Source organism: Streptomyces scopuliridis RB72, assembly GCF_000718095.1.
GTDB lineage: Bacteria > Actinomycetota > Actinomycetes > Streptomycetales > Streptomycetaceae > Streptomyces > Streptomyces scopuliridis.
On record NZ_JOEI01000028.1, the window covers coordinates 1 to 57,671 of the forward strand.

Here is a 57,671-nt window from a genome sequence, read left to right on the forward strand (position 1 = left end):
GGCGTCGTCTCGCTGGTCGTGGCGGCGATCGTCGGTCTGAGCGTGCCCGCCGACGAGGCGACCGGGCTGAAGAGCGCGGTGTGCCGAATACTTCACCCGCTCAGCGGGGCCGAGGCGTGCTCCTCCGGGGACTACGCGGGCGACGGTGACGGCGGCGGAGGGGACGGAGGGGACGGCGGCGGGGGCCCCGGCGACCCCTTCGTCCCCAACGGCGACCCGTTCGAGCCCGCGAGGTGTCTGCTGTCCCAGGACCAGACGAAGACCACCGTCGTCATCCAGATCCTCTTCATCAAGATCAGCAGCTCGGAGACGGTCAAGCTCCAGCAGTGGTCCGACGGCACCGTCACCCTGGAGCGCGTGAAGGAGACCGGAGGCGGGGTCACCGCGAGCATCTCGGCGGGCATCCCGGGGCTCAAGGACTGGGGCGGCAGCGCCAAGCTGAGCGGCACCTACCTGGCGGGCAGCGGCAGTGGCGGGCAGTGGCTCTTCAACGGGAACAAGAGCGGCGACCCTCAGGCGGACCTGGCGGCCAACCTCGCGGACGCCCAGCAGTTCACCGAGTACCTGAAGGCACAGGACAACTGCAACAGCAGGCCCGCCGGCCCCCGCTCCTCCGAACTGGGCATGATCTGCGGCTACCACGCCGGCAAGAAGAAGCCCGACCTCGAACCGGAGCGGGCACCCGACGTCGACATCACCAAGACCTCCACCGAGGCGTCCGGCAACGCGAGCTTCGGCGGAAAGTTCAAGAGCAACGGCAAGGGCGGCAAGGACGCCGGGAAGAGCGACGGCCCCAAGGACCTCGGCAAAATCTCCGGCGAGGTGCTCTCCGGGACGATGACCGAGGACGTCGTGGTCATGCGCACCAACACCGGCGTCAACGCCGGGAAGATCACCTTCGTCTACACCTTCACCGTCAAGGGCACGGCCGGCTTGGGCGGGGTCGCCACGGGCGAGAGGATGCAGCAGGTGGCGGTCACGTACGACGCCGCCGCCTACGACCAGGAGGAGAAGGACGGCGCCGCGCACCACCCGGAGAAGCTGGTCATCACCACCAGCCAGGAAGCCGGGGACGGCGGCGGCGTCAAGGTCGAGGCAGGCGCCAACGCCGGTCCCGTGACGATCGATGTCGGTGGTGGCGGCGGAAGCACCGAGTCGAAGATACACACCGAGTCGGCCGAACTCATCCTCGACAACGACGGGGACAGCACCGCCGTCGAGGACTGGCTCCGCGGAAACGGCGACCCCGCCAGCAATCCACTCCCCTCCCCCTCGGACGCGGCCGAGGTCCCCGGCCCCGACGCCAGCCCCCTCGAACGGCTGCTGCACGACAAGGGAAAACTCAGCAAACTCGACTACAACGCCAACACCGACTGGTGGAACGCCTCACTCGGCATCGGCTTCGGCATCTCCGCCGGGCAGTTCACCCTCGGCTTCAAACTCTTCGGCATCGACATCACCCACGAGCAGAAGACACAGACGATCACCGGCAACCCCACCTACGCCACCGGCCCCAAGAGCGGCGGCGCCCGCCCCTGGGTCGAATGGAAGAACTGCACCCAGACCAAGCCCATCCCGACCTGACCGACGGGGCGCGGGGTCGCGCGCGACCCCGCCGCTCAGCGATGCCGCCCCGCTCCCTCCCCCGCCACGCCCCTGATCGCCGTCTCCACCGCCGCCACCCGGTCCGTCAGCAGGCCAAGTGCCGCCACCGCGCGGGTCATCGGGTCGGTTTCCGGGCCGCCCAGGGATTGGGTGCGGGTGTAGGCCGTCTTGATGGCCGTCCAGCGGGCCGCGCGGGGTGGGGTGAGGGTGGCGCGGAGTTCGGCGAGTTTCAGGAGGTTGGACTCGGCGCCGGTGGTGAGGGTCTGGGCCTCGCCCGTGTAGTGGTCCTCGATCACCGCCGCCAGTTCGGCGTCGTTCATGACCGCGTCGATACGGGCCGCGATCTTGTTCATGTTGCGGTAGGAGCCCTGGAGCAGGAAGGGCGGTTCGGTGCGGGAGGTGTCGGACTGGGCCGCCGAGGCGATGTAGGCCGCGTTGACCGCCAGGACCGTCGCGCGGGCCATCAGCAGGTGGCGCAGGACCGCGAGTACGCGCTGGAGTTCGGCCGGGGTGTAGGGGTGGGTCAGGCGGTCGGCGCGGGCCGTGGGGTCGGCGGCGGCCAGGCGTACGAGGAGATCGAGGTCGGCGCGGTCGCGGGCGGCGAGGGGGGCCAGGACCGGATGGGAGGTGAGGGCGTTCTCGACGAAGCTCTGCGCGAAGACGTCCTCCTTGCCGGTCAGTACGTCGCCGAGGTTCCATACGTCGGCGCGGTTCGCGAGCATGTCGGGGATACGGAAGCGGTGGCCCGACTCGGTGTACGGGTTGCCGGCCATGCAGACCGCGAAGCGCTTGCCGCGCAGGTCGTACGTACGCGTCTCACCGTTCCGTACGCCCTCGATCCGGCGCTGCGCGTCGCACAGCGGGATGAACTGCTGGAGCAGTTCCGGCGAGGTGTGCTGGATGTCGTCCAGATAGAGCAGGGTGTTGTTGCCGCTCTCCAGGGCGAAGTTGATCTTCTCGACCTCCTGGCGGGCCGTGGCGTTCGGTGCCCGGTCCGGGTCGAGTGAGGTGACCTCGTGGCCCAGGGCCGGGCCGTTGATCTTGACCAGGACCAGGCCGAGCCGGTCGGCGACGTACTCCATCAGCGTCGTCTTGCCGTACCCAGGCGGGGAGACGAGCAGCAGCAGACCGTTGCTGTCGGTGCGCTTCGTCTCGTCCGCCGTGCCGAGCTGCTTGGCGAGGTTGTCGCCGATCAGCGGCAGATAGACCTCGTCGATCAGCCGGTTGCGCACGAAGGACGACATGACGCGCGGCCGGTAGTCGTCCAGCCGCAGCCGCGTCCGCTCGGCCGTGACCAGGGCGGCGCGAGCGCGCTGGTACGCGCGGAAGCCGGGGGCCACCCGGTCGCGGAAGTCCCTTGTACGGGCCAGGAGTTCGTCGATACGGACGGTGAGCCGGCGCCGCTCGATCCTCGGGTGGCCGCCGAGCAGGCCGTCCACGGTCTCGGCCAGCGGCGCCGCCGAGTCGTAGCGGACGAGGTCCGGGCAGAGCTCGACGGCGGTCGCCTCCGCGAGCTCACCCGGGTCGGTGCCGTCCCGGCCGCCGGCCGTCGCGTACGCGGTCAGCCAGTTCTCGACCAGCTGGCGCCGCGCCGCCAGGTCGTCGCCGAGCCCGGCCAGATCGTCGTCGTACGCCGACGTGCCCACGGCGCGGCGGAACTTGTCGAGGAGGGTACGGGCGCCCGCGCCGGTGACAAAGCCCTCGGGGCCGCCGGTCAGCTCCTCGAAGAGGTATTCCGCGCTCAGAGTCGTGTCGTCGTTCAGGGATGTCCCGCCGCTCCGGGATGTCCCGCCGTCCGCCTCCGTGAACTCCCTCATCGCTTCAGCCAGTTCACGCTGAAGCGCCGCGATCGCCGGCGCCAGTCCGAACGTCTCCCGCGCCCGCGCCATCGACACCGCGCGCCGGGTCCAGGCGTCCCGCGCCTCCTCCGTCGTGCCGTGCGCCCAGAACAGCTGCGCGGCGGCGCGGGCGGCCGGCGGATAGCGCAGCAGCCCGGCCCCGGCCCGCAGCCTCAGCAGCGCGCCGAGGATCAGCGTGGCGTCGTGGTCGTGGACCCCGCGCTCGTACCCCTCGTCGTACGCCGACTCCGCCGACCGCCGTACGAGCGCGGCGAGTTCGCCCTCGGAGTCGTCGGAGTCGCCGGATTCAGCGGAGTCGGGGGCCGGCGCTTCGGGACCCAGCTCGGCCAGCAGCCGCGCCGCCAGATACTCCGCCCGGTAGACCTCGGGCGACTCCGACGGCAGCGTCTGCCCCCAGTACGGGCGCGTCGCCGCGAACTCCGGGTCCGTCACCGGCGCGCGGTAGTCGGTCCCGGTGAGCGCGAAACTCAGCCCCCCGCCCGAGCTGTCCGGTACGAGCGTGAGGTCGAGCGGCTGCGTGTTCACCGCGAAGCTGTGCCGCCCCAGCCGGATCAGCGCGCCACCGTCCGCGTACAGGTCGACGCGGTCGCGCAGCGCGCGCGACGCCTCCTGCCGCGCGGCCTTGAGCCGCCCCTCCAGCTCGCCCGCCCGTACCCGGTCGCCCAGTTCCCACAGCTCCGTCACCGTACGGCGGACCTTCGCGACCATCGGGTCGGAGGCGAAGTACGTACTGACCTCGTCGGCCGAGCCCAGGGCCGCCGCCCGCCGCCCGACCGTCTCCAGCACCCGCGCCGCCGACTCCCCCAGCCGCTCGGCGCGCCGGGCGCGGGCGTCCTGGAGGCCCTGCTTGCGGGCCGAGAACGTCTCGTAGATCTCGCCGCGTCTGGTGGCCAGTACGGCGAGGAAGTCGTCCGACTCCGCGAACCGGGATTCGAGGTTCTCCAGCCGCAGCAGCAGCGTCGCGAGCTGGTCGTCGCATGCCTCGGGGGTGTCCGCGGCGGCCAGCGCGCCCGTGACCGCCTGCCCCAACAGGGCTGATTCGGCGGCGAATTCGGCCCGCCCCTCGTGGTCGCGCAGCTCCCCGCGGCGCGCGTCCAGCGTGGCGCGGGCGCCGTTGACGCCGCCCAGGACCTCGGCGATCCGCTCCAGGATGGACGTACGGACGGTCGCGTCCTCGATGTCGAGCCCCGTGACGACCTCGGTGACGGTACGCAGCCCCGCGGCCAGTTCGTCCAGCCGCGCGGTGAGCGGCGCGGCCCCGGCCGCGGTGGCGAGCGCGCCGGCCTCCTCCGTCAGCCCCGCGATCTCCTCGTGGTGGCCGGTGAAGGCGTCGTCGCGGCGCAGGAAGCGGACCGCGCGCTGTGCGAACGCCGTGAGATCCCCCTCCGTCTCCGCCGCCAGCGCGTCGATGCGCGCGATATCCGCGTACCGCCGCTCCTTGAGGGTGAGCAGATGGCCGTGCGCGCGGCGCAGTTCGGTCAGCCGCTCGACCCACGCGGCGGCCGCGGGCGGCACCTCGCCGCGGGCCCGGCGCACCAGCGCCGCGATCCCGGCGGCGGACGCGTCGAGCGCCTCGGCGGTCTGCCGGGTCAGGGTCTGTACGGTCGCGAACTCGGCCAGCACCTGTTCCGCCGTGGCCCGTACGGCGGCCACCGGCTCGCGCAGATCGCCTGTGCCGGGATCGCCCAGCCAGTGGTAGGCGTCGGTGACGCGGACGCAGGCGGCGAGCAGCGTCTCGTACACGGCGGTGGTCGGGGCGGCCGTCTCGGTGACGGCGCGGGCCAGCGACAGACAGTCGGAAATGCCGCGTACGAGGTCGGCGTTGCCGATTCTCCCCAGCGCCCCGCCGTCACCGTCTCCCGCCGCGGCGGCATGGGTGTCGGAGACATACGCGGAACGCCAGATCTGGAGCGGATGGACCCGGGCCGGCTCGGCGCGCTCGTCGGCGCGCAGCACGATCAGCGTGCCGTCCTCGAAGAGCGCGTACCCGTGGCAGGAGAGCGGGGCCGCGACCTCCTCGCGGATCAGGTTGTACGGGAGGAGCAGGCCCCGGCCCTCGGCGCGGGCGTGGAAGACGTACAGCACGTCCTCGCCGTTCGGGGAGCGCAGCTCCCGCTCGAACTCCAGGCCCCCCGTGTCGAGATCGAAGGTCTTGTACGCGCCCGAGGCCAGGCAGTAGCCCCCGGGGAAGACGATCCCTTGGTCCTCGGGCAGCCTCCGGCAGGCCCGCCCGATCCCGTCCAGCCGGACGACGGTCCGGGTGACGGTGTTGAAGACCAGATAGCGCGCGGCCTCCTCCTTGTACGGGCGGACGCGCAGCAGGATCAGCACGCCGGCCCGCGCGTGGGCGACCTCGGCGTCCGCGAGCGACTGGAGCGGCTCGTCGACCGGCTCGGTGTGGATGCCGTCGCCCGACTCGGTGTCGTTCTCGGTCTTGACGGTGAGCGCGCCGCCGACCGTCGAGACGAAGACCTGGCCGCCGTCGACGGAGATGTGCGGATGCCGGCCGAGGACCTGGTCCTCGCGGGTGGTGGCCGTCCACTCGACGTCGTGGGAGGCGGGGACGACATGGTCGCGGTCGCCGCGCGCGTCCAGGAACGCGACGGTGCTGTCCGCCACGTTCGCCGGGTCGGTCGGGTCGGTCGGGTCCGTCGCGCCCGCCGCGCCCGTCGTCAGGGTCCAGCGCAGGACGCGGATGTCGTCGGTGCTCTCGCCGGTCTGGAAGACGGCGAGCAGCCTGTCCCCGGTCCGCCGGAGCCGGAGCAGCCGGGCATCGCGGAAGTAGCGGTAGAGATCCGTGAACTCCCTGACGAAGCGCGGGTCGTCGAGGAGACCGGGCACGGCGTCGGCGGGGAGCGGGTTCAGCTCGCGGTCGTGCAGGGCGAAGACGTCGCCGACGGCGATGTCCGACGACGTACCGGCCGGACTGTTGTAGCCGAAGAGCAGCGCGCCCCCGACGGAGACGATGTCCCGGGGGACGGCGGGCCGCTCGGTCCGTACGCGCCCGGTCCCGGTCAGGCCCAGCTCCATCGAGCCGAACGCCTCGATCCGGCGGGAGTTCAGCTCCTCGGCGCGCCGCGCCAGCTCGCGGGCCTGCGCACCGAGCCGGTCGCGCAGCACCTCGTACGTACCGGCGTCCACTTCGGTCTCCATGGGACTCTCTCTCGCTTTCCGTACGAGTCGTTTCCGTACGAGTCGTTTCCGTACGAGCCGTTCTGTACAAGCCGTTCTGTACAAGCCGTTCTGTACAAGCCGTTCTTTCCAACTGTGACCGCGCAGCGCGCGGGATCCGGAGCCATCGACCCCCGTACGGCGGCTCCGGACCCCCCGCGCCCTGAGAGGGTGTCCCCCTCAGCCCTTGACCGCGCCGTTCACGGCGTCGCTCAAGTGGTCCAGTTGGCCGGCCCCGGGCACACCGAGCGCACCGGACTTCATCAGCTTCATCAGCAGCGCCGACACCGTCAGGTTCTGCACATCGGCCGTCGAGACCGACCCGAGGATCTGCTTCAGGTCCTCCGGCAGGCTGGCCGTACCGTCCAGATACGGCTTCGCGAGCGCCTGCGCCGTCTCGGAGTGCTGGACGAAGCCGTCCACGCTCTTGCCGAGCGAGACCGACGACACGAGCCGGTCGAAGAAGACGGAGTCGCCGCCGACGATATTGATGTCGGAGTTCTCCAGACCCGTGGCGAGCACGGTGGCCTGCGCCTCCGCGACCTGCCGCTGGACGTCGAGACCCGCGAGCCGGATCTCCTTCTCCGCCGCCAGCCGCAGCCGGTACTCCTCGTGCGTACGGGACGCCTCGTCCAGCGCGGCCATCGCCGCCGCCTTCTCGGTCAGCCCCTCGGCCTCGGCCTTCAGCTTCTCGCCGATCATGGCCGCCTCAGCGGTGGCCTGGGCCCGGGTGCCCTCGGCGGCCGCCAGCGACTTCAGCCGCGTCCCCTCGGCCTCCGCCCGCAGCCGCGCCTCCGTGGCCTCGGCCTCCGCGCGGCCCTCCTTCTCCAGGACGTCCGCCTCCTTGTCGCGTACCTGCACCCCCGCGAGGCCGGCCGCCGCCGTCTCGGCCTGGATGCCCTCCGCGAGCCGCAGCTTGGCGCGCGAGTCGAGATCGGCGGACTTCAGCCGGGCCTCGGCGAGCGTCAGCTGCTCGGCCGCGTGGTGCTTGGCCGCGACCTCCGCCGCCTCGGCCGCCTTGATGTCCTTGACCAGCTTCTCCTGGGCCTCCGCCTCGGCCGCGATGATCACGGACGCGCGGGTGCGCTCGGCCTCCTCCACCATGCGGAGCTTCTTGATGGACTCCTCCTGCTCGGCGACCGTACGGTCCACCGCGATCCGCTCCCGGATCACATCCGCGACCTCCCGGCGCTCCGCCTCGACCTCCTTGTCCTTGGAGATCCGGCTCAGTTCGGTCTCGCGCTCGCGCCCGATGACCTCAAGGACGCGGTCCTTCTCGATGCGCTCGTTCTCGATGGCGATGACCCGCTCGCGGTTCTTCTGCGCCACGGCGATCTCGCGCGCCTGGTTCTCCCGCTGCACGCCGAGCTGTTCCTCGGTACGGAGGAACGCGGTCTGCGCGCCGAGCCGCTCCTCCTCCTGCACCTTGGAGGTCGCCGCCTCCTCGCGGGCCCGCAGCGTCTCCACCTCCCGGCGCTGCTTGATCTCGGCCTCGGCCTGCCGCCGTTCCAGCTCCAGGATGGTTTCCCGGGCGTCGACGTTCTGCCGGGTGATCTCCTTCTGCTCGGTGCGCTGGAACTCGTTGGTGCGTACGTGCTCGACCGCCGTCAGTTCGGTGATCTTGCGGATGCCCTGGGCGTCGAGGATGTTGGCGCCGTCGAGCTGCGTCATCGGCGTCTGCTCAAGGAAGTCGATGGCCGCGTCGTCGAGGTGGTAGCCGTTGAGGTCGGTCCCGATGACCCGGATGATCCGGTCCCTGAACTCCTCGCGCTTGGTGTAGAGATCGACGAAGTCCAGCTGCTTGCCGACGGTCTTCAGCGCCTCGGAGAACTTGGCGGCGAAGAACTCCTGGATGGCGGCCGGGTCGCTGGCGCGTTCCGTGCCGATCGCCTGGGCGACCTTGATGACGTCCTCGACGGTCTTGTTGACCCGTACGAAGAACGAGATGTGGATGTCGGCGCGAATGTTGTCCTGGCAGATCAGACCTTCTCTGCCGGTGCGGCGGATCTCGATGATCTTCACCGAGATGTCCATGAACTCGGCCTTGTGCAGCATCGGCAGCACCACGGCGCCGGTGAAGGTGACGTCGACCTTCTTGGTCTTGGAGATGATCAGCGCGCGGCCCTGTTCGACCTTCCGGAACAACCGGCTGACCAGCAGGGACAGGGCGAGGGCGATGAGCAGGACAACGGCGATGAGCACGCCGATGCCCAAGGAGATGGCATCCATTGATGTGTCCTTGAGAGAAAGCGAAGGGGAAGAGTGCGAACAGAGCGCGCGACGGAACTGGTTACCGGCGCGACGCGGGCTCAGCGCAACGCGGGCTCGGCGGAACTCGGCTCGGCGGACGTAGCTCGGCGGACGGAACTCGGTGGACGGAACTCGGTGGACGGAACTCGGCTCAGTGAGCGGAGCGCGGGTCGAGCGCCGGGTCGAAGGGCGCGACCCAGAAGAACTCGCCGTCGACGTCGTACGCGTACAGCAGGCCCGTGCTTCCGGCGACGAGGACATCTGCCTCGCTCCGGCCGGTCTGCCTGACCTGGACCACCGCGGTCGAGCCGTCGGCCGCCGCGACCTCGGCCTGACCGAAGTCGGCGGAGACGGAACCGGTACGGATCGTGCAGGTCAGCCCGATGAAGTCCAGCCGGGACGGCGGCGCCTGTTCAGGTACGAGGTCACGCAGCCGGCGTACGAGCAGCCGCGTGACGCCCCAGGCGATCAGCAACGCGGCGGCGGGCACGGCCACGGACAGCAGGGTCCCGGCGGCGCCGGACACCCCGGAACGGCGCACCAGCACCGAGCCGGCGAGGCTGACGAACCACGCCACGGCGATCACCAGGGACACCGTGACGGTCACCGGCACCCCGCCGAGCCCCGCCGCGTCGGTCGCCGGCCGCGGCTGGAAGGAGTCGTGCTCGGCGGCGCCGGCCAGTACGAGCAGCCAGAAGGCGATGACCACGAGCAGCGCGGCACCGAAGAGGACGGCGGGAAAACCCAGCGCGGCGCCAAGGAACTCACTCATTGCCCACCCCCCGATTCCCCATGCGTACCTGCGACCTCGGGCCCCGGCGCCGTTGGCGTTTCCACATCCCGGCACCGGGGCCGCTCCCCCGTTTGCGCAGTACCCATTCTGCGTGCAGTGGACATGTACACGCATTGCCGGATCCCGGCAGTCTTAACGCGTTCTTAATGCCGGGCAGCGCCACGCCGGACAGACGTCACGCCGGAGCACTTCCCGACGGACACACGCCCCTCACGCGCCCCCATGACCACCAACACGGAGGTGATTCCGAGTAATCAAGTGGAAACAGATAGTGAGGAAGTCAGTCGACACCAACCGTCTGGAGTCCCATGCGCAACCGTCGCAACCGTCGCACTCTTCGTTCCACCGTCACCGCCACAGCGGTGGCCGGCGTGCTGGCCCTGGGCGCCGGCACGGCCGTCGCGAGCGGCTTCCTGAGCTGGGAGGGTCCTCAGAACACCGGCCGCGCCAAGGAACTCACGCGCTGCGGCTGCAGCAACATCGATCCCAACTTCCGTGCGGCATACCGGTTCACCTACACCGGCCAGACCGCGGCGATGTACAACCAGCCCGACTGCGCGGGGACGAGCCACTACACCTTCAGGGGCAACTCGGAGAGTGTTCAGCCCTTTGGCTGGCGGAGCATCTTCATCCACTGTTAGCGCCTGCCCGTTCCGCAGCGCGTCCGAATCCGGCATGGGCCGCGTTCGTGACTGACCTGCGGGCCATCCTGGTACGGGAGTTGGCGGCCATGGACGAGCGCATCGACGGCCTCCAACGCTGCCGCGCCGCTTCGCCAACTACCTGGCGCGGCCCTGAGAGGTGGAGCGGTCGATGTGGAGACGGTCGTGTCCGTCCGAATGCCGGGCGGACGTCACGCCGGAGCACTTCCCATCGACCGCGCGGCCAGTTCGAACGCGCCCGTGTAGCCGTGGCGGCGCATCGCCTCGGTCCAGCGGGGCGGCGCCGTAGACGAGGTCCATGGCCGCGCGCACCTCGCGCCGCTCCTCCTCGGTCAGGTCGCCCTCGGCGGTCTCCGGCAGCGGCGGGAGCGCCGACGCCTCCTCCTCGGCCGCCGCGATCAGGGCGTCGAGCCCGGCGAACTGGGCTTCGGCGACCTCCACCTCGGCCATCTGCCGGGTCGCGGCGTTGACGAGATAGGCGGAGACGTCCATGCCCGCGCGTTCCGCGTGAGCGCGGATTCGCTCAGCGTGCTCGCTCTCCAGGCTGATGCTGATCCTCGTCTTGGACACACCAGGAGCGTAAGACGCGTATTACGGCTCGCCAAGCGCGCTCCTCCGCCCCCTGTCAGCCGTCCTCGCCCTCCAACTCCCCCTCGGTCTCCAGGAACACCGCGCGCAGCGCGTCCAGCACCGCCGGGTCCGGCTTGGCCCACATGCCGCGGGACTCCGCCTCCAGCAGGCGTTCCGCGATGCCGTGGAGGGCCCAGGGGTTGGCCTCCTGGAGGAACTCGCGGTTCTCCGGGTCCAGGACGTACGTCTCCGTGAGCTTGTCGTACATCCAGTCCGCGACCACGCCCGTCGTCGCGTCGTACCCGAAGAGGTAGTCGACCGTCGCGGCCAGTTCGAAGGCGCCCTTGTAGCCGTGGCGGCGCATCGCCTCGATCCAGCGGGGGTTGACCACGCGGGCGCGGAAGACGCGGGACGTCTCCTCGACCAGCGTGCGCGTGCGGACCGTCTCGGGGCGGGTCGAGTCGCCGATGTACGCCTCCGGGGCCGTGCCCTTGAGCGCGCGGACCGTGGCGACCATGCCGCCGTGGTACTGGAAGTAGTCGTCCGAGTCCGCGATGTCGTGCTCGCGGGTGTCGGTGTTCTTGGCGGCCACCGCGATGCGCTTGTACGCGGTCTCCATCTCGTCGCGCGCCGGGCGGCCGTCGAGTTCGCGGCCGTACGCGTAGCCGCCCCACACCGTGTAGACCTCGGCGAGGTCCGCGTCGGTGCGCCAGTCGCGGCTGTCGATGAGCTGGAGGATGCCCGCGCCGTACGTGCCGGGGCGGGAGCCGAAGATACGGGTCGTGGCGCGGCGTTCGTCGCCGTGCTCGGCCAGGTCCGCCTGGGCGTGGGCGCGGACGAAGTTGGCGTCGGCGGGCTCGTCCAGCGAGGCCGCGAGCCGTACCGCGTCGTCCAGCAGCCCGATCGCGTGCGGGAACGCGTCACGGAAGAAGCCGCTGATGCGCAGGGTGACATCGATACGCGGGCGGCCGAGTTCGGCGAGAGGGGTCGCCTCCAGGCCCGTCACCCGGCGCGACGCGTCGTCCCACACCGGGCGGACGCCCAGCAGCGCCAGCGCCTCCGCGATGTCGTCGCCCGAGGTGCGCATCGCGCTTGTACCCCACAGGGACAGCCCGACGGAGGTCGGCCAGTCGCCGTTGTCGGTGCGGTAGCGGGTGAGGAGGGAGTCGGCGAGGGCCTGGCCGGTCTCCCAGGCGAGCCTGCTCGGTACGGCCTTGGGGTCGACGGAGTAGAAGTTGCGGCCGGTCGGCAGGACGTTGACCAGGCCGCGCAGCGGGGACCCGGAAGGACCCGCCGGTACGAACCCGCCGCTCAGCGCGTGCACCACATGCTCGATCTCGTCGACCGTGCCCGCGAGCCGCGGTACGACCTCGCGCGCCGCGAAGTCGAGGACCGCCGCGACCCCGTCCGGGAGGCCGGCGGCCACACCCGGCACCGCCGCCGGGTCCCAGCCCGCGTCCTCCATCGCCTGGACGAGCGCGCGGGCCCGCTCCTCCGCCTCGTCGGCGTCGGTACGGGTCGCCGCCGACTCGTCGAGCCCCAGGGCCTCGCGCAGACCGGGCAGGGAGGCCGTACCGCCCCAGATCTGCCGGGCGCGCAGGATCGCCAGGACCAGATTGACGCGCGCCTCGCCGGCCGGCGCGCCGCCGAGCACATGCAGACCGTCGCGGATCTGCGCGTCCTTGACCTCGCAGAGCCAGCCGTCGACATGGAGCAGGAAGTCGTCGAACCCGTCGTCGTCGGGCCGGTCTTCGAGCCCCAGGTCGTGGTCGAGCTTCGCCGCCTGGATCAGCGTCCAGATCTGGGCGCGGATCGCGGGCAGCTTCGCCGGGTCCATGGACGAGATCGCCGCGTACTCGTCGAGCAGCTGCTCAAGGCGCGCGATGTCGCCGTACGACTCGGCGCGCGCCATCGGCGGTACGAGATGGTCCACCAGCGTGGCGTGGACGCGCCGCTTCGCCTGCGTGCCCTCGCCCGGGTCATTGACCAGGAACGGATAGATCAGCGGCAGATCACCGAGCGCGGCGTCGGGCGCGCAGGCCGCCGACATCCCCGCGTTCTTGCCGGGCAGCCACTCCAGATTGCCGTGCTTGCCGAGATGGATCATCGCGTCGGCGCCGAAGCCGCCGTCCTCGCGGGCGGCCTGGATCCAGCGGTAGGCCGCCAAGTAGTGGTGCGAGGGCGGCAGATCGGGGTCGTGGTAGATCGCGATCGGGTTCTCGCCGAAGCCGCGCGGCGGCTGGATGAGGATCAGCAGATTGCCGCGCCGCAGGGCGGCGAGCACGATGTCGCCGTCCGGGTCCCCGCCGGAGGCGGCCCGGCTGCGGTCCAGGAACATCTCGCCGGGCGGCGGCCCCCAGTGCCGCTCCACCGACTCGCGCAGCTCGGCGGGGAGTTGGCCGTACCACCGCCGGTAGTCGGCGGCGGGGATACGGACCGGGTTACGGGCGAGCTGCTCCTCGGTCAGCCACTCCTGGTCATGGCCACCGGCCTCGATGAGGGCGTAGATCAGCTCGTCGCCGTCGCCCGAGGCCAGGCCGGGGACCGGCTCGGAACCGAAGTCGTAGCCCTCCTGGCCCAGTCGGCGCAGCAGGGACACCGCGCTCGCGGGGGTGTCGAGACCGACCGCGTTGCCGATACGGGAGTGCTTGGTCGGGTACGCGGAGAGCACCAGCGCGACGCGCTTGTCGGCGTTCGTCACGTAGCGCAGCCTGGCGTGGCGTACGGCGATCCCGGCCACGCGGGCGGCCCGCTCGGGGTCGGCGACGTAGACCGGCAGACCGTCCGGGTCCAGCTCCTTGAAGGAGAACGGGACGGTGATGAGGCGGCCGTCGAACTCCGGCACCGCGACCTGCGAGGCGGCGTCCAGCGGGGACAGCCCCTCGTCGCTCCCGGCCCAGGCGGCACGGCTGCCGGTGAGGCAGAGGGCCTGGAGGATCGGTACGTCGAGCGCGGCCAGCGCCCCCGCGTCCCAGGCCTCGTCGTCCCCGCCCGCCGACGCCTCGGCCGGCTTGGTGCCGCCCGCCGCGAGCACGGTCGTGACGATGGCGTCGGCCTCGCGCAGCGCCACCAGCAGCTCGGGCTCGGGCGCGCGCAGGGAGGAGACGTAGAGCGGGAGGGCGCGGGCGTCGGCCGCCTCGATGGCCTCGCACAGCGTGTCCACGAACGCGGTGTTCCCGCTCAAGTGGTGCGCGCGGTAGTAGAGCACGGCGACCGTCGGCCGGTCCGCGCCCGGCGCGGTGGCCCGTACCGGCCGGGGCACCCGGCCCCAGGTGGGCGCGGCGGCGGGCGGCTCGAAGCCGTGGCCGGTCAGCAGGACCGTGTCGGAGAGGAAGCGCGCGAGCTGGTCCAGGTTGGCGGGACCGCCGTGCGCGAGATAGGCGTGCGCCTCGGCGGCGATACCGATGGGGACGGTCGACGCCTCCATCAGCTGGGCGTCGGGGGCCTGTTCACCGGTGAGGACCACGACGGGGCGGTCGCCCGCGAGCAGCAGATCGATCCCGTCCTGCCAGGCGCGCAGGCCGCCGAGGAGCCGTACGACCACGAGGTCGGCGCCGTCGAGCAGCGCGGGCAGTTCATCGAGCGCGAGCCGGGCGGGGTTGGCGAAGCGGTACGGGACGGGCCCGCCTGCCGCGTTCGCCGCGCGGGCGCTGAGCAGATCGGTGTCGGACGTCGACAGGAGCAGAAGCATGCGGCGTCTGGCCTTCCTCGGGGTCCGCGCCCCGGGCGAGGTGTGGAGGACGGCGGGAGTTCCTGGCTCGCCCGGCTGCTGCCGGACTCACAGTGGCGGGACCGCGCCGGGTTCGCACCGGGCTTCCTCCCCATGACGCCGTCGCTGGCGTTGACGGGCCTGGGCAGGCCCGTCGTCTGCATAGTAAGTGCTGAGGTCACGGGCGGGGGAGGGCGCCTGCAACCCGGTTCGGTACGGAGCGGGAGCGGGGGCCGGTACGGAGCGGGAGCGGCCTGGCGGTGGCCGGACGGCGGGACGGGAGCGGGCGTGGGTACGTGGGTATGCTCGCCGCCATGCCGCCCACCTCGCCAACACCCGTGAACCGGGACGAAGCTCCCCTGCGGGCTGCCGTACGGAAGTCCGTACGGGAGCGGGGCGACGCCTGCCCCGGCGCGCTGCGGCTGCACGCCGCCGACGACGGCCGGCTGGCCCGACTCCGGCTGCCCGCCGGGTTGCTGACGCCTCGTCAGGCGGAGGTGGTGGCGGACGCGGCGGAGCGGCTGGGCGACGGACATCTGGACCTCACTTCCCGGGGCAATGTGCAGCTGCGCGGCCTGGGCGGGAGCTGCGGCGCGGAACTGGCCGAGCGGCTGTACGAGGCCGGTCTGCTGCCCTCGGAGACCCACGAGCGGGTACGGAACATCGTCGCGTCACCGCTGGCCGGACTCGACGAACTGCCCTCCGCCGATGTCCAGTTGTGGGCGCGCGAGCTGGACGGACTGCTGTGCGCGAGCGCGCGGGCGGCGGCCCTCTCCGGACGGTTCCTCTTCGCGCTGGACGACGGACGCGGCGATGTGGCGGCCCTCGGCGCCGATGTGACGTTGCTCGCACGGCGGGACGGTTCGGCCGTCGTACGTACCGGGGCAAACCGGTCGGGCCTGCGCGTAACCCCCGAGGACGCCCCGCGCGCGGCCCTGTTGGCGGCGGAGACGTTCCTCACGCTCGCGGAGGCGAGTGGCTCGGGCGCCTGGCGGGTACGGGAACTGCCCGCCGAGCCCGGCCGGAGGCTGGAGGCGGCGGTACGCGCGGGGCTGACGGACGCCGGGATCGCGACGGAGTCGGTGGCGGAGGCGACATCACGGGACCCGGTAGGGGAATCTCCGCTTCCGGGTCCCGTGATGTCGCCCGACGGGACCGTGGCGCTCTCCGTCCACGCCCGCCTCGGCCGGCTGAGCGTGACCCAGTGGCGGCTGCTCGCGACGGCTGCGAACGGACCGCTGCGCGTGACCCCCTGGCGCGGAGTGATCGTGCCGGGCGTGGCCCCGGTCGCGGCCGACGGCGTCCTGGACCGGCTCCGTACGGCCGGACTGATCACCGGCCCCGGCTCCCGCTGGCACGGCGTCGGCGCCTGCACCGGCCGGCCCGGCTGCGCGAAGGCGCTGGCGGACGTACGGTCCGACGCGGCGGCGGCCGTGTCCCGCGGTTCGGGCGGACTGCCCGTCTACTGGTCGGGATGCGCGCGCCGCTGCGGCCATCCGCAGGGCCGGTGGGTGGATGTGGTCGCGACGGGCGAAGGCCGCTACGACATCTCCGTACGGGGAGACGCCCGTCCGATCACCACCACAGGACCGGAACCGGAACTGGAACTGGAACCGGAACCGGAACCGGAACTGGAACTCGCCGACGCGGTTGCGGCGGCACGCACGACCCCATTGACGAGATGAGCGAGAAGACCACGGTGTCCAGAGTGCCCACAGGGTTCACAGGGTTCGAGTACGAGAAGGACGGCGCGGCGATCTACCGCCAGTCCTTCGCCACGATCCGCGCCGAGGCGGACCTCACCGGGCTGCCGGCCGAGGTCTCCCAGGTCGCGGTGCGGATGATCCACGCCTGCGGCATGGTCGACCTGGTGCGCGACCTCGCCTTCAGCCCCGGTGTGGTGATTCGCGCCCGCGAGGCGCTGCGCGCGGGCGCGCCCGTGCTGTGCGATGTGGCGATGGTCGCCAGCGGGGTCACCCGCAAGCGGCTGCCCGCGGACAACGAGGTCGTCTGCACCCTCTCCGATCCGTCGGTGCCCGCCCTGGCCGCCGAGTTGGGGACGACGCGCAGCGCGGCGGCGCTGGAGCTGTGGCGGGACCGGATGGAGGGCGCGGTGGTGGCCGTCGGCAACGCGCCGACCGCCCTCTTCCGGCTGCTGGAGATGATCGAGGACGGCGCCCCGCGCCCGGCGGCGGTCATCGGGGTACCGGTCGGTTTCATCGGCGCGGCCGAGTCCAAGGACGCGCTCGCCGGACACCACTCCGGCCTGGAGCACCTGGTCGTACGGGGACGGCGCGGCGGCAGCGCCCTCGCCGCCGCGGCCGTCAACGCGATCGCGAGCGAGGAAGAATGAGCGCCCGGAGCACCACCGGTGAGCAGGACGCGGGAGTCGGCTCGGGAGTCGGCTCGGGCGTGGGCTCGGGCGTGGGCTCGGGCACGGGCTCGGGCGTGGGCTCGGGCGCGGGCTCGGGCGCGGGCTCGGGCGTGGGCCGGCTGTACGGAGTCGGTCTGGGGCCGGGGGACCCGTCCCTGATGACCGTACGGGCCGTGCAGGTCATCGCCGAGGCCGATGTGATCGCGTATCACAGCGCCCGCCACGGCCGGTCCATAGCCCGGTCCATAGCCGCCGGGCAGCTGCGTCCGGATCACATCGAGGAGCCGCTGGTCTACCCGGTCACCACCGGGACCACCGACCACCCCGGCGGCTACCAGGGCGCGATGGACGAGTTCTACGCCGAGTCGGCCGCCCGGCTCGCCGCCCATCTGGACGCCGGGCGGACGGTCGCGGTGCTCGCCGAGGGCGATCCGCTCTTCTACGGCTCGTACATGCATATGCACAAGCGGCTGGCCGACCGCTATCCGACCGAGGTCATCCCCGGTGTGACGTCCGTGAGCGCGGCGGCCGCGCGGCTCGGCACCCCGCTCGTCGAGGGCGAGGAGGTGCTGACGATCCTGCCGGGCACGCTGCCCGAGGAGGAGCTGACGGCCCGGCTGGCCTCGGCGGACTCGGCGGTGGTGATGAAGCTCGGCCGTACGTTCCCGACCGTACGGCGGGCGGTCGAGCGGGCGGGCCGGCTGGCGGACGCGCGGTATGTCGAGCGCGCCACGATGAGCGGCGAACGCACGGGAGCGCTGGCCGACACGGACCCGGAATCGGTCCCGTACTTCTCGGTGGCGGTGCTGCCGAGCCGCGTGGCCGCGCGTTCCGTACCCGGGTCGGCCGAAGAACCGGCCGACGACACGACCGGCGAGGTGCTGGTCGTGGGGACGGGCCCGGCGGGGCCGCTGTGGCTCACGCCCGAGACGCGCGGCGCGCTCGCCGCTGCCCAGGATCTCGTCGGTTACACCACCTATCTGGACCGTGTTCCGGTCCGCCCCGGCCAGCGGCGCCACGGCTCCGACAACAAGGTGGAGTCGGAGCGCGCGGAGTTCGCCCTCGATCTCGCGCGGCGGGGCCGGCGCGTGGCCGTGGTCTCGGGCGGCGATCCGGGGGTCTTCGCGATGGCCACGGCCGTCCTGGAGGCCGCGTCCGCCGACCCGTACCGGGATGTGCCCGTACGCGTACTCCCGGGCGTGACCGCCGCCAACGCCGCCGCGGCCCGCGTCGGCGCCCCGCTCGGCCACGACTACGCCGTGCTCTCGCTCTCCGACCGGCTCAAGCCGTGGGAGGTCATCGCCGAACGGCTGCACGCGGCGGCGGGCGCGGACCTGGTGCTCGCGCTCTACAACCCCGGTTCCGCCGGCCGGACCTGGCAGGTCGGCAAGGCGCGCGAACTCCTCCTGGAACACCGCGCTCCGGACACCCCCGTCGTCCTCGGCCGCGATGTGGGCGGGCCGGAGGAGAGCGTACGGATCGTACGGCTGGCGGATCTCGATCCGGCGCAGGTCGATATGCGGACGATCCTGCTGGTCGGCTCCTCGCGGACGGTGATCGCGCGGCGGGGCGCCGGTGAGGGCGTGGGCGAGGGCGAGACGGTGGTCTGGACGCCGCGCCGCTACCCGGAGCCGGGAAGCTCCGGGAGCCCGGGAAGCTGAGCCAGCCACTCCACCGCGTCCTCGACCGTGGCCACCGAGGACACCCCCTCCGGGACGGCCGGCCGGCGGACGACCACGACCGGTATCCCCGCCTCGCGGGCGGCCGTGAGCTTGGGCGCGGTGGCGGCGCCGCCGCTGTCCTTCGTCACCACGACGTCGACACGATGGCGGCGCAGGATCTCCCGCTCGCCGTCGAGGGTGAACGGCCCCCGGTCCAGCAGCACTTCCGTACGGGCCGGGCACGGAGGTTCCGGGGCGTCCACGGACCGTACGAGGAACCACATCTCGTCGAGGTGCGCGAAGGCGGCGAGCCCCATCCGGCCGGTGGTGAGGAAGACCCGTGCGCACCGCAGCGCGGTCAGCTTCCCGGCGGCCTCCGCCAGGGAGCCGACCGCGTGCCAGTCGTCACCGTCGACCGGCACCCAGGAGGGGCGGCGCAGGGACAGGAGGGGAACATGGGTGAGCGCGGCGGCATGGGCCGCGTTGTGGCTGATGGTGCCGGCGAAGGGATGGGTGGCGTCGATGAGCGCGTCCACGCGATGCTCGCGCAGCCAGCGCGCCAGCCCGTCCGCTCCCCCGAACCCGCCGATCCGTACGTCCCCGGGCGGCGGCACGGGCCGGGCGACGCGGCCGGCGAGGGAGCTGGTGACACGGAGGCGGCCATCGCCGTGCAGGCGCTCGGCGAGCCGGCGCGACTCCGTCGTACCGCCGAGGATCAGCACATGGGCCGGGGCCGGTTCACTCATCGTGGGCGGTTCCTTCCATGACTGAGGGCGTGACGGGTACGGAGGGCGCGACGGGCGGGCGCGCCGCCCAACTCAAGCACACCGGCCTCCGGCCCGGCTGGACGACCGGCGCGTGCGCGACGGCGGCGACGACGGCCGCGTACACGGCGCTGCTGACCGGCGAGTTCCCCGACCCGGTGACGATCACGCTGCCCAAGGGCCAGACCCCGTCCTTCGCCCTGGCCACGGAGGACCTGACCGCCGGGGACCGGGCCATGGCGGGCGTCGTCAAGGACGCGGGCGACGACCCCGACGTCACCCACGCCGCCCTGATCCGCGCCACCGTACGGCTGCTGCCGCCGGGCGCGGGGGTCGTCTTCCGCGCGGGCCCGGGCGTGGGGACGGTCACCCGCCCCGGACTCCCTCTGGACGTGGGCGAACCGGCGATCAACCCGGTCCCGCGTCAGCTGATGCGCTCCCATGTGGCGGAGGTGGCGGCCCGCCACGGCGGCACGGGCGACGTGGAGATCACCGTCTCCGTGGACAACGGCGCGGAGATCGCCCGCTCCACCTGGAACCCGCGCCTGGGCATCCTGGGCGGCCTCTCCATACTCGGCACGACGGGCATCGTCGTCCCGTACTCCTGCTCCGCCTGGATCGACTCGATCCGCCGCGGCGTGGACGTGGCCCGCGCGGCGGGCCGTACGCATGTGGCGGGCTGTACGGGATCGACGTCCGAGCGGACGGTCCTCTCGGCCTACGACCTCCCCGAGGACGCCCTCCTGGACATGGGCGACTTCGCGGGCGCGGTACTCAAATACATCCGCCGCCACCCCGTCGACCGCCTCACCCTCTGCGGCGGCTTCGCCAAACTCTCCAAACTGGCGGCGGGCCACCTGGACCTCCACTCGGCCCGCTCCCAGGTGGACAAGACCTTCCTCTCCCAACTGGCCCTGACAGCAGGCGCGGACGCACCCCTGGCCGAGCAGGTCGCCACGGCCAACACGGGCCTGGAGGCGCTCCGCCTGTGCCAGTCCCGAGGCGTGCCCCTGGGCGACGAGGTCGCCCGGCGGGCCCGGGACGAGGCGCTGGCGGTGCTGCGGGGAGCACCGGTGGAGGTGGACGTGATCTGCATCGACAGGGCGGGCACGGTGGTGGGCCGCAGCGATCCCGCGTGACCCCGCGCGCGGTTGTACGTCACTCACCGGCCGCCCCCTTCGGCTCGCCTTGGACCTGATTCCACAAAGGGCGAGCACGAGGAAGGCCCAAACCTGGACAATGTTCGGAGACGGATCCGAGCCGACGTGGAACCGCAGGGGTGACCGAGAGCGACAGAACAGGTACGGGGCCGGGACGTCCGATGCGATGACGCACATGACTCATACGCCCGACGGGGGGAGTTCGAGGATGGCATGGGATGAATGGGAGCACCTGAAGACCGAGGTCACCGCGCGGAAGTCGGCGGAGATGCGGCTGAATCAGCTGCCGCCGGGCGGCGGAGGTGGCGGGGGCGGCGGCGATCAGGATCTTGTGGTGCGCCAGGACGATCTGGGCGCTGTGGGCCATGAGGCGTTCATGCTCTATGACCAGTTGGGCGGACAGGCCGACATCGCCGGAGCGGGTGCTGACGACAGCGGCTCCGGATCCACCATGCGTGCCGGAGCGGAGCTGAAACTCCATCACTTCGCCATGGGCTCGGAGCTGGAGAACACGGTGAGCGTGTGGACGGCCCAGGTGAAGACGGTGCTCCAGGCTTGTGCGCACATCTCCAATCACTTGGACTACTCGGCGAAGGAATACGCCAAGGAGGACGAGGCCATCGGTGCCGTATTGCGAGACCGGAGCGGCGCGGCTGTCCCTGTCTCGCGCCTCAACGAGTACTTCACGTAGTCGGCAGGGGGCGGAGACGATATGGACTACGACGACCTGCTAAAAGTCGATCTCGGCAAACTGAGCACCGCGGCGTCCGATTGGAAGACCGTGTTCCAGGACCTGGAGAGGCTTGCGGACAACGCCCGTGACGGCATGAAGGCGAAGTCGGACAAGGCGCGCTGGCAAGGTGCCAACGCCACGGTGACCCGGGCCTTCGTGGGCAAGACCGCCAAGGAGTTCGACGACCTGCGCCGGGAGGCCAAGAGCATTTGGAGCGTCATGAACGACGCCCACGGCGAGTTGGAAGCACTGCAGCGCCGGGCCAAGGACCTCACCGCAGAAGCGGGCAGAGCCGGGTTACTGGTCACCAGTGGCCAGGACGGGAGGGTCAAGGTGATGGAGGTGCAGTGCACCCCGGAGAGCTCGGGCCAGAAGAAACTGGACGAGATGCAGTGGTACGCCGACACCCTCACCGACATCGTCAGCCACGCCGGCGAGATCGACGAGGCGACGGCCCGCGCGCTGCGCGGAAGCCACGGCGGCAACCCGGACAACGCCGGACACGGTACATACACCTCGCTCGACGAGGACATGTTCCCCCGCGCCGTCGATCTGGCCCGGCTCGGGAACGACGCCAGCTCCACGCAGCGGCAGGAGTTGCGGCGGCTCTGGGAGTCCCTGAGCCCCGAGGCGCGGGCACGGTTGTGGTCCCAACAAAGGGACGGCCTTCTGGATGCCGACATTTTCGCGCCTCAGGTACGACGCGGAGCCGTCGACGACGGGGCCGGCCCGTACGACGTGGAGGATCCGGGCTGGGGCGATCGCTGGATCCACGCGCAGGCCGGCATGATCACGGATGCGGGCGACTTCATCGGGAACACCGACGCTTCCCGGCACATGAATCACTACCTCGAAGGCTCCGGGGACACGCTGAACCTGGATGTCGACAGAATGCTCACGGACGACGAGACGCTGCGGCTGACGGCGGAAACGTCGGTCGCACAGCAACAGGACAGATGGCGGCAGCAGGCCCTTGAAGCCTTTGAGCAGTCGGGGGGCAAGCCGGTGAGCATCCCGGTGGAAACCCCCGCCGTCGGCTACACACACAGCGATCGCAATTGGTACCTGGCGGTCGGCAGCGCCATGTCCAACACCACGGGCGCCGTCACGGTGGTACCCGGCGCGGACGGCAGGCCGCAGGTGACTCTCGATTACCAGGTGAACGTGTGGGACAGGTACAACTGGGATCCTGGGAAATCCACCCCGATCGGCCCGACCACGGTGACCGACGCCGATATGGCCCGACTGCATACGACGGGCCTGGCAAGGGAGTTCGACATGCGAGGCAGCGGTTCGACGCAGCATGTCGAACTGGGTTCCGGCTCTGCCCAATTGCCCGATCCCCCGGACCCGGGACGCGATGGAGAGCGTACGGACCCGGGTCGCGAAGGAGTCCGGTGAAGAACAGTCCGGCCGGCGTCGCCCTCGCCCTGGTCGTCGTGCTCGGTCCAGCCCTGGCTTCCTGCTCGTCCGCCACGACCGGCGACACCGCCGGTGCGCGCGGCCAGGTGCCGAACTGGGCCGAGGACGCGACCCCGGCGAGCGTCAGCGAGCAGCTCGGCGTCGAGATCCCCGCGACGGCCACGGATCGCCGGGCCGCGTACCAGAACGGTTTTCAGGACGACGGACTGCTGCTGGCCTTCTCCCTGTCCACCTCGGAGGTCGACGCGTTCGTCACCGGACTGGCGCCTCAGAGCGAACTCACGCGGCGGGACAAACCGCTCCGGAAGTCCGTCAAACCCACCACACCCTTCTCCCACCTCGGCCTCGCGGAGCCCGAGACCCTTCCCGACGTCCGGGAGGGGCAGATCTGCGCACCGTGCGAGGGGCAGCTGAACTCCCTTCAGATCGCGGTGCATCCGCTCGACGACCGGGCCAGCCGCATCTATCTCCGGGGGGTCGACTGACCGCGCCCGCGACGCGCACCGGCGACCGGGTCAGCTGTGCCACACGCCGGTCGCGGCGGTGGTCCTGACGTAGTCGGCGAAGTCGCGCGGTTCGCGGCCGAGTACGCGCTGTACGCCGTCGGCGAGCTGGGCGAAGCGGCTCTCGGCGATCCGGCCGTAGAGCATGTTCAGCAAGGCAGTGTAATTCTCCGGCAGGCCACCCTCGCCGAGGAGGCCGGCGTATCGCGAGCGACCCTCGCCCGCCGCTTCACCGGCCTGGTCGGCCGGCCGCCCATGGCCTGTCTGACGGACTTGCGCCTCGCCCTGGCCACCGACCTGCTCGTACGCACCGAGGCGACCGTGGAGTCGATCGCCCGACAGGTCGGCTACCGCAGCGCGTTCGCGCTGAGCGTCGCCTTCCACCGCGTCTACGGAACCTGCCCCACCCACCACCGCGCAGCCGCCACCCGCCCGGCCGGCTAAGGACCGTCCGGTCGATCCTCGCGGGTCCGCGAAGATCCGCCCCTGACCTCAGTCCCCGCACACCGCCCCCGGCGGCACCTCCGCCGGTACCGCGTCGCGCTCCGCGCTCGTGAGGGTGCGTTGACCGATGACCGCGCAGAGGCGGGCGGCCCACTCCTCGGGGTCCAGGCGTACGGGGATCGTCTGGCCCTCGTCGTCGTACAGGACCGTCGAACCGTCCGCCGAGACGGCCGGGAACGTCCCCGGGGTGGCGTTCAGCGCCGTGCCGAAGTCGAAGGATTCCTCGGCGGAGCGGCGTCCGACCTCGTAGATCCGTATCTTTCCCGCGTCCGCGACCAGGAAGCGCCCCTCGCCGTCGATGAACTCGCCGGTGAATTCACCGCCGGCCCCGGTCCCGCCGGCGCCGCTGATCGGTCCGAGTTCCCTGCGGGCCGGGTCGAGTCGCCACAGCTCCCAGTCGCCGCCCCGGCGGAAGACCGCCATGTACCGGCCGGTGGGATCGATGCGAAGGCCGGTGGCGTCGGACCCGATCTCGACCCGGAGTTCCTTCACCTCGCGCCCCGTTCGGAGGTCCACGACATGAAGGGAGGTGTCGCCGAGCACCGCCACATGCGCTTCCTTGGGATACGGCCAGGTGACAGGGGTATCGCTGCTGCTCCCGGCCAGGTCCAGGTCCAGGTCCCTCAGGTCGACCCGGTCGACGCGCTGCCCGCTCCTGGCGTCCCAGCGCTCGACGGTGGTGTGGGTGGTGATGAGCAGATGCCTGTCGTCGGTGAACTCGTACAGCGAGGGTGTCCCGGTCTCCGCGGGGCTGAGGACGCTGACCACGCGCAAGGACGGCACCTCCCGGATGACGATGTCCGAGTCCACGGGGTCGGCGGCCAATGAGCCGTCACCGCTGACCTTGAGGCTGTCCCGCGCTCCGGGGCCCGGCCGGTCCACCGAGGCGGCCGTCGTGAATCCCCCGGCCCCGGCCCCGGCATCGGCATCGGCCCCCGCCACTGTGTGCGTCCGTATCAGCTCCGCGTCGCGCCACTTGCTGATCGCCGTGGCGCCGTCCGGTGTCAGGGCGGTACCCATCGCGTCCCGGTCCACGGAGAGGAACTCCTGCGCCCCGGCGGGCATTCCGGTCACGGTCACACCGGTCGGGTCATGGCCCAGGAGAGAGAGCCGGCCGTCTTCCCGCACCAGTCGGCCGTACGGGCGGCGGCTCCCCAACGCGGTGTCCGTCGCCCCGACCCCCGCTCGCGCCCCGATCTCGGAGATCAGTTTCCGCTGCTTCGTGTCGGCCAGCCGCATGACGTCACCCACGAGATCGCTGACCGCGATGTGCCGGCCCGTGCGGTCGATCGCCATTCTCTCCACGCAGGGGCCCTCGCTCGCGAACCGGCCGCTTTCCCTGCCGTCCGCCACCTGAACCACCTGGTACAGCGCCTTCGCCGAGACATCGGTGCCCCGGCAGAAGACCACCGCGCGTCCGTCGCCGGACACTTCCACCCCGTTCACCCCGGACACGACGGTGCGGGGCGGGCGGGAGCCCTGGTACGCGCGGAGCGTGTAGTCCCTGCCCGCCATGGAGTCGCCCGTGTACGCCAGCACGGTGTCCCGGTCCGCCCCGAACCAGACCGCCAGGAAATCCTGGCCCTCCGGAGGAGCGATCCCGCGGACGACGGAACCTCCCGCGAGATCCCAGACCACCAGGTCGTCGCTGACGACCGCCACCACCCGGCTCCCGTCCGGCGAGACCGCGGCCTGCCGGAAGGCCGAGCCCCGGGTGGACGCGATCGGCGCCGCGGATATCGTCCGGCCGTTCGCCACCAACCTGTCCGTTTCCGCGCGGACCTGGTACCAGATCAGATTCCCGTTGGACGCGACGTACCCGGCGCCCTTCCCGTCCCGCGCGACCACCGGATGGGCGGCCTCCGCTTCCGGCGGCAGGTGGACCCGGCGTATCCGCCCGTCGTCGTCCCGTACGAAAAGCGTGGCCCGTCCGAGCGCGGTGGTCGCCAGGACGACCCGCCCGTCCTCACTGGCGGCGACCTCCTGCACCCTGCCCGGCGTCCCCGACATCAGCCAGCGCGCCCGCCCGTAGGTGAGATAGCTCTGCAGCAGGGCGTCGCGCGCCGATTCCGTGGGCGACCTGCGGTACGCGGAGATCGCCAGGAGCGCCGACAGCGCCGGGTCCGTGGCGCGCAGGTCCGTCGAGGTCGCCGCCATGGAGCGGGAGTCCGCCTCGGCGGCGCGTTCCTCGGTGACGCCGGTCTGGTAGACGAAGAGCGAGCCCAGCACCGCCGCCAGCGCCAGTACGGTGCCGAGGCCGGTGAACAGCCCGCGTCTGCGCAGGGTTCTCGTACGCTCCCGGTCACGGCCCCGGCGCAGGAAGTCGGCGTCCGACTCGCTCAGGTCCTCGCCGCGCTCGCGCTCCCAGCGGCGCGCCGCGTCCAGCGCCGACGCGGTGGGCAGCAGATCCGGCGCGCGGCCGGCGGCCTCCCAGCGTTCCCGGTCGTGCCGGATCCCCTCCCGCCAGGCGAGGAAGTCCCGGTCGCGCTCCACCCACGCGCCGAGCCGTTCCCACGCCCGGATCAGCGCCTCGTGGGCCAGTTCGACGGTCTCGCGCTTCTCGTCGTCGAGGCCGATGACCACCAGCCGTTCCCGGGCCAGCGCCTGGGCCACCGTCCACTCCGGCTCGCCCAGCTCCGCGCGGGGTACGACGCGGCGCGTGGCCGCGGGGCCGCCGAGCGGCAGCCGGACCAGACGCGTGAACAACCGCCGCGCCGTTGCCTCGTCGGCCCCCTCCGCCTGCCCCGGCCCGTCCGGCCCGTCGGCTTCCCGTACCGCGCGCCGCCATACGGTCTCGGCCCGCTCGGCCAACGCGCCGCTGACACCGCCGAGTTCCTCGTACGCCCGATGGGTGAGCAGCCCGCCCCGCTGCCGCTCCCACAGCTGGTCGAGGGTGAACTCCAGCAGCGGCAGCACGCCGTGCGCGTCACCGCAGTCGGCGAGGATGCGCTGCTCCAGCCCGTCCGCGTACGAGACGGACGCGATCGCCTCCACCGGCAGGACCACCGCCTGCCGCACCTGCTCGGCGGACATCGCGGGCAGCAGAAGGGACTTGCCCCGCAGCGCACGTTCCAGGCCGGGGCGCGCGCTGACGGCTTCCAGGAAGTCGGCGCGGAGGGTCGACAGCACGCGCAGCCCCGGTGGCGGGTGTTCGGGGAACAGCGCGGCGACCGCCTCGGCGGCGGACCGGGCGGCGGGGGCATGGTCGAGGAGTTCCTCAAGCTGGTCCACGACCACGACAAGGCCGCGTACGCCGCGAGCGCGCCGCGAAGCCGTACCGCTGCCCGTACCCGTACCCCCGCCCGTACCTGTACCTGTACCGCCGCCGTCCCCGCCGCCGCCCGTACCCGTCAGCTGCGCCAGGATCTCCCCCCAGCCGTGCACGGAGAGCTCCGCCTCCACCACCCGGCTCTCCTCGCGCTGCGCGCTGCCGGTCAGCTCCGGCTGGGTGAGCCGCGTCAGCTCCATGGCGAGGCCGCCGAGCAGACCGGACGGACCGCCGGGACGTACGACGACGACGGCGTGTCCCGCCTTCCTCAGCCGGGGCACCACACCCGCCCGTACCAGCGACGACTTCCCGCAGCCGGACGGCCCGAAGACGGTGACCACTGGATGCTCGGCGACCAGCGCGGCGACCTCGTCGCTCTCCTCGTCCCTGCCGTGGAAGACCTCGCTGTCGGACTCCTGGAACGCCGACAGGCCCCGGAACGGCGAGGGCGGCAGCACCGCCTGCCGCAACGACGGTACGGCGAGCAGCAGTTCGCCGGTCGGGATGAGAAAGGCGGACGGCTGCTGGGGGTCGGCGGCCACCACCATGCCGACCACGGCGCCCAGCCGCTCGTCCCACACCGGTGCGCCGCTGAAGCCCCGGCTGATCGCGTGGTTGCTGCCCGCCGCCCGCTCGACCTGGAGCCAGCCGGCCCCCTGCCGCGCCCGCAGCACCCCCGCGTGCCACACCCCGTCCGCATGGCGGGCCGGAAACCCGAAGGTCCGCACGGGGTGTCCCCATACGTCGTCCGCCTCGGCCATGCGCAGGGGTACGGAGCCGGGGACGGGGGACAGCAGGCGCAGTACGGCGATGTCCCGGGCCCCGGACGGGCCGTCCTCGGGCCAGTACTCCACCGCCGCGGAAACGACCACCGGACCGGCGACCCGACCGGCCGCCGTGCCCTCCGCCGGGCCGGCCGCCGTGCCCTCCGCCGGACCGGCCGCCGTGCCCTCCACCCGCCCGGTCACCGGGCCGAGCGGCAGGTCCACCTCGACGGTCGCCCCGGCGGCCGGGCGCTCGTCCTCGTCGAGTCCGAGGGCGGAGGCCACGACATGGGCGCAGGTGACGGCCAGTTCCCCGGTCACGAGAAAGCCGACGCCCACGGCCGTACCGTCGGGATACCGGACCCTGAGCACCGCGGCGGCGAGCGGCTCGGGCGTACTCGGCTTCTCGTCCACGTACACCCAACCCCTTTGTACGACTTGGCTGTTTGTTGACGATTTATTGAATGTTTGATTGCCCTGCTCAGTATGGCGTGCGGAGGGATCTCACGTGGGGCCATCCAGCGAACAGGTCAAGCTGAGCGGATCGCTCACCACCGCCCTCAACAGGCGTGCGGGCGCTCCCTGTCCGCCGAGTACAGGTGGCTGTCGCGGAACTGCTCCGCGGCCAGCGTCCGGCCGACCATGATGACCGCCGTCCGCACCACACCCGCCGCCTTCACCTGGCCGGCGATGTCCTCCAGCGTGCCGCGCAGCACCAGTTCGTCCGGGCGGCTGGCCATCGCCACCACCGCGGCCGGGCAGTCCGCCCCGTAATGCGGCAGCAGTTCCGCCACGACCCGGTCCACATACCGCGCGGCCAGGTGCAGGACGAGCAGCGCCCCGCTCCGGCCGAGGGTCGCCAGGTCCTCGCCCTCCGGCATCGGGGTGGCGCGCTGGGCGATGCGCGTGAGGATCACCGTCTGGCCCACCGTCGGGACCGTCAGCTCCCGCTTCAGCGCGGCGGCCGCCGCCGCGAACGCCGGTACGCCCGGCACCACTTCGTACGGCACGCCCGCCGCGTCCAGCCGGCGCATCTGCTCCGCGACGGCGCTGAAGACCGACGGGTCGCCGGAGTGCAGCCGGGCGACGTCATGGCCCTCCTCGTGCGCCCGGACCAGCTCGGCCGTGATCCCGTCCAGGTCCATCCGCGCGGTGTCGATCAGGCGCGCGTCCGGCGGGCACTCGGCCAGCAGCTCGCGCGGCACGAGACTGCCCGCGTACAGGCACACCCGGCAGGCGGCCAGCCTGCGGGCGCCGCGCACCGTGATCAGATCGGCGGCGCCGGGGCCGGCGCCGATGAAGTACACCGTCATCGTTCTTCTCCTGCTGAGGGGACTCCTGCTGAGGGGACCCGCGGAGGGTGGTCCTTCGTGACCGCCCACTGAGTGACCGGCATGGCCTGCCGCCAGCCGGTGAACCCGCCCACCGGAACGGCGTGCGCGACCGCCAGCCGTACGAGTTCCCCGCCGAGCCGGCGGTACCACTCGGCCAGCAGCGCCTCGGACTCCAGCGTCACCGTGTTCGCGACCAGCCTGCCGCCCGCGGGCAGCGCGTCCCAGCAGCTCTCCAGCAGCCCCGGTACGGTCAGCCCGCCGCCGATGAACACCGCGTCCGGCACCGGCAGTCCGGCCAGCGCGCCGGGCGCCCCGCCGGTGACGACGCGCAGCCCGGGGACGCCGAGCGCCCGCGCGTTGCGGCCGATACGCTCCGCCCGCGCCGGATCGCGCTCGACCGAGACGGCGCGGCACGACCGGTGCGTACGCATCCACTCGACGGCGATCGAACCCGACCCGCCGCCGATGTCCCAGAGCAGTTCGCCGGGCGCGGGCGCGAGCGCGGCCAGTGTCGCGGCGCGCACATGGCGCTTGGTGAGCTGGCCGTCGTGTTCGTACGCGGTGTCCGGCAGACCGGGTACGGCGCCGAGGCGCGGCGCGTCCGGCGCGCGGCGGCACTCGACCGCCACGACATTGAGCGGATCACCGGCAGGCTCGGCCCACTCCTGCGCGAACCCCTCGACATGACGCTCCCGCCCCGGCCCGTACTCCCCGTCCGCGCCGAGCTGTTCGAGGCCGAGCTGTTCGAGTACGTGCATCCGGCTCGGGCCGTATCCGCGCTCGGTCAGCAGCGCCGCCACCTCGGCGGGCGTCGCCGCGCCCGCGCTGAGCACCAGGACCCGGCGGCCGTCGTGCAGTGCGGCGGCCAGCAGTTCGGTGGGACGGCCGACGAGCGTGACCACCTCCGTGTCCTCCACCGGCCAGCCCAGCCGTGCGCACGCGTACGAGACGGACGACGGATGCGGCAGCACGCGCAGCGCCCCGGCCCGCGACGCGTCGGCGCCGAGGACCTCGGACAGGGTCCGCCCGATCCCGTAGAACATCGGGTCCCCGCTGGCCAGCACGGCGACCCGGCGCCCGGCGTGGGCGGCGAGCAGTCCGGGAACGGCCGGCCGCAGCGGCGAAGGCCACGTCACCCGCTCGGCCGTGCACTCCCTGGGGAGCAGGGCCAGTTGCCGGGGCCCGCCGATGAGGACGTCCGCCTCGCGCAGCGCGGCCCGCGAGCCGCCGGGCAGCCCCGCCCAGCCGTCCGCGCCGATCCCGACGACGGTCACCGGCAGCGGCATCGGGGGCCCGGTGAGCCCGGTGGGCGCGGATGGCGGGGCGGGGCTCACTGCCGTACACCTCTGAACTGGGGGAAGACCGAGTCCGCACTCTACTGGCCGCCCTCCGGAAGAGATGCGGGTGACCCATACCTGTGGAACCTTGAGGTGACGGCAATGGCCGCCGGCCAACAACGGCCCGCGGCCCGTCTCCTCACCGAGGGAGCGCCCCATGACGGCCAAGAGGGCACTTGCTACCGGATGGACGGCCTTCGCCGCGGTTCTCATGATCTTCGGCGGCGCGATGACGGTCCTGGCGGGTATTTCCGCCATCGCCAGGGACGACATCTTCCTGGCGACGCGGAACTACGTGTTCTCGTTCAGTCTCATCGGCTGGGGATGGGTCCATCTCATCCTCGGCGCCATCATCTTCCTCGCGGGCTGCGCGCTGTTGAGAGGCGCGGTATGGGCGCGCGTGGTCGGTGTGATCCTGGCGGGCCTCGGCGCGATCTCGAACTTCCTCTGGATCCCGCGCTATCCGCTCTGGGCCCTCACGCTCCTCGCCGTCGATATCTTCATCATCTGGGCGCTGTGCGCGGGCGACCGGCGCCGCTCCGAGAGATGAGCCCGGAGCCGGATCACGGGCCGAAGCCGGATCACAGACCGGAGCCAGGTCACAGACCGGAGCCAGGTCACAGGCCCGGCGGGAGCGTTCCGCCCGGCGGGGCGATGCCCGCCAGCAGCGCCCGTACGGTCTCCCGCGCGAACTCCGCCTCGCCCTCCGGACGCAGAATGCCCTCCGGGGGTTCCGGCGCGTAGAACAGGCCCAGAAAGGCCCGGTGGAAGCAGGCGCCGACGAGAAGCAGCGCCGCCGCGTCCGGGTCGATGTCCGGGGAGACGCGGCCCAGTTCCTGTTCGGCGGCGAGATACGCGGCCACGGACCGGCTCACCTCGTGCGGCCCCGAGCCGTCGAGTCCGAGCCGCTTGCGGTGGGCCAGGAGCAGGTCGGGGCTGGCGAAGAGGGACGCCGCCATCGGGAACGTACCCCGGTAGAAGAGCACCCCCACCCGGGCCACCTCCTCCAGATGACCGGCCACCTCCCCCTCGCCCACGCGTCCGGGCAGCCGCGCCAGCGCGTCCGTGAAGCGGGGCGCGCGCTCGTGCAGGACGCTGACGAAGATCTCCTCCTTGTCGCGGAAGTGCTTGTAGAGCGCGGCTTCCGAGCAGCCCGCCTCTCTCGCGATCTCCTTGGTCGTCGTGCGCGTCAGCCCGACGGTGCCCATCAGCCGCGCGGCGGCGTCGAGAATGCGCGAGCGCGTCAGGGCGCCGCCGGTCAGGGGCGGCGCGGCGGCTTCCCGGTTCGTACCCGTCATGCCCGCCAGCCTACTTTGACAAGTGGGTGAGCGCTCACCCACCATGGCTGGTAAGCGTTCACTCACCCCTGGAGGGGTCATGAAAATCGCTGTGCTGGGAGCCACGGGCGGCGTCGGACGGCAGATCGTCCGCCACGCCCTCGCGGACGGACACGAGGTCTTGGCCGCGGTACGGGACCCGGCCAAGCTGACGACGGAGCACAAGAACCTGACGGTCGTACGTGCCGACGCCCTCGACGCGGCCTCCCTGACCGGGGTCGTCGACGGGGCCGACGCGGTGCTGTCGGGGATGGGCCAGGCCGGCCGGCACGACCCGCTCAAGCCCGCCTCCACCTCGGCGCGGGCGGCGACCGGGGCGATGGCCGCGACCGGCGTACGGCGGATCGTCGTGGTGAGCGCGGCGCCGCTGAACCGCTCGGGGGCCGGTCAGCCGTGGCTCGCCCGCCGGGTGCTGCTGCCCGGGATGTGGCTGGCGCTCAAGGAGTTGTACACCGATCTCGAACTGATGGAAGCGATCCTGCGCGAGAGCGGGCTCGACTGGACGTCGGTACGGCCGCCCCGGCTGACGGACGCCGAAGGCAAGGGCACCTACCGGCACGCCGTGGAGGCGGGCCCGGCCGCCAACGCGATCGCCCGCGCGGATGTGGCCCGCGCCATGCTGGACTTCGTCACGGACCGGGAGACGTTCGGGCACGCGGTCGGCGTCAGCGACTGACGTACAGGACCAGCGACTGACGTACATGACTTACGTACCGAGGCCGGGACCGGTCCGCGCGTCGCCACGCGGGCCGGTCCCGGCCGGTACGGTCAGTGCGCCTCAGCCCGCGGTACGCACCGGCGCGGCAGCCTCGCCCGCCGCCACCGCGGCGGCCTTCCCCGGCCGGAGCGCCCGCTCCGCCAGCGCCCCGAAGATCAGCCCGAAGGCCGTCCAGAGCAGCGCCTGTACGCCGATCGACGCCAGCCGGAATTCCCAGAGCAGGGCAGCCGGGAAAGTGGCCGGAATGGCATCGGTGTTGCCGGGCAGGACGAGGCAGGCCACCGCCACGGCGACGGCGTAACCGCCACCGGCCGCGACCGCCGCGTTCCAGTTGCCCAGACGCGGCGCGAGCCGTCTCCCCGCGATGACCGCGACGACCGCCAGCAACACGCTCACCACGATCATCAGGAAGAACAGCGTGGTGCGCTTGCCGATGGTGTCCGGGTTGCCGACCGCGGGCGGGTTCGCCGGATACTTCAGGAACGGCACCAGATAGACGGTGACGAAGGCGGCCCCGGCGAGCAGGGCCGCGGTCGCCCTCGGACCGAACCGGCCGATCCTGCCGAGACAGCCGGCGAAGACCAGCGAGGCGATCCCGCCCAGGGCCACCCCGTACACCAGGACGCCGGTGGCCAGCCCGAAGGTCGACTGCACCGGCCGGCTGACCAACTCCTCCTCTTCTTCTCCTCCTTGCTGATGCGCTTCTCCGCCGTGCTGATGCGCGGGCGCGGAGTGGGCTCCCTCCTGATGGATCTCCTCCTGCGCGATGGAGTCCCGTACCGGGGGCTCACCCACCACATAGGCCGCCACGAACGCGCAGAGTCCGGCAAGCACGCCCGCGATCATGCCGCGGACCAGGAGGTTTCTGACGGTGGAGGCATGCATACGCGTGATCTCCGTCGGTCGTCAGTGGCAGGGGAACCCGAGAAGATGACGGCCGTCGTGAACCCACTCGTGCACTTCCGCACCGGAGAACACCGACGTCGCGCCCTGCTCCGCGCCGACGAAGTACAGCAGCACCAGCATCAGCGTGCCCACGAACACGGCCCACGGCAGCACCGCGCGGAGCGGAAGCGGAGTGACAGCGGTGCCGGTGGAACCGGTGGTACCGGTGGATGAAACGGCCGGGGGCGCTACGGACTGCGCCATGGCACAACCTCCTTGGGGAACTCGCGTCCCATTCAGTGGAGCTCGAACGACGGCATCCGGGTCTGACTCACCGGGCCCCCCGCTGCGCTGTACGCAGCCGGCGCCCGGCTTACAGTGGCGCGACCGTGCCGGATTCCCACCGGACTTCCGTTCCGCCGTCGTGATTTCGACGTGAAGGTACCGCGATCCGGCGGACCGGCCAAGAGGACCTTTTTCCAGCACCCGGCCGGAACCAAGCCGGACCCAAGCAGGAAGGACCGTATGACCACCCGGCTCATGCTCATCTCACCGGCCATGAACCAGGCCCTGCGCGAGGCCCGCTTCCCTCATACCGAGGAGCCGGACGGCGACGGACCGGTCGGCGACGAGCTCGACGCCCTCGGGCTACGCGAGGCCGAAGCCGTACGGGAGACCTTCCCCGCCACCGATACCGCCACCACGTACGTCTCCCCCTCCCTCCGCTGCCGTCGCACCGCCGAGGCCCTCGGCCTGGACGCGAAGCCGCTGCCCGCCCTCGCGCCGTGCGCGATGGGCCGCTGGCAGGGCAGGACCCTCGACGAGGTGGCCGCCGCGGAACCGGACGCGCTGGCCTCCTGGCTGGCGGACCCGGCCGCCGCCCCGCACGGCGGCGAACCCCTGCTGGCGCTGCTCGCCCGCGCCGCCCACTGGCTCGACACCCTGGGCGAGGCCACGGCGAGCGACGGTGGCACAGCGGGCGACGGCGCTCCCGGCGGCGGCGCTCCCGGCGACGGCGCTTCCGGCAGCGGCACCGCGGGCGGCCGTGTCATAGCCGTCGCCGAACCGGACATCATCCGCGCCTGCGCGGTCCACTCCCTGGGCGCAACTCCTGCGGCCTTCTGGCGGATTGACGTACGCCCCCTCACCGCCACCGAACTCAGCGGCCGCGTCGGCCGCTGGAACCTGCTCAGCGGCCGCCCGCTCCACAGCGTCGGCCCACGCCCATTCGCCTTGTGAAGACAGGCGGTGTAGATGTAGGTACATGGCCCGACATATGGGTCGATCCTGGGCTCGGGCCTTGTCTGCCCGCTCCGGCCGGCGCCCACGGAGTCGGCGGCGTGATCACCCGCGCACGGCAGGCGAGCGGCGACGATGGTTCCAGCGCCGGGCCCCGCGGTTGCCGCAGGGGTGGCGTCGTCCGTCGTGGCTGAACGTCCGCACGCTCGCCGGGCAGGTCTTCATCCTGCAACTGGTGATCGTGCTGCTGCTCATCGGGTCCTCGCTGGTCTCGCTCCTCCTGGTGTCCCGGCATGACACCGAACAAGAGGCGCGCAACCGCTGCCTCTCCGTCGCCACGGCGTTCGCGAACTCGCCGGGGATCGCGCCCGCCCTGCGGGCACCCGACCCCACCGCGATCCTCCAGCCGCGCGCCGAGGCGGTCCGCAAAGCCTCCGACGTCGACTTCGTCGTCGTACTGAACACGAAGGGCATCCGGCTCACCCACCCCAACCCCCAACGCATCGGCGAGCACTTCATCGGACACATCGGCCCGTCGCTGAAGGGCCACACCATCACCGAGATCGTGCCGGGGACGCTCGGCCCCTCCGTACGGGCGGTGACCCCCGTCAAGGACGCGCACGGGAAAGTGGTCGGCCTCGTATCGGCCGGGATCACCATCGCCAAGGTGCAGAGCCTCGCCAACCGCGAGGTCCCGATCGTCCTGGGCGCCGCCGCCGCCTCGCTGGCCCTCGCCACCGGCGGCACCGCGCTGGTGAGCGGCCGGCTGCGCCGTCAGACCCATGGCCTGGAGCCCGTCGAGATGGCGCGGATGTACGAGCACCACGACGCGGTCCTGCATGTCGTACGCGAAGGGGTGCTCATCGTCGACGGCGACGGCCGGCTGGTGCTCGCCAACGACGAGGCGGTCCGGCTCCTCGATCTGCCCCCGCGGCCGGAGGGCCTCAACGTCACCGATCTCGGCCTGGACCCGCAGATGACCGATCTGCTGTCCTCGGGGCGCGTCGCCACCGACGAGGTACTGGCGACCGGAGAGCGGCTGCTCGCGGTCAACAACCGCTCCACGGACCGTGACGGAGGCCCGCCGGGCACCGTCGCCACCCTCCGCGACTCCACCGAGCTGCGCGCGCTCACAGGCCGGGCGGAAGCGGCGCGGAAGCGCCTCAAGCTGCTGTACGACGCGGGTGTGGAGATCGGCACCACCCTCGATGTGACCCGGACCGCCGAGGAGCTGGCGCGGGTGTCGGTCCCGCGGTTCGCCGACTTCGTGGCCGTGGACCTGGCGGAGGCCATCCTGCGCGGTGAGGACCCGGCGGGGGTCACCGCCGCCTCCGAACTGCGCCGTACGGCCGTGGTCGGCATCCATGACGACCACCCCTTCTACCCGCTGGGCGCGCGGTTCACGTTCCGCCCCTCGACACCGCAGGCACGGAGCCTGCGCAGCGGGCGCGGGACCGTCGAGCCGGCTCTCGGCCAGGCCGAGGGCTGGCGGTCCCAGGACCCCGAGCGAACCGCCCGGGTCGTCGCGTACGGCGTCCACTCCCTCATCACGACCCCGCTGCGCGCGCGGGGCGTGCTCCTGGGGCTCGTCAGTTTCTGGCGTGCGGAGCGGCCGGAGCCCTTCGAGGAGGAGGACGTGTCCCTCGCCGAGGAGCTGGCCAACCACGCGGCGGTATGCATCGACAACGCCCGTCGCTACACCCGCGAGCACACCATGGCGGAGACGCTCCAGCGCAGCCTGCTCCCCCGGCGGCTGCCGGAGCAGACCGCCCTTGATGTCGCCTACCGGTATCTGCCCGCGGAGTCGGGGGTGGGCGGCGACTGGTTCGATGTCATCCCGCTGCCCGGCGCCCGCGTGGCCCTGGTCGTGGGCGATGTCGTCGGACACGGCCTGCTCGCGGCGGCGACGATGGGCCGGCTGCGTACGGCGGTCCACAACTTCTCGTCGCTCGATCTGCCGCCCGACGAGATCCTCTCCCATCTGGACGATCTGGTCACCCGTATCGACCACGACGAGGGCATCGCGGGCGGCGGCGCCGTGGTCACGGGCGCGACCTGTCTCTACGCGATCTACGACCCGGTGACCCGGGTCTGTTCCATGGCCCGGGCCGGCCATCCGCCACCCGCGCTGGTCGGCACGGACGGCAACGTGGAGTTCCTCGATCTGCCGGCCGGGACCCCGCTGGGCCTGGGCGGGCTGCCGTTCGAGACGGTGGAGCTGCGGCTGCCCGAGGCCAGCCATCTGGTGCTGTACACCGACGGACTCATCGAGGACCGCGACCGGGAGATCGACGACGGGCTCCATATGCTGCGCGCCGCGCTGGCCCACCCGCACCGGGACCCGGAGGAGACCTGCACGGCGGTGCTCGAAGCGCTGCTGCCCGACCGCCCGAGCGATGACATCGCGCTCATCGTCGCCCGTACGCGCGTGCTCCAGCCCGACCGGATCGCGGAGTGGGAGGTGCCCTCGCATCCCTCGGAGGTGTCGCGGGTGCGGGCCGCCGTGGCCCGGCAGCTGGCGGACTGGGGGCTGGACGAGCTGGCGTACCCCACCGAGCTGATCCTCAGCGAACTGATCACCAACGCCATCCGCTACGCCCTCGGCCCGATCAAGGTGCGGCTGCTCCGCGACCGCTCCCTGATCTGCGAGGTCTCCGACTTCAGCAGCACCTCGCCGCATCTCAGATACGCGGCGGCCACCGACGAGGGGGGCCGGGGCCTGTTCCTCGTCGCGCAGTTCACCGAACGCTGGGGCACCCGGTATACGGCGGAGGGCAAGGTCATCTGGACCGAGCAGTCGCTGCCGTCGGGCGCCGGACCCGTCACGGAGAGCTGACGGCGCCACGAACGGCCGACCGACGCGCCACGGACGACCGACCGACGCGCTACGGACGCGCCATGAACGATCTACGGACGGCTCCAGCCCGGGTCGCGCCCCGTCATGGCCAGCAGCGCCTCGAACGGACCCGCGTCCTCGCCCACCGGCACGGGCTCCCCGAACACCCCCATCTTCCGCGCCGTCGGAGCCAGCGCCCCGAACTCCGCCCCGAGCATCCCGACGAGCGCCGCGTCCGGCTCGTACGGCTGCCCCGTGGCCCGCGCCAGGTCCCATCCGTGGACAGCGAGATCGCCGACCACCATCGCGCCCACCGTCCTGGCCGGCATCCCCATCGCCCCCGAGGTGCCCTCCTCGGCGCCCGGCGCGTCCCAGGCCGCGATGAGCCGTACGGTCTCGTCGGCGAACCGGTCGCGCCACGCCCCCGTCAGATGCTCGGGGGCGGCGCCGAAGTCGGAGTCCTTCTTGGCGGCCAGCGCCTGGAAGTTCACGATGACCTGGAAGAGATGGTCGACGAGGGCGTGTACGTCGTACTCCGCGCACGGGGTCGGCGCGGTGAGCTGGTCGTCGGTGATGTTCCGGACCACGGTGACGGTACGGTCCGCCGCCGCCTCCAGCAGCTTGCTGATGGTGTCGTTCATGGCCGTGACCGTAGGAAACGGCGCTCCCCGGCGTCTTGAAGAAACGCGACATAGGATCCGGGCATGGCAGGACCACGGCGTGACACCCGGGGCATCGTCGACGCCCCCGGGCTCTTCGCGCGGGTACGGTTCCGGCGCCGCGAGCCCGCTCCGGCCCTGCGGCCGTATCTGGAGCACTACTGGCTGATCGACTGGGATCTCGACCAGCCCTACGCCTCCCATGTCGTGCCGCATCCCTCGGTCAATGTGGTGTTCCAGCGGTTCGGCCCCGGGGCGGACAGCCCGGCCTTCGCCGAGGTCGCGGGCGTCGGCCTGGAGCTGTTCACCCAGAAGCTGGCGGGGCGGGGCCGGGTGTGCGGGGTGCAGTTCAGGCCGGGCGGCTTCCGGCCGTTCGCGCCGGGGTGGCCCGTATCGGAGTGGACGGGGCGGCGCGTGCCGATCGCCGAGGTCATGCCGGCGACGGACGCGGACATCGCGGCGGTGCTCGGCCCGCCCGACGCCCCGGAGGACGCGCGGGTGGCCGCGCTCGACTCGTATCTGCTGGGCATCGGCCCGCGCCCGGACCCGCGGGCGGCACACGCCATGGCGGTGGCGGACCGGATCCGTACCGACCGCACGATCCGGCGCGTGGCCCGGCTCTCCGAGGCGGAGGGGGTGTCGGTGCGCTCGCTGCAACGGCTCTTCGCCGCGTATGTGGGGGTGGGACCGAAGTGGGTGATCCTGCGGTACCGCATTCACGAGGCGCTGGAGCGCGCGGAGTCGGAAACGGGTACGGAGGTGGAGTGGGCGGAGCTGGCCGCCGAGCTCGGCTACAGCGATCAGGCCCATCTCGTACGGGACTTCACGGCGACGGTCGGTGTGCCCCCGACGGCGTACGCCAGACCACCGGCAGCCGGACGCCCCGATGTCAGACCCCCGCCCTACAGTGCGTGACATGGAGAGTGAAGCACCGCGGGTACGGCTGGATCCCTGGGCCGAGGGCGATCTCGGTCTGCTCCGCGCCATGAACGCGCCGGAGCTGATGAGCCATCTGGGCGGCCCCGAGACCGAGGACCAGCTGCTCACGCGGCACAGACGGTACGTCGACCTGAGCGCGGACCGGACGGGCCGGGGCCGGATGTTCCGGATCGTGCTGCTGCCCGCCGGCGAGGCCGTCGGCACGATCGGGTTCTGGGAGCAGACCTGGCAGGGCCGACAGATATACGAGACGGGCTGGGGGGTGCTCGCCGCCCATCAGGGGCGCGGCATCGCGGCGGCGGCAGCGGCGGCCGTCGTGGAGAAGGCGCGCGCCGAGAGCAAGTACCGCTATCTGCATGCCTTCCCGTCCGTCGGCAACCGGTCGTCGAACGCGCTGTGCGGCCGGGTGGGGTTCTCGCTCCGGGGCCCGTGCGAGGTCGAGTTCCCGAAGGGGCATCTGATGCGCGCCAACGACTGGCGGCTGGACCTGACGCCCGGCGCGGAGGGCCAGGAAAGCCCTGGCCCGGCCCCCGCGTCCGATGGCATCCTGACGACGTGAACGGACCGGAGATCCAGATCGATTTCGCCCCTGAGCTGCGCCTCTTCCTCCCCGCGGAGCGGCGTCAGGGACGTACGTGCCTGCTCACCGACGGGGCGTCCACGCTCGGTCACGCCATCGAATCGCTGGGTGTCCCGCTCACCGAGGCCGGACCGCTGCTCGTGGACGGCCGCGAGGTGCCGGTCTCGCACATCCCCGCCGCGGGCGAATCCGTCGAGGTACGGGCCGTGAGCCGCCCCCAGCGGGTGCCCGGCGCTCCCCTGCGCTTTCTGCTGGATGTCCATCTCGGCACGCTCGCGCGACGGCTGCGGCTGCTCGGCGTCGACGCGGCGTACGAGAACGAGGACCTCGGCGATCCGGCCCTGGCCACCCTCTCCGCCGCCGAGCGCCGGGTGATGCTGTCCCGGGACCGCGGGCTGCTGCGGCGCCGCGAGATCTGGGCCGGGGCGTATATCTACAGCGACCGCCCCGACGACCAGCTCCGGGATGTCCTGGAACGCTTCGCGCCCGCCCTCGCGCCCTGGACCCGCTGCACCGCCTGCAACGGCGGCCTGGGCCCCGCCGACAAGGAGTCCGTGCAGGAGCAGCTGGAGCACGGCACCCAGCGTTCGTACGACGTCTTCGCCCAGTGCACGTTCTGCGGCCGGGTGTACTGGCGCGGCGCGCACCACGCGAGGCTGGCGGCGATCGTCGAGGACGCGGTACGGGAATTCGGCGACGCCGCCGCGTAGGCCCTGGCCGGACGGCTGTCCGCGCGCGGTCAGAAGACGTACGGGTCCCCGGTGGCCGGGGCCAGCACCCGGTGCCGGTGGTTCTCGGGGTTCGGGTCGCTCGCGCCGCCGTTCCAGGCGGTGTCGATCTGTACGACCGCCTCGACCGGCCGGCTGACCGCCTTCAGGTCGAGAGCCGTCTCCTGGCTCCGCGCGCCCGCCCGGAGCTGACCCGTACGGCAGAGGACCACCCGGTCCCCGCCCCACAGACAGTTCGCCGGCAGGCTCCGGCCGGCCGCGACGGCCACCGAGAAGGTCAGCCGCACGGTCGCGTCCGCGAGCGCGGACGGGCCGTGGTTCTCGGACTCGAAGCGGACCGTCAACTGGTCGCTCCACAGCGACACATGTCCGTGGTGCGCGAGATCGGCCTCCGGTACGACAGCACCCCGGACGCCGTCGGTCCCGGCGTCGGCTCCGACGCCGGGACCCGCTCCCATCACCACCGCCGTGACGGCCGACACCGCCACCAGCAACGCCTTGCGCTTGACACCCATGGCGGGAACATACCGATCATCACACCGCGAATCGGGCCGGCTGTGGGCCCGGCGCGCACTCGGTCACCCACATGACACGCTGTCCCCATGCTCGTGCTCCGCTCCGTCGCCCTTTTCGCGCTCGCCGCCGTCTTCGAGATCGGCGGCGCCTGGCTCGTCTGGCAAGGGGTACGCGGCGACGGCACCGGCGGCGGACGCGGCTGGATCTGGATCGGCGCCGGGGTCATCGCGCTCGGCGCGTACGGCTTCGTCGCCACGCTCCAGCCCGACGGCGAGTTCGGCCGCATCCTCGCCGCGTACGGCGGGGTCTTCGTCGCGGGCTCGATCGCGTGGGGCATGGTCGCGGACGGCTACCGCCCGGACCGCTGGGATGTGACCGGAGCGCTGATCTGTCTGGCCGGTATGGCGGTGATCATGTACGCGCCCCGCGGCCACTGACGCACCGCGCCCCACCACCCCTGAGGTCCGCGCTCCGGACACCACGGGCACCCGCCCGCGCACCCTGCCTATCCTGGCCGTGTCCGACATCGATCATCGCTCACACGCGCGAGGAGTACGTCATGACCGCCGCGGGGACCATCGCCGTCATCACCGGAGCGAGCAGCGGCATCGGCGCCGCCACCGCCCGCCAACTCGCGACCGCCGGCTACCACGTCATCGTCACCGCCCGCCGCAAGGACCGTATCGAGGCGCTCGCCGCCGAACTGACCGCCGCCGGGCAGCGCGCCACCGCGTACGCCCTCGATGTCACCGACCGCGCGGCCGTCGACGCCTTCGCCGCTGAGCTGGACCGCTTCCCCTCCGTGAACGTACTGATCAACAACGCCGGGGGCGCGCTCGGCGCCGACCCGGTGGCCACCGGCGACCCCGCGGACTGGCGCCAGATGTACGAGACGAACGTCCTCGGCACGCTCAATGTCACCCAGGCACTGCTGCCCGCCCTCACCGCGAGCGGCGATGGCACGGTCCTTGTCCTCTCCTCCACCGCCGGCCACAGCACATACGAGGGCGGCGCGGGCTATGTCGCGGCCAAGCACGGCGCCCATGTCCTCGCCGAGACACTCCGCCTGGAGATCGTCGGCACGCCGGTCCGGGTGATCGAGATCGCGCCCGGCATGGTCAAGACCGACGAGTTCGCCACCACCCGCTTCCACGGCGACACCGAGAAGGCGGCGAAGGTCTACGCGGGCGTCGCCGAACCGCTCACCGCCGACGATGTCGCCGACACCATCACCTGGGCGGTCACGCGCCCGAGCCATGTGAACATCGACCTGCTGGTGGTACGCCCCCGCGCCCAGGCGTCCAACTCCAAGGTCCACCGCGAGCTGTGACGCCCGTGGCGGCCAGGGCCGGGACCACACCGCTATGTGTGGCGAATCGCGTTCATGTCTTGCGAATCGCGTTCACCAGTCCGGCGACAAGGTGCGCCCGCTCCGCCATGGCCCCGATCACCAGATACTCGTGGTCGGCGTGGGCACCGCCCCCGACCGCTCCGAGGCCGTCGAGTGTCGGCACGCCCAGCGCGGCCGTGAAGTTGCCGTCGCTTCCGCCGCCGACCGCCCTGCCTTCGAGGCCGGGAAGCAGCCGCTCGGCCACCGCGAAGAGTTCGGCCGACGCCGACTCGGGCATCGGGGGCCGGCTGACAGCTCCCTGGACCGTGATCTCCGCCTCGTCGAGATGCGGAGTCAGTGCCGCGAACGCCGACTCGACGCGTTCCTTCTCGTCGGCCGACTCGACCCGGACGTCGACGATGACGGTCGCCTCCGCGGGAACGACGTTGTCCAGGGTTCCCGCGGACGCGACGGTCGGGGTGACGGTCGTGCCGATCTCGGGCCGGCCGAGCGCCGCGATGTCCAGTACCTGGTGTGCTGCCTCGATCAGCGCGTTGACCCCGGCCGCGGGCTCAAGGCCCGCGTGCGAGGCCCGGCCCGTGATGGAGACCTGGAACGTGCCGCAGCCCTTACGACCGGTCTTCAGGGCTCCGCCTTCCGCAGCGCCCTCGCACACGAGCACAGCGCCGCAGGCAAGGGCTCGCTCTTCGATGAGGGCCCGGGAGGAGCGGGAGCCGACCTCTTCGTCGGCGGTCACCAGGATCTCGACGCCCGACCGGTCGTCGAGCGTCGCCAGACCATGAACGGCCTGCACCAGACCGCCGAGCATGTCGAAGACCCCGGGGCCGGTCGCATGCCCTTCCTCGGCCATGAACGGGCGGCGCGCGAGGGTGCCGAGCGGGAACACCGTGTCGTGGTGGCCGAGGATCAGTACCTTCGGATCGCCGCCGGCCGACCAGTGGACGTGCGGCCCGGCCTCGCTCTCGACGAGGACCGCCCGCCCGCCGAGGCGGCTCTCGATGAGAGCGGCGACAGCCGCGGCCGATGCCGTCAGGGCGTCGAGGTCGCGCGACGGAGACTCGATTTCGACGAGTGTCCTGAGGTCCTCGATCATCGCGTCAACACTCACATCGACCGCACGGACCGCATCGCCCACGTCGACGGCCTTGTGGACGGTCTCGCGCATCGTCACGTCGCCATCGTACGTGCCCGGCCGCGGACCACGGCTGCCGCTCAGCCCTTCACGCAGATGACCTGCTTCAGCTTCGCCACCACCTGTACCAGGTCCCGCTGCTGCTCCATGACCTGCTCGATCGGCTTGTACGCGGCCGGGATCTCGTCCACGACGCCGGCGTCCTTACGGCACTCCACGCCCCGCGTCTGCTCCTCCAGGTCCCGCGTCGAGAACCGGCGCTTGGCGGCGTTACGGCTCATCTTCCGGCCCGCGCCGTGCGAGGCCGAGTTGAACGACGCCTCGTTCCCCAGGCCCTTCACGATGTACGAACCCGTACCCATGGAGCCCGGGATGATGCCGAAGTCGCCGCTGCCCGCACGGATCGCGCCCTTACGCGTGACCAGCAGGTCCATGCCCTCGTACCGCTCCTCGGCCACATAGTTGTGGTGGCAGGAGATGACCGGTTCGAAGGTCACCCGGGCCTTCTTGAACTCCTTGCGGACCACGTCCTGGAAGAGCGCCATCATGATCGCGCGGTTGTACTTCGCGTACTCCTGCGCCCAGAAGAGGTCGTTCCGGTACGCCGCCATCTGCGGGGTGTCCGCGATGAAGACGGCCAGATCCCGGTCGATCAGCCCCTGGTTGTGCGGCAGCTTCTGGGCCTCGCCGATGTGGTGGTCGGCCAGTTCCTTGCCGATGTTCCGGGATCCGGAGTGCAGCATCAGCCAGACCGAATCCGACTCGTCGAGACAGAATTCAATGAAGTGGTTCCCGCTTCCGAGCGTTCCCATCTGCTTTATGGCGCGCTCCTGACGGAATTTGACCGAATCGGCGATTCCGTCGAACCGCTCCCAGAAGTCACCCCACCCGGCCGTCGGGAATCCGTGCAGACGCCCCGGATCCACCGCGTCGTCGTGCATGCCACGCCCCACCGGAATCGCCTGCTCGATCTTGGAGCGCAGCCGCGACAGATCACCGGGCAGATCGTTCGCCGTCAGCGACGTCTTCACCGCCGACATCCCGCACCCGATGTCCACACCGACCGCCGCCGGGCAGACCGCTCCGTGCATCGCGATCACCGAACCGACCGTCGCGCCCTTGCCGTAATGCACGTCCGGCATCACGGCGAGGCCCTTGATCCAGGGCAGTGTGGCGACATTCCGGAGCTGCTGCATGGCGCCCTCTTCGACCGTCGCGGGATCCGCCCACATCCGGATCGGCACCTGCGCGCCCGGCATCTCTACGTACGACATAACCCCTCGATTCCCCCGAAAGTCACATAACGCAAAAGCCGGAACCAGGGCCGTCAAAAGAGACAGCCGACCAGCATCGACGGCGTTGCGTGCGATAGACATTGTGTCCATCGACCGTCATCCGGCGGCAAGCAGTTTTCGCGTGGAGCCCCGCGCGGAACCCCGCACAGAAGGGAGCCCGGGACCGTGCAGCCAAAGGCGCGCAAGGCGTACGTACCCGGCCTGGCGGCGCTCCTCGTGGCCCTGGTCGCCGGCTGCTCGGGGGGCGGCGCCGCGGACGGCACCGTCACCGACACCAAGCCGGGCGGCCCCACCACCGCCACCACCGCTCAGCCCGGCAAGTACCGCACGCTCCGCGAGCCCTGCGGCTCCGTACCGCGCTCCATGCTCAAGGATCTCCTGCCCGGCGCCGCCTCGCTCCCCGAGGAGCAGCAGACGAAGGTGTACCAGGGCACGGCCTCCGTGACATACGACACGGACCGCCGCGTCGGATGCAGCTGGAAGGCCACCTCCCCCGACGCGTCGAATCAGCTGATGATCGACCTCGAACGCGTCGTGTCGTACGACCCGGCCGTGAGCGACGCCGACCGGGCGCAGGAGGTCTACACGAAGAAGGAGACGGCCGCGGGGCTGTCCCCGGCCTCCGGGACGCCGAGCGGCACGCCCTCCACCTCGGGTACGGGTACGGGTACGGACACGGCCCCCGGCACGACCACGCAGACCGGCTCCCCCTCCGCTTCCGGAAGCCCTTCTGGGACCCCGTCCGGGACGCCGTCCGACGGCACGACCCCCGACGGCCTCGAACCGCGCGTTCTGGACAGCCTCGGCGATGCCGCCTTCCTGGACGATGTCCTCGCCCGCCCCGGCGCGGCCGCTCAGCAGCGCTCGGTGAGCGTGGTGTTCCGCACATCGAACGTGATCGTGACCGTCCGGTACACCGAGCAGCCCGCCCACCCCACCGTGGTCCCCGACAGCAAAGAACTGCAGGACAAGGCGCAGGGACTGGCCCGGACGCTCAACGAGCAGCTCAACGAATAGCCGCCGCCGTCCCCACCGCCCGCCCCGGCCGCGCGGGGCACGGACTCCGGCTCCGGGAGCCCGCGGACCCGGCTCGGCGGTTACCGTGGCCGATCGGACCGTACGACAACCGACCGACTGAAGGAACCATGCACCGTTCAGCCTCGCGACTCACCCGCATACTCGCCTGCGCAGCCGTTCCGGTGATGCTCGTCGTCGCCGGCTGCTCGTCCGACTCCGGCGGCAAGAGCGACGCCGACGGCTCCTCGTCGAGCCCGAGCACCTCGCCGACCCCGACCGTGACGCCGGCCAAGTACAGCGGGCTCCCCGACGCCTGCGACACGATCGACGCGAAGACGGTCGGCTCGCTCGTTCCCAAGGTCAAGAACAAGGGCGGTACGTCCGGCAAGTCCAGCGACATCGAGACCCGCGGCAGCTGCTCCTGGAACGGTCTGGACGACAAGGGCGTCAAGGGCTCGCAGTACCGCTGGCTCGATGTCTCCCTCATGCGGTACGACTCCGACGCCACGCTCGGCAGCGGCGCCAAGCGCGCCGGCGAGTACTACGCGAAGGAGGTCGCCGGGGCCCAGGGCACGGCGGGCGCCAAGAGCCTGAAGTCTGTCGCCACGGCCGGTATCGGCGACCAGGCGACGCTGGTCACGTACACCCTCAAGAAGACCGACGAGGACTTCGCGTACGCCACGGTCGTGGCCCGCGCGGAGAATGTCGTGATCACCCTCACGTACAACGGCGCCGGGTACGCGGGCGCGAAGTCGCCCAGCTCCGCCGATCTGACGAAGGACGCGGAGAAGGCTGCCAAGGAGGCCGTGACGGCGATCGCCGCAGGCTCCGCGGACGCGCCGGGCGCCGGAGAGAGCTCCAAGGCCCCGTCGGAGTCGGCCAAGGCGAGCTGAGGCGCTCCCCGCGCCACGCCGTCCGCACACATGTGCCAGGCTGTGCCCGCCGGGTGTCGGGTCGTCGAGTGGTTGTTGTCGAGTACCTGACGCCCCATACAGGCCGAATACGGGAGGAGATCGCGGGTGGCCGCGATGCAGCTGACACGCACGCACCGGATTCTCATCGGGATCGTGGTGTTCGGAGCGGTGATCATCGCCGCGATCGGATTCGCGGGGTCCTACGCCGCCGTGCGCGAACTCGCCGAGGCCAAGGGCTTCGGTACGTTCTCCCTGGTCTTCCCGATCGGTATCGACGCGGGCATCTGCGTCCTGCTGGCGCTCGACCTCCTCCTGACCTGGATGCGGATCCCGTTCCCGCTGCTGCGCCAGTCGGCGTGGCTGCTGACGGCCGCGACGATCGCCTTCAACGGCGCCGCCGCCTGGCCGGACCCGCTGGGCGTCGGGATGCACGCGGTGATCCCGCTCCTCTTCATCGTCTCCGTCGAGGCGGCGCGCCACGCGGTCGGCCGGATCGCGGACATCACCGCCGACAAGCACATGGAGGGCGTGCGGCTCACGCGCTGGCTGCTCTCACCCGTCCCCACCTTCAAGCTGTGGCGCCGGATGAAGCTGTGGGAGCTGCGTTCGTACGAGCAGGTCATCAAGCTCGAACAGGACCGGCTCATCTACCAGTCGCGCCTTCAGGCGCGGTTCGGGCGCAACTGGCGCCGCAAGGCGCCGATCGAGGCGCTGATGCCGCTCCGGCTCGCGAAGTACGGCGTACCGCTCGCCGACACCGCGCCGTCGGGGCTGGCCGCCGCCGGCATCGAGCCGGTGCTGCTGCCGCCCGCGCCCGCGGTGGCCGAACTCCCGCAGGGCCGGGGCGAGATACCCGCTGCGGACCCGTCCCCGCCCCCGCAGCAGACGGAACCGCAGCCCCAGCAACAGCCTCAGCCGCAACCTCAACAGCAGCAGATACCGCCGCAGTTGCGGAAGCAGGAGCAGGATCCCCAGCAGCCGCAGCCGCACCCCCAGCACCCCGAGGCCCAGCAGCAACCCCAGCCCCAAACCGAGCAGCCCCAAAGCGAGCAGCCCCAGTCCCAGGCAAGCCCCTGGTTCGCGGCCCCGCAGGTGCAGGAGGCCGCGTACGAGGGCACCTACAACCCCGCGTACACCGAAGGCCCGGAACCCGCGCCGGTGATGATCCCCGCCGGCCCCGGCCGCAGCCGCCCGCTCGGCGGGGTGCCCAGTCAGCGCGTGGAGGGCCCGTACGCGGCCCCGGAGCCGGAACGGCCGCAGTACGCCGAACCCGCCCCCGTCCAGGACCAGCCCGAGGAACTGCCCGTCCCCGCCCTCCCCGACGACCTCTCCCGCGAGGAGGCGTACTTCAGCGCCTTCCGCAAGTACATCAGCGAGAACGGCGACTTCCCCAACAGCCGCCAGTTCGGGCTGTACTTGGTCGATCTGTACGGGATCACCGGCCGCACCGGCGGCCCGCTCACCGAGAGTTCGCTCCGGCCGTATCTGAAGGACTTCCGCTCCCGTTACCAGTCGGAACTGGACGACGAGTACATCGCGTAGGCAGACCGAGCCCGTCCACGGCCGCACCCGGTCACAGCGAAGGGCCCCCACCCACGCGGGCGGGGGCCCTCCTGCGTCAGCAGCCGTAACCGGGCCTCAGCCTCAGCCGCCGAGCAGCTTCCGCACCCGGTCCGCGCCCACCGCCAGCAGCAGCGTGGGCAGCCGCGGCCCGGTGTCCCGGCCGACCAGCAGCCGGTAGAGCAGCGCGAAGAACGAGCGCTGCGCGGTCTTCAGCTCGGCCGTGGGCTTGGCGTCGGGGGCCAGGCCCGCCATGATCTTCGGCACGCCGTAGACGAGCGTGGTCAGCCCGTCCAGCGACCAGTGGCTGTCCAGGCCCTCCAGCAGCAGCCGCAGCGACTCGCGCCCCTGCGCGTCGAGCGAGTCCAGCAGTTCCTGGTCCGGCTCGGAGCGCACGATCGTCCGCGCCTCGGCCGGCACCTGGCTGGTGATCCAGTTCTGGGCGCGGTCCAGTCGGGGGCGCGCCTCGTCCAGCGAGGCCAGCGGCCGGGCCGGGTCCAGCTCGCTGAGGATCCGCAGGGTCTGCTCCTCGGCACCGGCCGTGATGTCCACGACCGAGGCCAGCGTGCGGTACGGCAGCGGGCGCGGCGTACGCGGCAGCTCACCGGCCGCCGTGCTCGTGGCGCGGGAGTACGCGGCGGCGTCGGCCGGCAGGACGGAACCGTCGGCGACCTTGCGCTCCAGCGCGTCCCACTCGTCGTACAGCCGCTGGATCTCCTGGTCGAAGGCGATCTTGAACGACTGGTTGGGCCTGCGCCGCGCGTAGAGCCAGCGCAGCAGCGGCGCCTCCATGATCTTCAGCGCGTCGGCCGGGGTCGGCACGCCGCCCTTGCTGGACGACATCTTCGCCATCCCGGAGATCCCGACGAAGGCGTACATCGGGCCGATCGGCTGGACGCCGTCGAAGATCTCGCGCACGATCTGCCCGCCGACGACGAACGAGGACCCCGGCGAGGAGTGGTCGACCCCGGACGGCTCGAAGATCACGCCCTCGTACGCCCAGCGCATCGGCCAGTCGACCTTCCAGACCAGCTTGCCGCGGTTGAACTCGCTCAGCAGCACGGTCTCGGAGAAGCCGCACTCCGTGCAGGTGTACGTGAGCGCGGTCGTCTCGTCGTCATACGCGGTGACGGTGGTGAGGTCCTTGCCGCAGCCGCCGCAGAAGGGCTTGTACGGGAAGTAGCCGGCGGCCCCGCCGCTGCCGTCGTCCTCGGCCGCCGCGCCCGAGCCCTCGACGGCCTCCAGCTCGGCTTCCTCGACCTTCTTCTGGGGCCCCTTCGCCGCCTTGGCCGGTGCCTTGTCCTTGGTCCGGTACCGGTCGAGGATCGCGTCGATGTCCGCGCGGTGCTTCATCGCGTGCAGGATCTGCGCGCGGTAGGCGCCCGAGGTGTACTGCTCGGTCTGGCTGATGCCGTCGTACTCGACGCCCAGCTCGGCCAGCGCCTCGGTCATCGCCGCCTTGAAGTGCTCGGCCCAGTTCGGGTACGCCGACCCCGCCGGGGCGGGCACGGACGTCAGCGGCTTGCCGATGTGCTCGGCCCAGGACGTGTCCGTACCCGGAACGCCGGCCGGGACCTTGCGATAGCGGTCGTAGTCGTCCCAGGAGATCAGATGCCTGACCTCGTACCCACGCCTGCGGATCTCGTCCGCGACCAGGTGCGGGGTCATGACCTCGCGGAGATTCCCCAGGTGGATGGGGCCGGAGGGGGAGAGTCCGGACGCGACCACGACCGGTTTGCCCGGGGCACGTCGCTCCGACTCGGCGATGACATCGTCCGCGAAACGGGAGACCCAGTCGGTCTCGGTGCTCTGAGCCACGATCGGCACGTCCTTCTTCTTTCTGGTACGCCCAAACTTTCCGGCGGCTGCCATTCTCCCAGCTACCCCCGGGAGAGCGAAAATGGCTTGTTACCCCATGGGATACTGGGCAGGACTTCCCTCCGCACCCAACAGGAACGGCACCAGCCCATGGCCTCGGTCACTTCCCTCGCTTCGACCGTCGATCAGCGCATCGCGGACGCCCTCTCGGCAGCCCTGCCGGAGGCCGGTCCCGCGAGCCCGCTGCTCCGCCGAAGCGACCGGGCCGATTTCCAGGCCAATGGTCTCCTGGCGCTCGCCAAGCAGCTCAAGGGCAACCCGCGCGAGCTGGCGGCACGGGTCGTGACATCGCTCCCCGCCGATGACGTGATCAAGGAGATCGAGGTCTCCGGCCCCGGCTTCCTCAACATCACGATCACGGACCGGGCGATCATCGAGACCCTCGCGGCCCGCGCGGCGGACGCCCGGCTCGGCGTCCCGTACGAGCCGGACCCGGGCACGACCGTCGTCGACTACGCGCAGCCGAACGTGGCCAAGGAGATGCACGTCGGGCATCTGCGCTCCGCCGTGATCGGCGCGGCGATGGTGGAGATCCTGGAGTTCACGGGCGAGAAGGTGGTCCGGCGCCATCACATCGGCGACTGGGGCACGCAATTCGGCATGCTCATCCAGTATCTGATCGAGCACCCCCACGAGCTGGACCACAAGGGCGCCGCCACCTCCGGCGAGGAGGCGATGTCCTCCCTGAACCGGCTCTACAAGGCATCGCGGACGCTCTTCGACTCCGACCCGGAGTTCAAGGCGCGCGCCCGGGACCGGGTGGTGCACCTCCAGGCCGGTGACAAGGAGACGCTGGCCCTGTGGCAGCGGTTCGTGGACGAGTCGAAGATCTACTTCTACTCGGTCTTCAACCAGCTCGACATGGAGATCCGCGACCCCGACATCGTCGGCGAGTCCGGCTACAACGACATGCTGGAGGAGACCTGCCGGATCCTGGAGGAGTCCGGGGTCGCGGTCCGCTCCGAGGGCGCGCTCTGTGTCTTCTTCGACGATGTGAAGGGCCCGGACGGCAACAAGGTCCCGCTCATCGTCAAGAAGTCCAACGGCGGCTACGGCTACGCGGCCACCGACCTCTCCGCGATCCGCGACCGGGTGCGGAACCTGTCGGCGACGACCCTGCTGTACGTGGTCGACGCGCGCCAGTCGCTGCACTTCAAGATGGTCTTCGAGACCGCCCGCCGGGCCGGCTGGCTGAACGACGAGGTCCACGCCGTCCAGCTGGCCTTCGGCACGGTCCTCGGCAAGGACGGCAAGCCGTTCAAGACCCGTGAGGGCGAGACCGTACGGCTGGTGGACCTGCTGGACGAGGCGGTCGAGCGGGCGACGGCGGTCGTACGGGAAAAGGCGAAGGACCTGAGCGAGGACGAGATCGCCGAGCGCGGCAGCCAGGTGGGCATCGGCGCGGTGAAGTACGCCGACCTGTCCACGTCCGCCGCCCGCGACTACAAGTTCGACCTGGACCAGATGGTCTCGCTGAATGGCGACACGTCCGTCTACATCCAGTACGCGTACGCCCGTATCCAGTCGATCCTGCGCAAGGCGGGCGACGCGAAGCCGGCCGCCCACCCGGAACTGGACCTGGCCCCGGCCGAGCGGGCACTGGGCCTGCACGTGGACCAGTTCGGCGAGGTCCTGGCGGAGGTCGCGTCGGCGTACGAACCGCACAAGCTCGCCGCGTACCTGTACCAACTGGCGTCGCACTTCACGACGTTCTACGACCAGTGCCACGTACTGAGCGACGACAACCCGGCGGAGCTCGTCGAGAACCGCCTCTTCCTCTGCGACATCACGGCCCGCACGCTCCACCAGGGCCTCGCGCTCCTGGGCATCCGCGCCCCCGAGCGCCTGTAACGCTCCGTACGCACTACAGGGCGCCACCGCAAGCAGCGGTGGCGCCCTTTCTCTCATACCTGGCGCACCGATAGCCTCTGATTACAGCAAGTTACGTCAGCGTGCGAAGGGGAGACCGATGGGCGGCAGTCACAGCGGGAAGCCCGACCCGGCCGAGAGCGACGGACACAAACCCGACAAGCCAATTCCGCCGGCCGATCCGAAACGACCTGAAACGCCGAAGAGGTGAGCAGAGAAAGCTCTCGGGTCGGCCTCGTCGAGGAGCTGACCCGAGGGGGCTACCTCTCCCCCTCGTGGCGCGACGCGTTCACGCGGGTCGATCGCAAGCAGTTCATCCCGGACCGCATCTGGGTCCGGGGCGACGACGGCTACCACCCGCTCAACCGCACCACCGATCCCGACCGCTGGCACGCCCTTGTCTATGACGATCAGGCACTCGTCACCCAGGTCGAGGACAACGGCGGTGGCACGGCGCTCATCCCCTCCAGCTCGGCGAGCATGCCGCGCGTCGTCGCCACCATGCTCGACGCCCTCGCCGTGGCCGACGGACAGACTGCGCTGGAGATCGGCACCGGCACCGGCTACAACGCCGCTCTCCTCAGCGAACAGCTCGGCGACCGGCACGTGGTCTCCATCGAAGTGGACCCCCGTATCGCGGACACCGCACGAGCGAGCCTGAAGGCCGCCGGTTACGCCCCCACGGTCATCACCGGCGACGGCGGGCTCGGTTGTCCCCCGTACGCGCCGTACGACCGGATCATCGTCACCTGCGCCCTCCATACGGTGCCGTACGCCCTGGCGGAGCAGACCGCTCCCGGCGGGGCGATCGTGCTGCCGTGGGGGACCGGCCTGTACAACGGCGTCCTCCTGCGCCTCACCGCAGGCGGTGACGGCACCGCGAGCGGCCCCGTCATCGGTGACTCCGCCTTCATGTGGAACAGGGGCGAGACCCCCCACCGGGACGTCATGGCCACCGTCAAGGAACAGGACCGGGCCACAGCCTCGCGCACCTGCCTCGACCCCCGGCTCGTACTCGGCGACGAGAACGCCGCCTTCACCGCGGGAATCCTCGTGCCCGACTGCCGTTACAGCGTCGGGCACGGCCCCGACGGCGAGTTCACGCTCTGGCTGGCCGACCATGCCACCAGCTCCTGGGCCAGTGTCGACTACGTCCCCGACGCGGCGGAGCATGACAGCCGGCAGTACGGCCCCCGCCGGCTCTGGGGCGAGGTGGAGGCCGCGTACGCCTGGTGGCAGAGCGCTGGATCACCGGACCGCACCCGGTACGGCCTCACTGTGAACGCCGCCGGTCAGCACCTCTGGCTCGACAGCCCGGACACTCTGGTGCCGGAGAGGCACCAGGTGGATTGACCCGCAGCGACAGCTACACCGTTCCCGTTCACGAGGAAGGCCGCGTGAACGGGAACGGTGTGGCACATGCTGTGCCCGATGCGATGGACGCGTCAGAGCGCGACGATGCCTTCGCCGCCGACTCCGTCGGGGACCTTGGTGGTGCTGATCTTGGTCAGCGAGCCGTCCCGGTTGATACGGAAGGCGTCGACCGCGCCCGCGCCGCCGGTCTGGACGTAGAGGAAGTGGCCGTCGGGGGTGATGGACGAGTCCACCGTGCCCGTGCCCGTCGGGGTGTTGCCCAGCGGTTCGAGGTGGGCCTCGCGCGTCTGGCGGAAGCGGGACAGGGTGTTGCTGCCCGCGTTGGAGACGTAGAAGTGGTCGCCGTTGCGCACGATCCAGCAGCTGGCCTGCTGGCCGGTCGGTGTGTCGTCGACGAGGGTGGTCCGGCCGTCCGTGTGGAGACGGAACGTCAGGACGCTGTTCTCCGCCCCGTCGGCGACGACGAGCCGGTTGCGCGCGTCGAAGGTCAGCCCGAACGGCTGCGCGCCCGCCTTGCTGTCCACCACAGGCTTGGCGGACGGTGTGCCGTCGCGGCCGAGGGGGAAGACCTCGATGCTGTTGCCGCCCAGCTTGGTCGTGACGACCAGCTGCGATCCGTCGGGGGTGAAGGCCACCTGCCCCGGGGTGTGGGTGAACTCGGGTGCGGTGCCGGTGTTCAGGTGCAGCGCACGGTTCCAGTCCGCGACCCGGTGCAGCTTGCCCTCCTTCAGCCGGTAGCCCTGGATGGAGCCGCCCTCGCGCGCGTTGAGTACGAATACCCGGTCCCCGTGCGCGGTCACGCTGACCGGGAACACGCCGCCGGAGGCGATGACCTGCTTACGGTGGAGCCGGTCGCCCTCGACCGAGAACACGGTGACCGTGTTGCTGCCGGCGTTCACCGCGTACAGCAGCTTGTGGTGAGGGTCGTACGTCAGCGATCCCTGCGAGGCGAGGTGGTCGACGGCAGAGCCGCCGAGGACACCGCCCTTGCCGCCGGTGCCGTACACCGTACGGCGGTGCAGCGAACCGTCGGCGTCGCGACTGTAGGCGATCACCTGGTTGCCTTCGACACGGTCGTTCTGGACGAACACCGCCCTGCCGTGGCCCCCGGCGGGCGGGGCGGGTGTGGCGGTGGCGCCGGCGGTGGCGCTGGCGGGCACAGCGAAGGCGACCGTCGAGAGGGCCACGGTCACGGCGACCTTGGCAATACGGGTGAACCTGCGGGTAGTTGTCGGCATCTGCCTCTTCCTGAGTCGGGCCGGCCGGGGGGCGACTCCAGTGAGGCGGGCGCACACCGCGGCCGGCGCAGGGCGTCATTCCGCCGTCATATTGAGGGGAGGAGAGCTCGCGCCGACGGACCATCGCCCATCGGGTAATTCCTTCGGATGATCAGGGGACGCGAACGGTCGCACGCCAGGCGGGCGCACCGCCCCCGCTTCCGGCTCCGCTTGTCGCACGCCCTGCTCAGCTCCGGGGCCCGGTGTTCAGCTGCGGGGGCTCAGTCCCGCCACGGCCAGCCGGAACAGCCGGTCCGCCTGGGCAGCGGGATCGGGGTGGTGCTCCGAGGCCAGGGCGATGCCGACGATCAGCGTGATCAGTTCGCCGATGGTGATGCCCCGCTCCACCGCGCCGTCCTGCACCGCGCGGTGGAGCAGTGGGGCCCCCGCCTCTTCGATCGCCGCCGAGCAGGCGTTCTCGTACACCGAGTCGGGCCCGGCCTCGTCGTCGTAGGCCAGCGCGGCAGCGAAGCCTCGGGCGGAGGCGCAGTAGGCGACCACGTCACTCAGCCATTCCAGCAGCGCGCTCCGGCTGTCGTCCTCGCCCGCCAAGTCGTGGGCGCGGACACACAGTGCCTCGATCCGCGTCCGGGAAACCGCCTTCAGCAGCGCGCTGCGGGTGGGGAAGTGCCGGCGCACCGTCGCCGAGCCGACCCCCGCGGTGCGGGCGATCTGTTCCAGGGACGCGTTGACGCCGTGCGCGGCGACCTCCTCCTCGGCCACGGCGAGGATGCGCGCGTAGTTGCGCCGGGCGTCCGCGCGCTGGTGGGCGGGCACGGCGTCACCTCCGGTTCTGTTAAGTGGCGGGCCCCGCCGTATTGTATCGTCAGCTTAAGTGGCGGGCCCCGCCACTTAAGTCCGAGCAAGCCGCGAGCAACCCGAGGAGCGTCATGTCCCCCGATCCCGCACCCGTCCTGGTCACCGGCTCCACCGGCAGGCAGGGCGGCGCCACCGCCCGCGCCCTGCTCGCGGCGGGCGTTCCCGTCCGCGCCCTGGTCCGCGACCCGGCCACCGGCCGGGCCAGGGCCGTCGAGGCGCTCGGCGCCGAACTGGTCACCGGCGACCTCCACGACCGCGAGTCCGTCATCCGGGCCGCCGAGGGCGCCCGCGCCGTCTTCTCCGTGCAGATGCCGGCCATGACCGGGGACACCTTCGATTTCGAAGGGGAGATAACCCAGGGCGTCAACCTGATCGAGGGCGCGAAGGCCGCCGGCGTACCGCAGTTCGTACACACGTCCGTCAGTGGCGCCGGTCAACACACCGGGACTCCCGGCTGGGCGGAAGGCCGCTGGGCTTCGATGGAAGCCACCCTCGGCGCCAAGAGCGCGATCCAGGACCGGGTGCGCGAGGCCGGCTTCCCCCACTGGACGCTCATCAAGCCCGGCTTCTTCATGGAGAACTTCCTGCCGTCCATGGCGTTCCTCTTCCCACGCGGGATCAAGGGCGGCATCGTGTCCGTCCTGAATCCCGCCACCCGGCTGTCCCTCGCCGCGGTGCGGGACATCGGCAGGGCGGCCACCGCGGCCATTACGGCGCCGGAGCGGTTCGACGGGGTCGAGCTGGAGCTGGCGAGCGACTACCTGTCGATGACGGAGATCGCCGAGGTCCTCTCCCGCGCCCTGGATACGGAGCTGTCCGCGCCGGACATGACCGAGGAGGAGGCCCGCGCCGCCGGAATGCCGGGGATGGGCGCCGGGCACGAGTGGATGAACGTCGCCGGCCAGCCGGCCCGCCCGGAGTACGCGAAGGACCTCGGCATCCCCCTCACCAGCTTCGAGGAATGGGCACAGGAACACATGCGGGCCAGGGCCTGACGCCGCTCTGATCCCGGGTCGGCCGGCCGACCCGGGATCAGAAGGCGCTCCAAACCCCTACGACCCCCAGAACACCGACCGGCGAGCGTGTGGCGGGGCGGGGTCGGGTACGACTGAGCGCATGATCTTCCATCTGCTTCCCCTCGACGACTGGCGACGCGACCCGGACCAGCCGTACGCGCCCGCGTCGCTCGCCACCGACGGTTTCATCCACTGCTCCCCGGACGAACCGGTCACCCTGGCCATCGCCAACGCGTTCTACCGCGACACGGCCCGCCCGCTGCTGGCGCTGCTCATCGACGAGGAGTCACTGAAAGCGCGGTTGGTCTGGCAGCAGGCCGAGAAGGCGCCGCCCGGGGTCGCGGACGACACCCGGTTCCCCCATGTGTACGGCCCCCTCAACCGCGATGCGGTGACCGAGATTCGGGAGGTCGAGTGGGACGCGACGGGTGCTGCGGTGGCGCTCGGGGACGCGGAGATCTAACGGCGGTGCCTATGGTCCGGGCGGCAGGAGATCCGTCCAGCCCTCCGCGTGGTGAGTGACTGACGGGGGCGTTGTCTCGTCGGCTTCCTTCTGGTCCACCGCGAACTCGCACCACACCACCTTGCCGGGGTTCCGCTCCCCGACGCCCCACTTGTCGGCGAACGCCGCGACGAGCAGCAGACCGCGCCCGCCCTCGCCGTCCGGCGAATGAACAATCTGGGGGACGCCGGGACCGCTGTCGTGCACTTCGATACGGAGGACGTCGCCGTCGTACCGCAGGTTCAGTCGAAACCCACGGCCGGGCGGTACGCCGTGCAGCAGCGCGTTGGTGCAGAGCTCACTTACGCACAGCAACACGTCGTCGGCGGGGAAGCCTTCGGTCAAATCCCAGTCGACCAGGGCCCAGTGGGTGAACTTCCTGGCTGCGGGAACGGACCGCCGGTCACGGCGGAAGAACCTCTCCCGGAGAACGAAGTGGCGAGTTGTCGCATTCATGGAGCGATCGTTGCGGAGAGTGACTAACGTAGAACAGTGAGGGAGCCCGTACGGATTTTTTGTACGGCCTCCGATCGATCAAGCACGGGCTGGCACGGGGAGTTGGTCGGCATGAGTCCCAGGAAACGTCTCAACAAGAAGAGTTCATCCGCGATGAAGATGCTGGGCGCCCAAGTGGCGGCGTTCCGCAGGGCGGCGGGGTACACGCAGCGGTCACTGGCCGAACGCATCGTCGCGGACGAGGAGACCATCGCCTCGATCGAGCAGGGAAGACGACCGCTGAAGGAAGATCTGGCAAAGACCCTGGATGAGTTGCTTGATACCAAGGGCG

At 71.5% G+C, this 57,671-nt stretch carries 47 protein-coding genes, 1 pseudogene and 1 riboswitch (1 of these 49 running past the window's edge); of the genes and pseudogenes, 27 read left to right on the plus strand and 21 right to left on the minus strand.

Annotated features, from left to right (window positions below; translation table 11 throughout):
• The coding region (locus IF11_RS37090) for a hypothetical protein (RefSeq protein WP_037728844.1) at positions 1-1,584 on the plus strand (1,584 nt) is incomplete at its 5' end.
• Positions 1,585-1,619: 35 nt separating this feature from the next.
• Here IF11_RS37090 and IF11_RS0128895 read toward each other — a convergent pair.
• From IF11_RS0128895 to IF11_RS0128905, 3 genes are all read right to left on the minus strand, one after another.
• On the minus strand, positions 1,620-6,617 hold the full coding sequence (locus tag IF11_RS0128895; protein WP_030354699.1) for a DNA repair ATPase: 4,998 nt from the start codon (positions 6,615-6,617) through the stop codon (positions 1,620-1,622).
• 198 nt (positions 6,618-6,815) lie between these two features.
• Entirely contained in the window at positions 6,816-8,864 is a 2,049-nt protein-coding gene (locus IF11_RS0128900) for a flotillin family protein (protein ID WP_030354700.1), read from the minus strand.
• 172 nt (positions 8,865-9,036) lie between these two features.
• Entirely contained in the window at positions 9,037-9,657 is a 621-nt protein-coding gene (locus IF11_RS0128905) for a hypothetical protein (RefSeq protein WP_030354701.1), read from the minus strand.
• Between the two features lie 329 nt (positions 9,658-9,986).
• On the opposite strand from IF11_RS0128905, the gene IF11_RS0128910 reads away from it, so the two are divergent.
• Positions 9,987-10,319, plus strand: coding sequence for a MiAMP1 family antimicrobial peptide (locus tag IF11_RS0128910; protein WP_030354702.1), 333 nt, complete (start codon positions 9,987-9,989; stop codon positions 10,317-10,319).
• A 138-nt stretch (positions 10,320-10,457) separates the two neighbouring features.
• Here the strand turns inward: IF11_RS0128910 and IF11_RS42425 are convergent, their stop codons facing one another.
• Both IF11_RS42425 and cobN read right to left on the minus strand, forming a co-directional pair.
• A complete protein-coding gene (locus tag IF11_RS42425; RefSeq protein ID WP_240627641.1) occupies positions 10,458-10,910 on the minus strand; it encodes a hypothetical protein in 453 nt (150 codons plus the stop codon).
• Positions 10,911-10,965: 55 nt separating this feature from the next.
• Positions 10,966-14,601, minus strand: a complete 3,636-nt coding sequence (gene cobN, locus IF11_RS0128920; RefSeq protein ID WP_030354704.1) for a cobaltochelatase subunit CobN — start codon at positions 14,599-14,601, stop codon at positions 10,966-10,968.
• A 37-nt stretch (positions 14,602-14,638) separates the two neighbouring features.
• A riboswitch (cobalamin riboswitch) is annotated at positions 14,639-14,790 on the minus strand.
• A gap of 131 nt (positions 14,791-14,921) precedes the next feature.
• On the opposite strand from cobN, the gene cobG reads away from it, so the two are divergent.
• The 3 genes from cobG to IF11_RS0128935 are packed head-to-tail and all read left to right on the plus strand — an operon-like array spanning position 14,922 to position 18,654.
• Complete coding sequence (cobG, locus tag IF11_RS0128925; RefSeq protein ID WP_030354705.1) at positions 14,922-16,304, plus strand: precorrin-3B synthase; 1,383 nt, start codon at positions 14,922-14,924, stop codon at positions 16,302-16,304.
• Positions 16,301-16,972, plus strand: coding sequence for a precorrin-8X methylmutase (locus IF11_RS0128930; protein WP_051746332.1), 672 nt, complete (start codon positions 16,301-16,303; stop codon positions 16,970-16,972). Before cobG ends, IF11_RS0128930 begins: the two co-directional genes overlap by 4 nt.
• On the plus strand, positions 16,969-18,654 hold the full coding sequence (locus tag IF11_RS0128935) for a precorrin-2 C(20)-methyltransferase (RefSeq protein WP_078490981.1): 1,686 nt from the start codon (positions 16,969-16,971) through the stop codon (positions 18,652-18,654). The genes IF11_RS0128930 and IF11_RS0128935 overlap by 4 nt, the downstream gene beginning before the upstream one ends.
• Here the strand turns inward: IF11_RS0128935 and IF11_RS0128940 are convergent.
• Entirely contained in the window at positions 18,615-19,400 is a 786-nt protein-coding gene (locus IF11_RS0128940; protein WP_030354708.1) for a cobalt-precorrin-6A reductase, read from the minus strand. The two genes, IF11_RS0128935 and IF11_RS0128940, sit on opposite strands and share 40 nt — an antisense overlap.
• Positions 19,401-19,417: 17 nt before the next feature.
• Between IF11_RS0128940 and IF11_RS0128945 the strand changes: the two genes are divergently transcribed.
• From IF11_RS0128945 to IF11_RS0128960, 4 genes are all read left to right on the plus strand, one after another.
• Positions 19,418-20,557, plus strand: a complete 1,140-nt coding sequence (locus tag IF11_RS0128945) for a cobalt-precorrin-5B (C(1))-methyltransferase (protein WP_030354709.1) — start codon at positions 19,418-19,420, stop codon at positions 20,555-20,557.
• A 229-nt stretch (positions 20,558-20,786) separates the two neighbouring features.
• Positions 20,787-21,269: a hypothetical protein gene (locus IF11_RS0128950; protein ID WP_030354710.1), complete on the plus strand. Its 483-nt coding sequence runs from the start codon at positions 20,787-20,789 to the stop codon at positions 21,267-21,269.
• A gap of 21 nt (positions 21,270-21,290) precedes the next feature.
• A complete protein-coding gene (locus IF11_RS0128955; RefSeq protein WP_030354711.1) occupies positions 21,291-22,712 on the plus strand; it encodes a hypothetical protein in 1,422 nt (473 codons plus the stop codon).
• Positions 22,709-23,218 (plus strand): hypothetical protein, encoded by a 510-nt coding sequence (locus tag IF11_RS0128960; RefSeq protein WP_051746333.1) that lies wholly within the window; start codon positions 22,709-22,711, stop codon positions 23,216-23,218. Before IF11_RS0128955 ends, IF11_RS0128960 begins: the two co-directional genes overlap by 4 nt.
• Before the next feature lie 30 nt (positions 23,219-23,248).
• On the opposite strand, the gene IF11_RS39515 is transcribed toward IF11_RS0128960, so the two are convergent.
• Entirely contained in the window at positions 23,249-23,392 is a 144-nt protein-coding gene (locus IF11_RS39515; RefSeq protein ID WP_206300634.1) for a hypothetical protein, read from the minus strand.
• A 21-nt stretch (positions 23,393-23,413) separates the two neighbouring features.
• On the opposite strand from IF11_RS39515, the pseudogene IF11_RS37965 reads away from it, so the two are divergent.
• Positions 23,414-23,680, plus strand: a pseudogene (locus tag IF11_RS37965) (helix-turn-helix transcriptional regulator); the annotation flags it as partial.
• 48 nt (positions 23,681-23,728) lie between these two features.
• Here the strand turns inward: IF11_RS37965 and IF11_RS0128975 are convergent.
• The 3 genes from IF11_RS0128975 to cbiE all read right to left on the minus strand — a co-directional run bounded on the left by IF11_RS0128975 (position 23,729) and on the right by cbiE (position 30,440).
• Complete coding sequence (locus tag IF11_RS0128975; RefSeq protein WP_157848457.1) at positions 23,729-28,186, minus strand: S1 family peptidase; 4,458 nt, start codon at positions 28,184-28,186, stop codon at positions 23,729-23,731.
• Between the two features lie 146 nt (positions 28,187-28,332).
• Positions 28,333-29,085: a precorrin-4 C(11)-methyltransferase gene (gene cobM / locus IF11_RS0128980; protein ID WP_030354715.1), complete on the minus strand. Its 753-nt coding sequence runs from the start codon at positions 29,083-29,085 to the stop codon at positions 28,333-28,335.
• Positions 29,082-30,440, minus strand: a complete 1,359-nt coding sequence (gene cbiE / locus IF11_RS0128985) for a precorrin-6y C5,15-methyltransferase (decarboxylating) subunit CbiE (RefSeq protein ID WP_420894618.1) — start codon at positions 30,438-30,440, stop codon at positions 29,082-29,084. Before cbiE ends, cobM begins: the two co-directional genes overlap by 4 nt.
• 160 nt (positions 30,441-30,600) lie before the next feature.
• Here cbiE and IF11_RS0128990 point away from each other — a divergent pair, with 160 nt between their 5' ends.
• Positions 30,601-30,993, plus strand: coding sequence for a DUF7144 family membrane protein (locus IF11_RS0128990; RefSeq protein WP_037728848.1), 393 nt, complete (start codon positions 30,601-30,603; stop codon positions 30,991-30,993).
• Positions 30,994-31,060: 67 nt separating this feature from the next.
• Here the strand turns inward: IF11_RS0128990 and IF11_RS0128995 are convergent, their stop codons facing one another.
• Complete coding sequence (locus IF11_RS0128995; RefSeq protein ID WP_037728850.1) at positions 31,061-31,741, minus strand: TetR/AcrR family transcriptional regulator; 681 nt, start codon at positions 31,739-31,741, stop codon at positions 31,061-31,063.
• A gap of 79 nt (positions 31,742-31,820) precedes the next feature.
• Between IF11_RS0128995 and IF11_RS0129000 the strand changes: the two genes are divergently transcribed.
• Positions 31,821-32,456 (plus strand): NAD(P)-dependent oxidoreductase, encoded by a 636-nt coding sequence (locus tag IF11_RS0129000; RefSeq protein ID WP_030354719.1) that lies wholly within the window; start codon positions 31,821-31,823, stop codon positions 32,454-32,456.
• A gap of 102 nt (positions 32,457-32,558) precedes the next feature.
• On the opposite strand, the gene IF11_RS0129005 is transcribed toward IF11_RS0129000, so the two are convergent.
• The gene (locus IF11_RS0129005; RefSeq protein ID WP_030354720.1) at positions 32,559-33,383 is read right to left on the minus strand and encodes a CbtA family protein; all 825 of its coding nucleotides are present in this window, start codon (positions 33,381-33,383) and stop codon (positions 32,559-32,561) included.
• Between the two features lie 21 nt (positions 33,384-33,404).
• Positions 33,405-33,647: a CbtB domain-containing protein gene (locus tag IF11_RS0129010; protein WP_030354721.1), complete on the minus strand. Its 243-nt coding sequence runs from the start codon at positions 33,645-33,647 to the stop codon at positions 33,405-33,407.
• Positions 33,648-33,908: 261 nt separating this feature from the next.
• On the opposite strand from IF11_RS0129010, the gene IF11_RS0129015 reads away from it, so the two are divergent.
• Both IF11_RS0129015 and IF11_RS0129020 read left to right on the plus strand, forming a co-directional pair.
• On the plus strand, positions 33,909-34,622 hold the full coding sequence (locus IF11_RS0129015) for a histidine phosphatase family protein (protein WP_030354722.1): 714 nt from the start codon (positions 33,909-33,911) through the stop codon (positions 34,620-34,622).
• Positions 34,623-34,647: 25 nt separating this feature from the next.
• The gene (locus IF11_RS0129020) at positions 34,648-37,458 is read left to right on the plus strand and encodes a SpoIIE family protein phosphatase (protein ID WP_078490982.1); all 2,811 of its coding nucleotides are present in this window, start codon (positions 34,648-34,650) and stop codon (positions 37,456-37,458) included.
• A gap of 71 nt (positions 37,459-37,529) precedes the next feature.
• Here the strand turns inward: IF11_RS0129020 and IF11_RS0129025 are convergent, their stop codons facing one another.
• Positions 37,530-38,099: a TIGR03086 family metal-binding protein gene (locus IF11_RS0129025; protein WP_030354724.1), complete on the minus strand. Its 570-nt coding sequence runs from the start codon at positions 38,097-38,099 to the stop codon at positions 37,530-37,532.
• A 63-nt stretch (positions 38,100-38,162) separates the two neighbouring features.
• On the opposite strand from IF11_RS0129025, the gene IF11_RS0129030 reads away from it, so the two are divergent.
• Genes IF11_RS0129030 through IF11_RS0129040 form a run of 3 tightly spaced genes read left to right on the plus strand, consistent with a single transcriptional unit; the run spans position 38,163 to position 40,346 of the window.
• A complete protein-coding gene (locus IF11_RS0129030; protein WP_051746334.1) occupies positions 38,163-39,032 on the plus strand; it encodes an AraC family transcriptional regulator in 870 nt (289 codons plus the stop codon).
• Between the two features lies 1 nt (position 39,033).
• On the plus strand, positions 39,034-39,615 hold the full coding sequence (locus IF11_RS0129035; protein WP_051746338.1) for a GNAT family N-acetyltransferase: 582 nt from the start codon (positions 39,034-39,036) through the stop codon (positions 39,613-39,615).
• Positions 39,612-40,346 carry a Mut7-C RNAse domain-containing protein gene (locus IF11_RS0129040; protein WP_030354727.1) on the plus strand — a complete coding sequence of 245 codons (735 nt, stop codon included), beginning with the start codon at positions 39,612-39,614 and terminating at the stop codon, positions 40,344-40,346. The genes IF11_RS0129035 and IF11_RS0129040 overlap by 4 nt, the downstream gene beginning before the upstream one ends.
• A gap of 29 nt (positions 40,347-40,375) precedes the next feature.
• On the opposite strand, the gene IF11_RS0129045 is transcribed toward IF11_RS0129040, so the two are convergent.
• Positions 40,376-40,879 carry a hypothetical protein gene (locus tag IF11_RS0129045; RefSeq protein WP_030354728.1) on the minus strand — a complete coding sequence of 168 codons (504 nt, stop codon included), beginning with the start codon at positions 40,877-40,879 and terminating at the stop codon, positions 40,376-40,378.
• An 87-nt stretch (positions 40,880-40,966) separates the two neighbouring features.
• On the opposite strand from IF11_RS0129045, the gene IF11_RS0129050 reads away from it, so the two are divergent.
• Both IF11_RS0129050 and IF11_RS0129055 read left to right on the plus strand, forming a co-directional pair.
• Entirely contained in the window at positions 40,967-41,317 is a 351-nt protein-coding gene (locus IF11_RS0129050) for a YnfA family protein (protein WP_030354729.1), read from the plus strand.
• A 122-nt stretch (positions 41,318-41,439) separates the two neighbouring features.
• Complete coding sequence (locus IF11_RS0129055; RefSeq protein WP_030354730.1) at positions 41,440-42,210, plus strand: SDR family NAD(P)-dependent oxidoreductase; 771 nt, start codon at positions 41,440-41,442, stop codon at positions 42,208-42,210.
• 52 nt (positions 42,211-42,262) lie between these two features.
• Here the strand turns inward: IF11_RS0129055 and IF11_RS0129060 are convergent, their stop codons facing one another.
• Both IF11_RS0129060 and IF11_RS0129065 read right to left on the minus strand, forming a co-directional pair.
• The gene (locus tag IF11_RS0129060) at positions 42,263-43,396 is read right to left on the minus strand and encodes a M20 family metallopeptidase (RefSeq protein WP_051746339.1); all 1,134 of its coding nucleotides are present in this window, start codon (positions 43,394-43,396) and stop codon (positions 42,263-42,265) included.
• Between the two features lie 47 nt (positions 43,397-43,443).
• Entirely contained in the window at positions 43,444-44,637 is a 1,194-nt protein-coding gene (locus IF11_RS0129065) for an RtcB family protein (RefSeq protein ID WP_030354732.1), read from the minus strand.
• Between the two features lie 186 nt (positions 44,638-44,823).
• Here IF11_RS0129065 and IF11_RS0129070 point away from each other — a divergent pair, with 186 nt between their 5' ends.
• From IF11_RS0129070 to IF11_RS0129080, 3 genes are all read left to right on the plus strand, one after another.
• Positions 44,824-45,675: a hypothetical protein gene (locus tag IF11_RS0129070; RefSeq protein ID WP_030354733.1), complete on the plus strand. Its 852-nt coding sequence runs from the start codon at positions 44,824-44,826 to the stop codon at positions 45,673-45,675.
• Positions 45,676-45,803: 128 nt separating this feature from the next.
• Positions 45,804-46,568: a hypothetical protein gene (locus IF11_RS0129075; protein ID WP_030354734.1), complete on the plus strand. Its 765-nt coding sequence runs from the start codon at positions 45,804-45,806 to the stop codon at positions 46,566-46,568.
• Between the two features lie 126 nt (positions 46,569-46,694).
• A complete protein-coding gene (locus IF11_RS0129080) occupies positions 46,695-48,131 on the plus strand; it encodes a DUF2637 domain-containing protein (protein ID WP_030354735.1) in 1,437 nt (478 codons plus the stop codon).
• Between the two features lie 102 nt (positions 48,132-48,233).
• Here the strand turns inward: IF11_RS0129080 and lysS are convergent, their stop codons facing one another.
• Positions 48,234-49,976 (minus strand): lysine--tRNA ligase, encoded by a 1,743-nt coding sequence (gene lysS / locus IF11_RS0129085; RefSeq protein WP_030354736.1) that lies wholly within the window; start codon positions 49,974-49,976, stop codon positions 48,234-48,236.
• A 141-nt stretch (positions 49,977-50,117) separates the two neighbouring features.
• Here lysS and argS point away from each other — a divergent pair, with 141 nt between their 5' ends.
• Together argS and IF11_RS0129095 are read left to right on the plus strand one after the other, a co-directional pair.
• Positions 50,118-51,878, plus strand: a complete 1,761-nt coding sequence (argS, locus tag IF11_RS0129090) for an arginine--tRNA ligase (protein ID WP_030354737.1) — start codon at positions 50,118-50,120, stop codon at positions 51,876-51,878.
• 225 nt (positions 51,879-52,103) lie between these two features.
• Positions 52,104-53,249, plus strand: a complete 1,146-nt coding sequence (locus IF11_RS0129095) for a methyltransferase domain-containing protein (protein ID WP_030354738.1) — start codon at positions 52,104-52,106, stop codon at positions 53,247-53,249.
• A gap of 92 nt (positions 53,250-53,341) precedes the next feature.
• Here IF11_RS0129095 and IF11_RS0129100 read toward each other — a convergent pair whose 3' ends face one another.
• Both IF11_RS0129100 and IF11_RS0129105 read right to left on the minus strand, forming a co-directional pair.
• Entirely contained in the window at positions 53,342-54,508 is a 1,167-nt protein-coding gene (locus IF11_RS0129100) for a lactonase family protein (RefSeq protein ID WP_030354739.1), read from the minus strand.
• Positions 54,509-54,754: 246 nt separating this feature from the next.
• Positions 54,755-55,324, minus strand: coding sequence for a TetR/AcrR family transcriptional regulator (locus IF11_RS0129105; RefSeq protein WP_030354740.1), 570 nt, complete (start codon positions 55,322-55,324; stop codon positions 54,755-54,757).
• 113 nt (positions 55,325-55,437) lie between these two features.
• Here IF11_RS0129105 and IF11_RS0129110 point away from each other — a divergent pair, with 113 nt between their 5' ends.
• The gene (locus IF11_RS0129110; RefSeq protein WP_030354741.1) at positions 55,438-56,361 is read left to right on the plus strand and encodes an NmrA family NAD(P)-binding protein; all 924 of its coding nucleotides are present in this window, start codon (positions 55,438-55,440) and stop codon (positions 56,359-56,361) included.
• Positions 56,362-56,482: 121 nt separating this feature from the next.
• Positions 56,483-56,845 (plus strand): DUF952 domain-containing protein, encoded by a 363-nt coding sequence (locus IF11_RS0129115; protein WP_030354742.1) that lies wholly within the window; start codon positions 56,483-56,485, stop codon positions 56,843-56,845.
• Positions 56,846-56,854: 9 nt separating this feature from the next.
• On the opposite strand, the gene IF11_RS0129120 is transcribed toward IF11_RS0129115, so the two are convergent.
• Positions 56,855-57,340, minus strand: a complete 486-nt coding sequence (locus IF11_RS0129120) for an ATP-binding protein (protein ID WP_078490983.1) — start codon at positions 57,338-57,340, stop codon at positions 56,855-56,857.
• A gap of 111 nt (positions 57,341-57,451) precedes the next feature.
• On the opposite strand from IF11_RS0129120, the gene IF11_RS0129125 reads away from it, so the two are divergent.
• Positions 57,452-57,671, plus strand: partial view of a helix-turn-helix domain-containing protein gene (locus IF11_RS0129125; RefSeq protein WP_030354744.1) — the 5' end (the start) only. 608 nt of this gene lie beyond the right edge of the window; the window shows 220 of its 828 coding nt (coding positions 1-220); it begins with the start codon at positions 57,452-57,454; its stop codon lies beyond the right edge, outside the window.

Coding starts and splice junctions, on each gene's coding strand:
- IF11_RS0128895 (WP_030354699.1), bottom strand. CDS start 6,617: ATGGAGACCGAAGTGGACGCCGGTACGTACGAGGTGCTGCGCGACCGG.
- IF11_RS0128900 (WP_030354700.1), bottom strand. CDS start 8,864: ATGGATGCCATCTCCTTGGGCATCGGCGTGCTCATCGCCGTTGTCCTG.
- IF11_RS0128905 (WP_030354701.1), bottom strand. CDS start 9,657: ATGAGTGAGTTCCTTGGCGCCGCGCTGGGTTTTCCCGCCGTCCTCTTC.
- IF11_RS0128910 (WP_030354702.1), top strand. CDS start 9,987: ATGCGCAACCGTCGCAACCGTCGCACTCTTCGTTCCACCGTCACCGCC.
- cobN (WP_030354704.1), bottom strand. CDS start 14,601: ATGCTTCTGCTCCTGTCGACGTCCGACACCGATCTGCTCAGCGCCCGC.
- cobG (WP_030354705.1), top strand. CDS start 14,922: ATGCTCGCCGCCATGCCGCCCACCTCGCCAACACCCGTGAACCGGGAC.
- IF11_RS0128930 (WP_051746332.1), top strand. CDS start 16,301: ATGAGCGAGAAGACCACGGTGTCCAGAGTGCCCACAGGGTTCACAGGG.
- IF11_RS0128935 (WP_078490981.1), top strand. CDS start 16,969: ATGAGCGCCCGGAGCACCACCGGTGAGCAGGACGCGGGAGTCGGCTCG.
- IF11_RS0128940 (WP_030354708.1), bottom strand. CDS start 19,400: ATGAGTGAACCGGCCCCGGCCCATGTGCTGATCCTCGGCGGTACGACG.
- IF11_RS0128945 (WP_030354709.1), top strand. CDS start 19,418: ATGACTGAGGGCGTGACGGGTACGGAGGGCGCGACGGGCGGGCGCGCC.
- IF11_RS0128950 (WP_030354710.1), top strand. CDS start 20,787: ATGGCATGGGATGAATGGGAGCACCTGAAGACCGAGGTCACCGCGCGG.
- IF11_RS0128955 (WP_030354711.1), top strand. CDS start 21,291: ATGGACTACGACGACCTGCTAAAAGTCGATCTCGGCAAACTGAGCACC.
- cobM (WP_030354715.1), bottom strand. CDS start 29,085: ATGACGGTGTACTTCATCGGCGCCGGCCCCGGCGCCGCCGATCTGATC.
- IF11_RS0128990 (WP_037728848.1), top strand. CDS start 30,601: ATGACGGCCAAGAGGGCACTTGCTACCGGATGGACGGCCTTCGCCGCG.
- IF11_RS0128995 (WP_037728850.1), bottom strand. CDS start 31,741: ATGACGGGTACGAACCGGGAAGCCGCCGCGCCGCCCCTGACCGGCGGC.
- IF11_RS0129000 (WP_030354719.1), top strand. CDS start 31,821: ATGAAAATCGCTGTGCTGGGAGCCACGGGCGGCGTCGGACGGCAGATC.
- IF11_RS0129005 (WP_030354720.1), bottom strand. CDS start 33,383: ATGCATGCCTCCACCGTCAGAAACCTCCTGGTCCGCGGCATGATCGCG.
- IF11_RS0129010 (WP_030354721.1), bottom strand. CDS start 33,647: ATGGCGCAGTCCGTAGCGCCCCCGGCCGTTTCATCCACCGGTACCACC.
- IF11_RS0129015 (WP_030354722.1), top strand. CDS start 33,909: ATGACCACCCGGCTCATGCTCATCTCACCGGCCATGAACCAGGCCCTG.
- IF11_RS0129020 (WP_078490982.1), top strand. CDS start 34,648: ATGGCCCGACATATGGGTCGATCCTGGGCTCGGGCCTTGTCTGCCCGC.
- IF11_RS0129025 (WP_030354724.1), bottom strand. CDS start 38,099: ATGAACGACACCATCAGCAAGCTGCTGGAGGCGGCGGCGGACCGTACC.
- IF11_RS0129030 (WP_051746334.1), top strand. CDS start 38,163: ATGGCAGGACCACGGCGTGACACCCGGGGCATCGTCGACGCCCCCGGG.
- IF11_RS0129035 (WP_051746338.1), top strand. CDS start 39,034: ATGGAGAGTGAAGCACCGCGGGTACGGCTGGATCCCTGGGCCGAGGGC.
- IF11_RS0129045 (WP_030354728.1), bottom strand. CDS start 40,879: ATGGGTGTCAAGCGCAAGGCGTTGCTGGTGGCGGTGTCGGCCGTCACG.
- IF11_RS0129050 (WP_030354729.1), top strand. CDS start 40,967: ATGCTCGTGCTCCGCTCCGTCGCCCTTTTCGCGCTCGCCGCCGTCTTC.
- IF11_RS0129055 (WP_030354730.1), top strand. CDS start 41,440: ATGACCGCCGCGGGGACCATCGCCGTCATCACCGGAGCGAGCAGCGGC.
- IF11_RS0129060 (WP_051746339.1), bottom strand. CDS start 43,396: ATGCGCGAGACCGTCCACAAGGCCGTCGACGTGGGCGATGCGGTCCGT.
- IF11_RS0129065 (WP_030354732.1), bottom strand. CDS start 44,637: ATGTCGTACGTAGAGATGCCGGGCGCGCAGGTGCCGATCCGGATGTGG.
- IF11_RS0129075 (WP_030354734.1), top strand. CDS start 45,804: ATGCACCGTTCAGCCTCGCGACTCACCCGCATACTCGCCTGCGCAGCC.
- argS (WP_030354737.1), top strand. CDS start 50,118: ATGGCCTCGGTCACTTCCCTCGCTTCGACCGTCGATCAGCGCATCGCG.
- IF11_RS0129100 (WP_030354739.1), bottom strand. CDS start 54,508: ATGCCGACAACTACCCGCAGGTTCACCCGTATTGCCAAGGTCGCCGTG.
- IF11_RS0129110 (WP_030354741.1), top strand. CDS start 55,438: ATGTCCCCCGATCCCGCACCCGTCCTGGTCACCGGCTCCACCGGCAGG.
- IF11_RS0129115 (WP_030354742.1), top strand. CDS start 56,483: ATGATCTTCCATCTGCTTCCCCTCGACGACTGGCGACGCGACCCGGAC.
- IF11_RS0129120 (WP_078490983.1), bottom strand. CDS start 57,340: ATGAATGCGACAACTCGCCACTTCGTTCTCCGGGAGAGGTTCTTCCGC.